The sequence below is a fragment of the Euzebya tangerina genome, assembly GCF_003074135.1.
GTDB lineage: Bacteria > Actinomycetota > Nitriliruptoria > Euzebyales > Euzebyaceae > Euzebya > Euzebya tangerina.
In genome coordinates this window covers 57,259-114,929 of record NZ_PPDK01000004.1, presented here as the reverse complement: position 1 = coordinate 114,929, position 57,671 = coordinate 57,259, and the positions used below count along the sequence as shown (strand labels likewise).

At 69.4% G+C, this 57,671-nt stretch carries 46 protein-coding genes (1 of these 46 running past the window's edge); 27 read left to right on the top strand and 19 right to left on the bottom strand.

The window, feature by feature from the left end:
- Positions 1 to 31, top strand: partial view of an Asp-tRNA(Asn)/Glu-tRNA(Gln) amidotransferase subunit GatB gene (gatB, locus tag C1746_RS21145; RefSeq protein ID WP_116716777.1) — the final stretch only. 1,475 nt of this gene lie to the left of the window's left edge; 31 of the gene's 1,506 nt are visible here — the last part of the coding sequence; its start codon lies beyond the left edge, outside the window; the stop codon is at positions 29 to 31.
- Positions 32 to 53: 22 nt separating this feature from the next.
- Positions 54 to 1,031 carry a TIGR03557 family F420-dependent LLM class oxidoreductase gene (locus C1746_RS21140; RefSeq protein ID WP_116716776.1) on the top strand — a complete coding sequence of 326 codons (978 nt, stop codon included), beginning with the start codon at positions 54 to 56 and terminating at the stop codon, positions 1,029 to 1,031.
- A 117-nt stretch (positions 1,032 to 1,148) separates the two neighbouring features.
- Here C1746_RS21140 and C1746_RS21135 read toward each other — a convergent pair whose 3' ends face one another.
- On the bottom strand, positions 1,149 to 3,821 hold the full coding sequence (locus tag C1746_RS21135; RefSeq protein ID WP_116716775.1) for a cell wall-binding repeat-containing protein: 2,673 nt from the start codon (positions 3,819 to 3,821) through the stop codon (positions 1,149 to 1,151).
- A gap of 221 nt (positions 3,822 to 4,042) precedes the next feature.
- Positions 4,043 to 5,242 carry an acyl-CoA dehydrogenase family protein gene (locus C1746_RS21130; protein WP_116716774.1) on the bottom strand — a complete coding sequence of 400 codons (1,200 nt, stop codon included), beginning with the start codon at positions 5,240 to 5,242 and terminating at the stop codon, positions 4,043 to 4,045.
- A gap of 127 nt (positions 5,243 to 5,369) precedes the next feature.
- Between C1746_RS21130 and C1746_RS21125 the strand changes: the two genes are divergently transcribed.
- From C1746_RS21125 to fni, 4 genes are read left to right on the top strand one after another with little or no spacing between them, the layout of a single operon-like run.
- The gene (locus C1746_RS21125; RefSeq protein ID WP_162868056.1) at positions 5,370 to 6,473 is read left to right on the top strand and encodes a polyprenyl synthetase family protein; all 1,104 of its coding nucleotides are present in this window, start codon (positions 5,370 to 5,372) and stop codon (positions 6,471 to 6,473) included.
- Between the two features lie 33 nt (positions 6,474 to 6,506).
- Complete coding sequence (locus tag C1746_RS21120; protein ID WP_116716773.1) at positions 6,507 to 7,982, top strand: phytoene desaturase family protein; 1,476 nt, start codon at positions 6,507 to 6,509, stop codon at positions 7,980 to 7,982.
- A 19-nt stretch (positions 7,983 to 8,001) separates the two neighbouring features.
- A complete protein-coding gene (locus C1746_RS21115) occupies positions 8,002 to 8,955 on the top strand; it encodes a phytoene/squalene synthase family protein (protein WP_205712035.1) in 954 nt (317 codons plus the stop codon).
- Positions 8,952 to 10,004, top strand: coding sequence for a type 2 isopentenyl-diphosphate Delta-isomerase (gene fni / locus C1746_RS21110; RefSeq protein WP_162868055.1), 1,053 nt, complete (start codon positions 8,952 to 8,954; stop codon positions 10,002 to 10,004). Before C1746_RS21115 ends, fni begins: the two co-directional genes overlap by 4 nt.
- Positions 10,005 to 10,144: 140 nt before the next feature.
- Here the strand turns inward: fni and C1746_RS21105 are convergent, their stop codons facing one another.
- The gene (locus C1746_RS21105) at positions 10,145 to 11,026 is read right to left on the bottom strand and encodes an alpha/beta hydrolase (protein ID WP_162868054.1); all 882 of its coding nucleotides are present in this window, start codon (positions 11,024 to 11,026) and stop codon (positions 10,145 to 10,147) included.
- Positions 11,027 to 11,759: 733 nt separating this feature from the next.
- Here C1746_RS21105 and C1746_RS21100 point away from each other — a divergent pair.
- The 5 genes from C1746_RS21100 to C1746_RS21080 all read left to right on the top strand — a co-directional run bounded on the left by C1746_RS21100 (position 11,760) and on the right by C1746_RS21080 (position 17,010).
- The gene (locus tag C1746_RS21100) at positions 11,760 to 13,535 is read left to right on the top strand and encodes an acetolactate synthase large subunit (protein WP_414627945.1); all 1,776 of its coding nucleotides are present in this window, start codon (positions 11,760 to 11,762) and stop codon (positions 13,533 to 13,535) included.
- A gap of 9 nt (positions 13,536 to 13,544) precedes the next feature.
- Positions 13,545 to 14,069: an acetolactate synthase small subunit gene (gene ilvN / locus C1746_RS21095; protein ID WP_116716769.1), complete on the top strand. Its 525-nt coding sequence runs from the start codon at positions 13,545 to 13,547 to the stop codon at positions 14,067 to 14,069.
- 185 nt (positions 14,070 to 14,254) lie between these two features.
- On the top strand, positions 14,255 to 15,250 hold the full coding sequence (gene ilvC / locus C1746_RS21090) for a ketol-acid reductoisomerase (RefSeq protein WP_240599084.1): 996 nt from the start codon (positions 14,255 to 14,257) through the stop codon (positions 15,248 to 15,250).
- 68 nt (positions 15,251 to 15,318) lie between these two features.
- The gene (locus tag C1746_RS21085) at positions 15,319 to 16,107 is read left to right on the top strand and encodes an ABC transporter ATP-binding protein (protein ID WP_116716767.1); all 789 of its coding nucleotides are present in this window, start codon (positions 15,319 to 15,321) and stop codon (positions 16,105 to 16,107) included.
- Positions 16,108 to 16,275: 168 nt separating this feature from the next.
- Positions 16,276 to 17,010 (top strand): DUF3592 domain-containing protein, encoded by a 735-nt coding sequence (locus tag C1746_RS21080; RefSeq protein ID WP_162868053.1) that lies wholly within the window; start codon positions 16,276 to 16,278, stop codon positions 17,008 to 17,010.
- Here the strand turns inward: C1746_RS21080 and C1746_RS21075 are convergent.
- On the bottom strand, positions 16,957 to 19,647 hold the full coding sequence (locus tag C1746_RS21075; RefSeq protein WP_162868052.1) for a putative bifunctional diguanylate cyclase/phosphodiesterase: 2,691 nt from the start codon (positions 19,645 to 19,647) through the stop codon (positions 16,957 to 16,959). The two genes, C1746_RS21080 and C1746_RS21075, sit on opposite strands and share 54 nt — an antisense overlap.
- 202 nt (positions 19,648 to 19,849) lie before the next feature.
- On the opposite strand from C1746_RS21075, the gene serA reads away from it, so the two are divergent.
- A complete protein-coding gene (gene serA, locus C1746_RS21070) occupies positions 19,850 to 21,418 on the top strand; it encodes a phosphoglycerate dehydrogenase (RefSeq protein WP_205712034.1) in 1,569 nt (522 codons plus the stop codon).
- 80 nt (positions 21,419 to 21,498) lie between these two features.
- Here serA and C1746_RS21065 read toward each other — a convergent pair whose 3' ends face one another.
- Both C1746_RS21065 and C1746_RS22295 read right to left on the bottom strand, forming a co-directional pair.
- A complete protein-coding gene (locus tag C1746_RS21065; RefSeq protein ID WP_116716763.1) occupies positions 21,499 to 22,260 on the bottom strand; it encodes an SDR family NAD(P)-dependent oxidoreductase in 762 nt (253 codons plus the stop codon).
- Entirely contained in the window at positions 22,247 to 23,134 is an 888-nt protein-coding gene (locus C1746_RS22295) for a sirohydrochlorin chelatase (protein WP_162868051.1), read from the bottom strand. The genes C1746_RS21065 and C1746_RS22295 overlap by 14 nt, the downstream gene beginning before the upstream one ends.
- Positions 23,135 to 23,233: 99 nt before the next feature.
- Here C1746_RS22295 and C1746_RS21060 point away from each other — a divergent pair, with 99 nt between their 5' ends.
- A complete protein-coding gene (locus C1746_RS21060) occupies positions 23,234 to 25,078 on the top strand; it encodes an AMP-dependent synthetase/ligase (RefSeq protein ID WP_162868050.1) in 1,845 nt (614 codons plus the stop codon).
- A gap of 32 nt (positions 25,079 to 25,110) precedes the next feature.
- Here the strand turns inward: C1746_RS21060 and C1746_RS21055 are convergent, their stop codons facing one another.
- Together C1746_RS21055 and C1746_RS21050 are read right to left on the bottom strand one after the other, a co-directional pair.
- Positions 25,111 to 26,631, bottom strand: a complete 1,521-nt coding sequence (locus C1746_RS21055) for a hypothetical protein (RefSeq protein WP_162868049.1) — start codon at positions 26,629 to 26,631, stop codon at positions 25,111 to 25,113.
- Positions 26,624 to 27,268, bottom strand: coding sequence for a sigma-70 family RNA polymerase sigma factor (locus C1746_RS21050; protein WP_116716760.1), 645 nt, complete (start codon positions 27,266 to 27,268; stop codon positions 26,624 to 26,626). Before C1746_RS21050 ends, C1746_RS21055 begins: the two co-directional genes overlap by 8 nt.
- Positions 27,269 to 27,404: 136 nt before the next feature.
- Between C1746_RS21050 and C1746_RS21045 the strand changes: the two genes are divergently transcribed.
- The 6 genes from C1746_RS21045 to C1746_RS21020 all read left to right on the top strand — a co-directional run bounded on the left by C1746_RS21045 (position 27,405) and on the right by C1746_RS21020 (position 34,770).
- Positions 27,405 to 28,037 (top strand): mycothiol-dependent nitroreductase Rv2466c family protein, encoded by a 633-nt coding sequence (locus tag C1746_RS21045; RefSeq protein ID WP_162868048.1) that lies wholly within the window; start codon positions 27,405 to 27,407, stop codon positions 28,035 to 28,037.
- A gap of 239 nt (positions 28,038 to 28,276) precedes the next feature.
- Positions 28,277 to 29,407, top strand: coding sequence for a pyruvate dehydrogenase (acetyl-transferring) E1 component subunit alpha (gene pdhA, locus C1746_RS21040; RefSeq protein WP_116716758.1), 1,131 nt, complete (start codon positions 28,277 to 28,279; stop codon positions 29,405 to 29,407).
- 4 nt (positions 29,408 to 29,411) lie between these two features.
- Complete coding sequence (locus C1746_RS21035) at positions 29,412 to 30,383, top strand: alpha-ketoacid dehydrogenase subunit beta (RefSeq protein WP_116716757.1); 972 nt, start codon at positions 29,412 to 29,414, stop codon at positions 30,381 to 30,383.
- Between the two features lie 75 nt (positions 30,384 to 30,458).
- A complete protein-coding gene (locus C1746_RS21030; RefSeq protein WP_205712033.1) occupies positions 30,459 to 32,093 on the top strand; it encodes a dihydrolipoamide acetyltransferase family protein in 1,635 nt (544 codons plus the stop codon).
- 70 nt (positions 32,094 to 32,163) lie between these two features.
- Positions 32,164 to 33,708 carry a dihydrolipoyl dehydrogenase gene (locus C1746_RS21025; protein ID WP_116716756.1) on the top strand — a complete coding sequence of 515 codons (1,545 nt, stop codon included), beginning with the start codon at positions 32,164 to 32,166 and terminating at the stop codon, positions 33,706 to 33,708.
- 45 nt (positions 33,709 to 33,753) lie between these two features.
- On the top strand, positions 33,754 to 34,770 hold the full coding sequence (locus C1746_RS21020; RefSeq protein ID WP_205712032.1) for an NAD-dependent epimerase/dehydratase family protein: 1,017 nt from the start codon (positions 33,754 to 33,756) through the stop codon (positions 34,768 to 34,770).
- 61 nt (positions 34,771 to 34,831) lie between these two features.
- On the opposite strand, the gene C1746_RS21015 is transcribed toward C1746_RS21020, so the two are convergent.
- The 3 genes from C1746_RS21015 to C1746_RS21005 all read right to left on the bottom strand — a co-directional run bounded on the left by C1746_RS21015 (position 34,832) and on the right by C1746_RS21005 (position 38,983).
- Positions 34,832 to 36,130: a nucleotide sugar dehydrogenase gene (locus C1746_RS21015; RefSeq protein WP_116716755.1), complete on the bottom strand. Its 1,299-nt coding sequence runs from the start codon at positions 36,128 to 36,130 to the stop codon at positions 34,832 to 34,834.
- Between the two features lie 56 nt (positions 36,131 to 36,186).
- Positions 36,187 to 38,124 (bottom strand): serine/threonine-protein kinase, encoded by a 1,938-nt coding sequence (locus C1746_RS21010; RefSeq protein ID WP_162868047.1) that lies wholly within the window; start codon positions 38,122 to 38,124, stop codon positions 36,187 to 36,189.
- Positions 38,125 to 38,200: 76 nt separating this feature from the next.
- Positions 38,201 to 38,983, bottom strand: a complete 783-nt coding sequence (locus C1746_RS21005) for an SDR family oxidoreductase (protein WP_116716753.1) — start codon at positions 38,981 to 38,983, stop codon at positions 38,201 to 38,203.
- A 104-nt stretch (positions 38,984 to 39,087) separates the two neighbouring features.
- Here C1746_RS21005 and C1746_RS21000 point away from each other — a divergent pair, with 104 nt between their 5' ends.
- The 3 genes from C1746_RS21000 (at position 39,088) to C1746_RS20990 (ending at position 41,529) form a co-directional block, all read left to right on the top strand.
- Positions 39,088 to 39,840 carry a hypothetical protein gene (locus tag C1746_RS21000; RefSeq protein WP_116716752.1) on the top strand — a complete coding sequence of 251 codons (753 nt, stop codon included), beginning with the start codon at positions 39,088 to 39,090 and terminating at the stop codon, positions 39,838 to 39,840.
- A gap of 78 nt (positions 39,841 to 39,918) precedes the next feature.
- Entirely contained in the window at positions 39,919 to 40,650 is a 732-nt protein-coding gene (locus C1746_RS20995; RefSeq protein WP_116716751.1) for a GAF domain-containing protein, read from the top strand.
- A gap of 117 nt (positions 40,651 to 40,767) precedes the next feature.
- Positions 40,768 to 41,529, top strand: a complete 762-nt coding sequence (locus C1746_RS20990; RefSeq protein ID WP_116716750.1) for a sigma-70 family RNA polymerase sigma factor — start codon at positions 40,768 to 40,770, stop codon at positions 41,527 to 41,529.
- On the opposite strand, the gene C1746_RS20985 is transcribed toward C1746_RS20990, so the two are convergent.
- Genes C1746_RS20985 through C1746_RS20975 form a run of 3 tightly spaced genes read right to left on the bottom strand, consistent with a single transcriptional unit; the run spans position 41,507 to position 44,087 of the window.
- Positions 41,507 to 42,568 (bottom strand): MBL fold metallo-hydrolase, encoded by a 1,062-nt coding sequence (locus C1746_RS20985; RefSeq protein ID WP_162868046.1) that lies wholly within the window; start codon positions 42,566 to 42,568, stop codon positions 41,507 to 41,509. The two genes, C1746_RS20990 and C1746_RS20985, sit on opposite strands and share 23 nt — an antisense overlap.
- On the bottom strand, positions 42,565 to 43,440 hold the full coding sequence (locus C1746_RS20980; protein WP_116716748.1) for an HAD-IIA family hydrolase: 876 nt from the start codon (positions 43,438 to 43,440) through the stop codon (positions 42,565 to 42,567). The genes C1746_RS20985 and C1746_RS20980 overlap by 4 nt, the downstream gene beginning before the upstream one ends.
- 41 nt (positions 43,441 to 43,481) lie before the next feature.
- A complete protein-coding gene (locus tag C1746_RS20975; protein WP_116716747.1) occupies positions 43,482 to 44,087 on the bottom strand; it encodes a DUF1269 domain-containing protein in 606 nt (201 codons plus the stop codon).
- A gap of 137 nt (positions 44,088 to 44,224) precedes the next feature.
- Between C1746_RS20975 and C1746_RS23050 the strand changes: the two genes are divergently transcribed.
- Positions 44,225 to 47,188: a cell wall-binding repeat-containing protein gene (locus C1746_RS23050; RefSeq protein WP_162868045.1), complete on the top strand. Its 2,964-nt coding sequence runs from the start codon at positions 44,225 to 44,227 to the stop codon at positions 47,186 to 47,188.
- On the opposite strand, the gene C1746_RS20965 is transcribed toward C1746_RS23050, so the two are convergent.
- Positions 47,185 to 48,084 (bottom strand): AraC family transcriptional regulator, encoded by a 900-nt coding sequence (locus C1746_RS20965; RefSeq protein ID WP_116716745.1) that lies wholly within the window; start codon positions 48,082 to 48,084, stop codon positions 47,185 to 47,187. The genes C1746_RS23050 and C1746_RS20965 overlap by 4 nt on opposite strands.
- A gap of 140 nt (positions 48,085 to 48,224) precedes the next feature.
- Between C1746_RS20965 and C1746_RS20960 the strand changes: the two genes are divergently transcribed.
- Positions 48,225 to 48,608 (top strand): VOC family protein, encoded by a 384-nt coding sequence (locus tag C1746_RS20960; protein WP_116716744.1) that lies wholly within the window; start codon positions 48,225 to 48,227, stop codon positions 48,606 to 48,608.
- Positions 48,609 to 48,629: 21 nt separating this feature from the next.
- Here C1746_RS20960 and C1746_RS20955 read toward each other — a convergent pair whose 3' ends face one another.
- Together C1746_RS20955 and C1746_RS20950 are read right to left on the bottom strand one after the other, a co-directional pair.
- Complete coding sequence (locus tag C1746_RS20955; RefSeq protein WP_205712031.1) at positions 48,630 to 50,369, bottom strand: amidase; 1,740 nt, start codon at positions 50,367 to 50,369, stop codon at positions 48,630 to 48,632.
- Positions 50,370 to 50,431: 62 nt separating this feature from the next.
- Complete coding sequence (locus C1746_RS20950; protein ID WP_116716743.1) at positions 50,432 to 51,919, bottom strand: sugar transferase; 1,488 nt, start codon at positions 51,917 to 51,919, stop codon at positions 50,432 to 50,434.
- Between the two features lie 1,029 nt (positions 51,920 to 52,948).
- On the opposite strand from C1746_RS20950, the gene C1746_RS20945 reads away from it, so the two are divergent.
- Complete coding sequence (locus tag C1746_RS20945; RefSeq protein ID WP_162868044.1) at positions 52,949 to 53,413, top strand: hypothetical protein; 465 nt, start codon at positions 52,949 to 52,951, stop codon at positions 53,411 to 53,413.
- A 242-nt stretch (positions 53,414 to 53,655) separates the two neighbouring features.
- A complete protein-coding gene (locus C1746_RS20940) occupies positions 53,656 to 54,234 on the top strand; it encodes a hypothetical protein (RefSeq protein WP_162868043.1) in 579 nt (192 codons plus the stop codon).
- A 134-nt stretch (positions 54,235 to 54,368) separates the two neighbouring features.
- Here C1746_RS20940 and C1746_RS20935 read toward each other — a convergent pair whose 3' ends face one another.
- Positions 54,369 to 55,988 (bottom strand): HNH endonuclease, encoded by a 1,620-nt coding sequence (locus C1746_RS20935; protein ID WP_162868042.1) that lies wholly within the window; start codon positions 55,986 to 55,988, stop codon positions 54,369 to 54,371.
- A gap of 374 nt (positions 55,989 to 56,362) precedes the next feature.
- On the opposite strand from C1746_RS20935, the gene C1746_RS20930 reads away from it, so the two are divergent.
- On the top strand, positions 56,363 to 57,394 hold the full coding sequence (locus C1746_RS20930) for a BtrH N-terminal domain-containing protein (protein ID WP_116716739.1): 1,032 nt from the start codon (positions 56,363 to 56,365) through the stop codon (positions 57,392 to 57,394).
- Between the two features lie 41 nt (positions 57,395 to 57,435).
- Here C1746_RS20930 and C1746_RS22290 read toward each other — a convergent pair whose 3' ends face one another.
- On the bottom strand, positions 57,436 to 57,573 hold the full coding sequence (locus tag C1746_RS22290) for a hypothetical protein (protein WP_162868041.1): 138 nt from the start codon (positions 57,571 to 57,573) through the stop codon (positions 57,436 to 57,438).
- Positions 57,574 to 57,671 lie beyond the last annotated feature (98 nt).

The window sequence follows — 57,671 nt, the reverse complement described above, 5'->3', positions numbered from 1 at the left end:
CCAACTGCTGGCGGAGAAGTTGACCAGCTAGCGCCGCCGGGAAGGGGTGGCCCATGACCAGCACCCCAGCGACAGGATCCCCCCGCTTCGGCCTCAAGCTCATGTCTGAGCTGTACGGCCCACGAGCGCTCGTCCGACAGGCGCAGATGGCCGAGGAGGCAGGCCTCGACTTCGTCTGCATCTCCGACCACATCCACCCCTGGCTCCCCGAGCACGACCACTCGCCCTTCGCCTGGTCCGTCCTCGGCGGGGTCGCGGCGGCGACGAGCATCGAGATGGCGACCGGGTTGACCTGCCCCATCGGCCGCTACCACCCGGTGATCATCGCCCAAGCCGCCGCCACCGTGGCCGCGATGAGCGACCACCCCTTCACCCTGGCGCTCGGCGCTGGCGAGCGGCTCAACGAACACGTCACCGGCAAGCCGTTCCCGTCGGTCGCGGTCCGGCACGAGATGCTCCGCGAGGCGTGCGAGATCATCTCGCTGCTCGGCGAGGGCGGGTTCCAGAGCTACCGGGGCGAGCACTTCACCGCCGACGACGTCCGGATCTACGACCTGCCGGAGACGCCGATGCGGATCGTGCTCGGCGTCTCGGGTGACCAGTCGCTGGACCTCGCAGCCGCCGTCGAGGCCGACGGGATCATGGCCACCGACGCTGATCCGGACCTGATCGCTGGCTGGGGCGAGCGCGGCGGCGATGCGGCCCAGACCTGGTCGGAGGTGCCCATGGCCTACGCCGACACCGCGGAGGAGGGGCTGCGCCTGGCACACGAGAAGATGCGCTTCGCCCTGTCGGGCTGGAAGGTGATGTCCGAGCTCCCGAACCCGGTCAACTTCGCGGCGGCGACCGAACTGGCCGAGCCCGCAGACATGGCCGACGTCGTCCCGCACGGCCCCGACCCGCAGTCCTACGCCGAGGCCATCACCGGGTTCGTCGACGCCGGCTTCCGCAACCTCTCGCTGATCCCGATCGGCAACGATGTCGAGGCGACCATCCGCTTCTTCACCGAGGAGGTCCGGCCGCACCTCTGATGCTGATGCGAGGTTTGCTGGTCGCCACCACCGGATGCCCTCACCGTGTCGGCGCCGTCGATCAGCGAGGTCAGGATCCCCGACGACGCGACCTGACCCAGCCAGCACACCGGACCACTACTCGATGGTCACCCGGGTCGTACCGAAGCTCTCCGCCGGCCGGCCGTCGGTGGCCAGGCGGAGCTGGCCGTCGCCGTCGGCATCCTCCCACACCACGAGGATCGCGCAGTCGGGGGTTCCCCCGCCTGTGAGCTCGAACGTCAGGACGTTGTCGTCACCGACGGGCGCGTCGTGCAGCGCCGCGACCGTGTCGATCGGCCTCCCCTCCAGAGAGCCGATGGCCACCGCACCGGCGTCCGACGAGCCAGGACCGTCGGCCCGACCGTCGTCGTCGGCGTCGGTCAGCAGGACGTCCACGCCGTCGATCGGCTCGGGCTGCCCGGTACAGGGGAAGAGGGCGACCTCGAACACCTCGGGCAGCAACTGGTCGGGGAAGATCCCCTCGACGGTCAGTTGAGCGGACCCATCGGCCGGCAACGTCGTCTGCTGGTCGTCCCCCACGCCGAAGAGGCTGAAGGCAAGTCCATCTTCCACGTCGACCGGACCGCGACGCGTCGTGGCGGCCACTGCCGCGCCCAAGACGTCCGGCTGCACGGCGGTGCTCCCGCCGATCGCCCGCACGTAGTCCGGCAGGGGGAGCGACGGGTCAGCCAGGAACGACGTCGCGCCGGTGCCGAGGACGTCCGGCGACTGGGTCAGAACGATCGGCGACCCGGTGGCGGCGCCGTGCGGACCGGCGGCGAGGACGTCGACGAACAGGTCGCCGCGGCCGAGCAGCACGCCCTGACCGGCGACCCAGCCGCGCTCGAGGGACGCGGCCGCGACGGCCTCGACCGTGCCGAGGCGGTCGGCACCCGCGATACGGGTCACCTCGATGCCGAGGTCGGCGACCACGGCCTCGACCTCGGTGCCCAACTCGTCGGGGCCCCCGAGCAGGTAGACGCGCTCGATCTCGGTGTCGACCAGGGCGGCCTCGGTCTCTTCGGGGAGGCGATCCTGCTCGGCGAGGAGGATCGGGAAGCCCTGCTGGGCGGCTGCTGGACCGGCAGCCAGAGCGGCGGCGAAGTCGCCGCCGTCGGCGAGGAACGCCGAGCGCGCGAACTCGACCTCACCGGTGGTGCGCTCCGCCAAGAGCGATGCCGCGTCGGCGGCGGTGGCGAAACGGTTGGGCCCCTCGACGCGGCGGATGTCGGCGATCGAGGCCGGTAGCGCGTCGACCACCGCCTCGGAGACGGCGTCCGTGCCGCCCATGACCAAGACGGTTGAGGGACCGAGGTCGGCCAGCGCCTGCTCGGTCTCGAGGTTCAGCCGCTCGGTGTCGGTGACGAGCACCGGCACCGTTCCACCGGGGGACAGCGCCGAGGCAGCCAGGGCGTCCGGGAAGTCGTCGGCACGGGCAAGGATGACGGTGTCGGCGCCGTCGGGACGGTCGAGGGCGGCCAGGCTCGCGGCCGTCGCGTAGCGGTTGGAACCCTCGACGCGGGCTGAGACCGGCTCGCCGGTGGGGATCGCACCCCCTCCAGACGTCAGCTGCACCTGCGCGTCGACGTCGTCCGGCTCGACGCCACGGTTCTCGAACTCCGCGTTCACGACCACGAGCGACACGGCGGTCGCCTCCTCGACGCCGAGGAACGAGACCTCGGCAGAGCCGTCCTCGAACGGGCTGAGGGTGGTCTGAACCGTCCCGTCGAGCTGCTCGACGACGAGGGCAGCCCCACCCAGCAGGTACGGGGCCGTGGTCACCGTGATGGTCATGTCCCGAGTCGGAGCGACGTCGTAGACGGCATACGACGCGTGATCGAGCGTCACGTCGATCGCGTCATCGGCCTCGAGTCGACCCTGTCGCTCGACGGTCGGGTAGACGAGTTCGCGGCCCTCCACGGTGTCACGGGGGAACGTGCCCGGCTGGTTCCAGGCCGCGGAGGCGGCGGCGAAGCCGAGGAACTCGACGGGAAAGGAGCTGTCGCGCTCGGCGAGCACCTGGTCGAGGGCAGGGAGGGCCAGGCCGTTGGTCGACGCCGAGACCTGCCACGCCTGCTGGATCGTCTGCAGCCCGTGGCGGGCGCCGATCCACTGCAGGAGCACGTGGGAGCCGTAGAACCGCTGCGGGTCGAACCCCTCACCGACCGACTCGGCCCGGTCGAGCGGGGTCGTCGTCGTCCTCGCGTACTCGCCGACGTCGAAGGTCCGGACGCGATCGCTGTTCTCGACCTCCTCGTAGGTCGACGTGGCCTCTTTGAACCACGGCTCCGTGCCCTGGCTGATGGCCGACTGGATGACGTGGTGCAGCTCGTGGATCACGAGCCCGTCGAGTTCGCCGCCGAGGAACTGGGGGTCGAGGCTGAAGTAGCCCGACACCGACGAGCAGCCGGGCAGGTCGCAGGAACGGTCGGCGTCCGCCTGACCGTCCGGCCCGAAGAGCTCGCGGATGTACACGTCGATCCGGCCATCACCGCCGAGGTCGCCGTCGTCAGCCGGCGCCGTCCAGCCCTCCTCGACGACGAGCAGCTCGTAGGCCCGCTCGGTGGACTCGGCCACCGACCGCGCGAACGCCTCGTCGGTGGCATCGGGTGAGGACGGATCGGTCGTGTAGTGCACCCGCACCCGCTCGGTGTCGACGGTTGCATCGAGTCCGGTCGGGCGTGACAGCTGGGCCGCCGCGGGACCCGGCAGTGCGAGCAGCGCGGCGGTGACGGCGAGGATGAGCAGGACTGCTCGTGAGCTGGTCATGGTTGTGGCTCCGTACGTGGAGGGCTGTGGATTCGGTCGACCGGGGTTCGGGCGGTGGGACGGGCGTGCCCCGCCGGTAAAGACGCGTGGTAGGCCGATCCGGTTGACACCGATCCCAGGAGCCATTCTCAGCTGCGACAGCCAGCCGCGACCCATCGGTCCAATGGGCCTGACGTCGGGCGCGGACATCGAGGCCTGGGGCGGTGGCGAGGGGTTGCCAGCTAGGTCCCGTCGGGGACCCCCGGCTGGCCCGGCATGAGGTCGGCCCACAGTGGCTCCCGGGCTTCCGCCTGGGCCCGCATGGCCCGTGCGATGACCAGCTTCTGGATCTCGTTGGTGCCTTCGTAGATCTGCAGCACCTTGGCATCACGCATCATCCGCTCCGCCGGGAACCCGTCCAGGTACCCGTTGCCACCCAGCACCTGGACGGCCTCCGTCGTCGCCCGCATCGCCACGTCGGAGGCGAACATCTTGGCCGAGGAGCTGATCTTGGTCAGGCCCTCCGCCCCCTCGTCGGCCATCGTCGCAGCCATGTAGGTCAGCGAGCGGGCGGCAGCGACCTGCGCCTCCAGCTCTGCCAGCTTGAACTGGATGCCCTGATGATCGATGACCGGGACCCCGAAGGTGTGGCGGCGCAGCGCGTAGTCCATGGCCAGGTCGATCGCACCCTGCGCCAACCCCACCGCCTGCGCAGCGACGATCAGCCGTGAGGCGTCGAAGGCCTGCATGGCGATGGCGAACCCGTTGCCCTCGCCGCCCATCAGGTGGTCCTCACCCACCTCGACATCGGTGAACCTCGGCTGGCCGAGGTGCCACCCGGGCAGCCCCATGGTCGGCAGCACCTCGGCCGTGATGCCCGGTGTGTCGGCGGGGAGCCAGAAGGCGCTGATGCCGCCGGCTCCCTCCCCACCCGTCCTCGCGAAGATGACGTACACGTCGTTGATCCCCGCGTTGCCGATGAACTTCTTCTGCCCGTTGATCAGCCAGCCGGCATCGGTTCGGGTGGCCGTGGTCCGCATGTCGGCCGGGTTGGAGCCCGCGTGCGGCTCGGTGATGGCATAGGAACCCAACCACTCGCCGGAGCACAGCCGCGGGAGGATGGTCTGCTTCACCTCCGCTGAGCCGGCGATCATCACCGGGAGGGCCGTGAGCGTCACGTAGGCAGCCATCAGGGACACCGTCCCCGAGACCTTCGCCAACTCCTCGACGCAGGCGGCATCGGTGACCGTCGTCTGGCCCTGGCCGCCGAACTCCGCTGGGATCGAGACACCCAGCATGCCGGCCCGCCCCATGACGTCGTACAACCGCCGGGGGTACTCGCCCGTCGCGTGGATGCCGTCCACCTCGGGTTGGATCAGTCGGCGAACGTCGGTCTGGAACTGCTCTCGTCGTGCTTCTTCGGTCTCGGTGAGGCGCCACATGGCCCGTTCCTATCCGGTCGGCCTTCGTCATACGCCTTGGGTGCAGTGTCGGCCTGGGTGCGGTCGGCCTGTGGCGAGAGGTGACGGCGGGAGTACGCGCCGGGCAGACGGGTACGTTTGTCGCCTCATGAGCCCCCGTCTCTTCCCGTCCTCGATCGACCTGGCGGCACCGCCGTCCGGCCAGGTCCTGGGCCTCCTCGCCCAGCGGGTGGACGAGGTGCTGGCGACCTTCCTGACCGAACGCGCCAAGGAGCTGGCGGCCATCGACGCCGCGCTCAATCCGGTCGCGGACTCGGTCACCGCGCTGGTCGAGGCGGGCGGAAAGCGGCTTCGGCCGGCGTTCGTCTGGTGGGGGGCGATGGCCGCGGCGGCGGAGCCCGACCCCGAGATCCTCAAGCCGGCCGGGGCGGCAGAGCTCCTCCACACCTTCGCCCTGATCCACGACGACATCATGGACAAGTCGGCCACGAGACGGGGTCTGCCGGCCGTCCACTCCGCGCTGGCCGAACACCACCGCGAGGCTGGTATGGCCGGGGACGCCGAGTGGTTCGGAACCGGCGGCGGGATTCTGGCCGGTGACATGGTCTTCGTGTGGGCCGACATGCTGTTCGAGGCGGCCGCCCTCGATCCCGTCGCGCTTGCACGGTCGAGGACCGTGTTCGCCCACCTGCGGACCGAGGTCATGGCCGGCCAGTACCTCGATCTGCGACTGTCGGGTCTGCCCGAGGCCAGCGAGGAGGACTCGCTGCGCGTGTCGCTGCTGAAGAGCGGCCGCTACACCGTCACCCGGCCACTGCAGATGGGTGCGGCACTGGGTGCGCCGGACGACGCACTCGATCGTGCGCTGGTGGAGTTCGGTGACGCCATCGGCGTCGCCTTCCAGCTGCGCGACGACATCCTGGGTCTGATGGGCGACCCGGACGAGACCGGCAAGGGTGCCCTGGAAGACGTCCGCGAGGGCAAGCGCACCATGCTGGTCCTGCGTGCCCGCGACCTCGCCACCCCCGCCCAACGCGACGTGCTGGCCGGTGTCCTCGGTGACCCAGCGGCCGCGGACGAGGGGGTCGATCAGGTCCGCCAGGTCGTGACCGAGACCGGCGCGCTGGACCAGGTCGAGGCCAGTCTGAGCACGCTCCGCGCCACGGCGGAGGCAGCGATCGACGAGGTCCGCGAACCGGCGCGGTCCGCGCTGCTCGAGCTGGCCGCCGAGGCCATCGATCGCACCTCCTGACCGCCAGCGGACTTGATAAGAGGAGAGAGCACCATGGGATCAGTTGTTGTCGTCGGGGCAGGCCTGGGCGGTCTGTCCACTGCGCTTCGCCTGTCCGCTGCCGGACACCGGGTGACGATCCTCGAGCGGGAGGCCATCCCGGGCGGCAGGGCCGGACGGTTCACCGATCAGGGCTTCACCTTCGACACCGGACCCACGGTGCTGACGATGCCGGCCCTCGTCGAGGAGCTGTTCGCACTACACGGCGAACACATGGCCGATCACCTGGAGATCGAGCGGCTGGACCCCGCCTACCGTGCTGTCTTCGACGACGGAGCCGTGGTCAACATCCGCGGCTCGGTGGAGCAGATGGTCACTGAGATCACCGGCTTCGCCGGCCAGGCCGAGGCGGACCGGTTCGTCGACTTCGCCGACCACCTGAAGCGCTTGTACGAGGCCGAGTACGACACCTTCATCGACGCGAACTTCGACTCGCTGCTCGACCTGGCCAAGCCGGCCAAGATGGCGGAGCTCATCCGCCTGGGCGGCTTCCGGCGGGTCCACAGCCTGGTCGCCTCCAAGCTGACCGACTGGCGTCTGCAGCGCCTGTTCACCTTCCAGTCGATGTATGCCGGAATGAGCCCGTACGAGGCCCTCGGCGTGTACGCGGTCATCGCCTACATGGACTCGATCGCCGGCGTGTACTTCCCCAAGGGCGGGATCCACGCGACCAGTCAGGCGCTGGCCGACCTGGCCACCCGACACGGGGTCGAGATCCGGTACGAGGCGGAGGTGGCGCGGGTGACCGGTCGCGGTCGTCGAGCAACGGGTGTGGCGCTGGTGGATGGCGAGCACATCCCCGCCGATGTCGTCGTGCTGAACCCCGACCTGCCGATCGCCTACGAGCGGCTGCTGCCTCCGAAGGCGACCCCGCGCCGGGTGAAGCACCTGACCTACTCGCCCAGCTGCATCGTGGTCCACCTCGGCCTGGACCGGAAGCTGCTGGACGCCGCCCACCACAACATCCACTTCGCCGCGGACTACCAGGGCTCCTTCGACGACATCCTGGCCGGCCGCCTGCAACGCGACCCGTCGTGGTTCCTGACCGTCCCGACGCTCGGTGAACCGGCGATGGCTCCCGACGGTGGCGAGGTCGGGTTCGTCCTCATCCCTTCGCCGAACCTACACGGGGACCCCATCAACTGGACCACCCAGGCGCCACGCGAGTTGGAGGCGACGATCCAGCGACTCGAGGACGCCAAGTACGGGCCGGTCTCGGACTCCGTCGTCACCAGTCGCGTGGTGACCCCGCAGGACTGGGCCGACCAGGGGATGGCGGCCGGCACCCCGTTCGCGGCCTCCCACCACTTCCGGCAGACCGGCCCATTCCGGCCGGCCAACGTGGCGCCCAAGGTCGACGGCGTGGTCTTCGTCGGCTCCTCCACCACCCCCGGTGTCGGCGTCCCCATGGTCATCGTGTCGGGTCGCCTTGCCGCCGAGCGGGTCCAGCAGCAGCTGGCGGCCCGGTGACGCGAGCGGGTGCGTCCCGGTGAGTCAGCTGGCCTCGGGGGCCGTGGCTGGCGGCTACACCCACCCCAACCCCACGACCGACATCGTCACGGCGATGGTCGGCAGTGCACGGGGCGAGGCGGTGAGCCTCGCAACCTCCTACGAGCTCTGCCGCCGGATCAACGCCGCGCACGGCCGGACCTACTACTTCGCGACGCGCCTCCTGCCGGCCCACAAGCGCCCCCACGTGCATGCCCTGTACGCCTTCGCGCGGTACGCCGACGACCTGGTCGACCACCTTGGCCTGGAGTGGACGCCACAGGATCGGCGCCGAGAGCTCGAGGCGTGGACGGCCGGGTTCCTGGCCGACCTGGCCGCCGGTGAGACCGAAGATCCGGTCCTCAAGGCGGTGATCCACACGGTCACGACGCTGGGGATCGACCACGACGACCTAGACGCCTTCCTCACGTCCATGGCCATGGACCTGACCGTCACCCGCTACGCCACCTACGACGACCTGCACACCTACGTGTACGGCTCGGCGGCGGTGATCGGCTCCATGATGCTGCCGGTCCTCGAGCCCACGACCGCCACGGCGCGTGGACCGGCGATGGAACTCGGCATCGCCTTCCAGCTGACCAACTTCATCCGCGATGTGGCCGAGGACTTCGAACGCGGGAGGATCTACCTGCCGCTGGAGGATCTGGATCGGTTCGGCGTGACCGACGAGCACTTCCGGTCCCGCTTCGTCGGCCCGGAGCTGCGGCGGCTGCTGGCCTTCGAGATCGAGCGGACGCGGGCGCTCTACCGGCGGGCTGAGGCGGGCTGGGCGATGCTGCCGCCGGCCAGCGCCCGGTGCATCCGGACCGCCCACCACCTCTACGCCGGCATCCTGGACCGGGTCGAGCGGTGCGGATATCAGGTCTTCCAGGTGCGCGCGTCCGTTCCAGGCTGGCAGAAGGCGACGGTGGCGGTCCGCGAGATGGCTCGTTGAGCGCGGGCTCGCAAGCGGGCGGCCGGGAGGACGGCGTCGCGGCGCGCAAGGCCGACCACCTGCGGCTGAGCTTGCAGGAGGACGTGGGCCACGTGGGCATCACCACCGGTCTTGAGGCACTGCGGTTGAACGCCAGGGCGCTACCGGGCTGCTCACTGGCGGACGTCGACCTCGGCGTCGAGCTCTTCGGGCGGCGGGTGGCCGCTCCCGTCGCGATCAGCTGCATGACGGGAGGCACCGGTGCGGCGGGGCCGGTCAATCGGGCACTGGCGGCGGCGGCGCAGGAGCACCGGGTGGTGCTTGGCCTGGGGTCGGGCCGATCGCTGCTCGAGGGAGGAGACCCCGCCTCGTTCCAGGTCCGCGACATCGCACCCGATGTGCTGCTGCTGGCCAACCTCGGGGCGGTCCAGCTGGCGGAGCACGGGGTCGAGGGGTGTCGACGGCTGCTGGAGGCCACAGGCGCAGATGTGCTGGTGCTGCACCTCAACGCGGTTCAGGAGGCGGTCCAGCCGGGCGGGGACACGGACTTCGAGGGGGTCCTGGAGGCCATCGAGACGGTGGCCGGCCGGCTCGAGGTTCCCGTCGTGGTCAAGGAGGTCGGCTTCGGGATGGCTCGCGAGGACATCGCCGCCCTGGTCGACGCAGGGGTGGCCGGAATCGATGTGGCGGGCGCGGGGGGGACGAACTGGGCGACGGTGGAGGGGCAACGCGACAGCCGGGCGGGGCGGGTGGCCGGAGCGTTCGCGGACTGGGGGTGGTCGACGGTCGACTCGTTGCGGTCGGCCGCGACCGTACGGGCGGAGCGGGGGTCGGCGGTCGTGCTGATGGCGTCCGGCGGTTTGGAGGACGGGGTGGACGCCGCGAAGTGCGTGGCCCTGGGCGCAGATCTGGCGGGCTTCGGACGTCGGCTGCTGGCTGCCGGGGCGGAGGGGCCGGCGGCCGCGTCGGAGGAGTTGGGCGTGCTGGTCGAGCAGTTGCGGATCGCCGTCTGGGCGACCGGCCATCGGTCGGTGACCGGCCTGGGTCCGGGGGACCTCCGCCCCGCCTGACCTCGTGGTGGGGAACCTGACCTCGTCGTGGGGAACCTGACCTCGTGGTGGGGAACCTGACCTCGTCGTGGGGAACCTGACCGTGTGGTGGGGAACCTGACCGTGTGGTGGGGAACCTGACCTCGTGGTGGGGAACCTGGCTACGTCGTGAGGGCTGACGCGATCGCGTCCGCCACCGCACGAGCCCCGTGCGGGGCCAGGCTGATCGTGTAGTGGTTGACGTCCTCCACCAGGTGCGTCTCCACGTGGGGGAGGGGATCCACGATCGCGGCGATCCGCTCCGGCGGGTAGAGCGCCACGGGACCGTCCTGCATCCCTCGCTCGGCGTGCAGCATCGTCGCGGGTAGCGGCGCCAGGGACTCCACTGCAGTCCTGACCTCAGGATCCACGAGCGTGTCTCGCGCGTCGGCCAGGATCGCCGCCCGCGAGACCTTGGACCGCCAGGTGTCACCGTCCGGGCGCAGATCGTAATCGGCGTAGCGATTGACCAGATGGGGGTCGACCCCAGCCAGCGCCGGGTGGTTCCGCCAGAACACCCGGTAGGCCTCGGGGGACTCGAACCTGGCATCCAACCGTTCGAGCGCAGGGCCGATGACGCTGAGCAGCACCGCCTCGACGTCGGTTCCCTCCGGCAGGGGGTCGGAGAGAGGTGGTCCTCCGTCCACCAGCACGACGTGCGACCAGGACCCGGGGTGCCGGACCCCGGCCATCGCGGCGACGAACCCTCCCATCGAGTGACCGGCAACGACACCAGGCGTGGGCAGGGCCAGCGAGTGGGCCATCGCGACCAGGTCGTCGGCGTGAGCGGCCAGTGAGCTGGCGGCGCCCGGATCGCTGGAGTCGCCTCGGCCACGCAAGTCAGGGGCGACCAGCCCCAGGCCCCGCTCCGCCAGGTCCTGGCCGACGAGCGACCAAGCCAGATGGTGGGAGGTGATGCCATGGGCGGCGACTGCCGTGGGCGCGTCTGTGGGCCCCCAACGGGCGACGGCCAACTCCCCACCCTCGACCTGGATTGTGGTCATCGTCTGCACGCAACGGACCCTAGCGTCCCCTCCACCCCAACTCTCGGTACACGCCTCGGACGCTGAGCGAGGGCCGTGTACCCAGAGTTGCCCGTGACCAGCGGGCTCTTGACTCTCAGTTCGCCACGAACGGCCACGTGGGCCGTCTGGTGTACCGAGAGTGGGTCGCTGGCGGTGCCTGTACCGAGAGTCGGGTCCCCGCCGATGACGGCCTCGACACATCGTGGTGCAGGGGATTGTGGGAGGCGTGGCGCGGGGTTCCCGCCTCCAGCAGGCGACCTCAACACACCGTAGTGCAGGGAGGGGGCGGGAACCCGCCCTACACATGGTGTGTCGAAGTAGGTCGCGAAGCCTGGTCGGCCAACCGTGTCCCGTAGGATCGGCCTAGTGGTCACGGTACCAGCCACGCCTGCCCCGTCCAGAGCGAGTGTGGGACCGTTCGGACACGTCGGTCACCCGTGCGACCGGAATACGCCGATTTGCACTCCGAACTTGAAGTCTGGGCCCCAGAGGCGCAAACTGGCCACGAATGCCCCAGCGACTTCTCATTCTCGTTCCCGTAGTACGGCAGGCGTCTGCCGTTGCTACTCGGTGACCTGAGCCCGAGAAGCCGCAACGTGACAGACGCGACCTCCCCACCGGGAGGTCGTCGGCGTTTACGGGATCCCTCGTGGCCCCCGACGACCACGACCGAGCAAGAGCCCAACACGAAAGGTGTGGACGAGACATGCAGATGACAGGTGCCCAAGCGGTCATCGCCTCGCTTGAACGGGCTGGTGTCGAGGTTGTGTTCGGCCACCCCGGGGGTGCCATCCTGCCGGCATACGACCCGCTGCTCGACTCGCCGATTCGCCATGTGCTCGCCCGGCACGAGCAGGGCGCTGGACACATGGCGGAGGGATACGCCCAAGCCACCGGCCGGGTCGGCGTCGCCATCGCCACCTCCGGGCCCGGAGGAACCAACCTCGTCACCCCACTGGCCAACGCCCTGATGGACTCCATCCCCATCGTGTGCATCACGGGGCAGGTCGCCACCAGTGCGGTCGGAGGTGACGCCTTCCAAGAGGCCGACATCACCGGCATCACCATGCCGGTGACGAAGCACAACGAGATGATCCACGAGGCCGATCGGATTCCCGGCGCGATCGCCGAGGCCTTCCACATCGCCTCCACCGGCCGCAAGGGGCCCGTCCTGATCGACATCCCGAAGGACGTGCTGGCGCAGGAGCTGACCGCCTTCGAGTGGCCCGAGAAGGTCTTGCTCCCCGGGTACAAGCCGAACGTGAAGGGCCACTCCAAGATGGTCCGCGAGGCCGTCGACGTGATCCTGTCCGCCGAGCGGCCGATCGTCTACGCCGGTGGGGGCATCGTCGCCGCGGGGGCCGAGGCTCAACTCCGGAGCCTTGCCGAGACCCTCGGCCTTCCTGTCGTCACCACCTTGATGGCCCGGGGTGCCTTCCCGGACTCCCACCCCAATCACATCGGCATGCCGGGGATGCACGGCCACTGGTCCGCGGTCACCGCGCTGCAGAAGGCTGACCTGCTGATCGCCCTCGGCACCCGCTTCGACGACCGGGTCACCGGAAAGCTGGAGGCATTCGCACCCCACGCGAAGGTCGTCCACGTCGACATCGATCCGGCGGAGATCGGGAAGAACAAGGCGGTCGACGTCCCCATCGTCGGCGACCTCTCCATCGTCATGGATCAGCTTGCGGAGGTGCTCACCAAGCGCCTGGAGGCCGGCCGGGTGCCGGCGGACCTCACCGCCTGGTGGGAGACCCTGAACGGCTGGCTGGAGAACCACCCGCTGACCCACGAGCAGGATCCCGATGGACCCCTCAAGCCCCAGACCGTGGTGCGGGCCCTGAACGAGGCGCGGGCGCAGGACTCCATCATCGTCACCGGGGTGGGGCAGCACCAGATGTGGGCCAGTCAGCTGATCTCCTACGAGACCTCCCGGCAGTGGATCAACTCGGGTGGCTTGGGGACGATGGGCTACGGCGTACCAGCCGCGATCGGCGCGAAGGCCGGCCGCCCTGACGCCCAGGTCATCCTGATCGACGGCGACGGCTCGTTCCAGATGACCCTTCAGGAGCTGGCCACCGCGCGGACCGAGGGCATCCCCGTCATCTTCACCGTCCTCAACAACGGCGTGCTGGGCATGGTCCGGCAGTGGCAGGAGCTGTTCTACGACCGCCGCTTCTCCCAGATCGACTTGGACGCCAGCGTCCCGGATCTGGTCAAGCTCGCCGAGGCGTTCGGCTGTCAGGGCTTCCGGGTCTCCACCGTCGACGAGCTCGGCCCGACGATCGAGAAGGCGCTCGCGGTCACCGATGTCCCCGTGGTCATCGACTTCCGCGTCGACCCCGAGGAGAAGGTGTTCCCGATGGTCCCGGCGGGCCAGTCGAACGACCTGATCATCGAGAACATGGACGAGTGGCGCGAGCGTGAAGCCGCGGCCCAGCGAGGCGAGGGCGCAGACCTCAAGAGCGCCGGACCACCCAGCTAAGGACCCCCAATGCCCAAGCACACCCTCAGCGTCCTGGTCGAGAACCGACCCGGTGTCCTGTCACGCGTGGCCGGGCTGTTCAGCCGGCGAGGATTCAACATCGACTCCCTGGCGGTCGGGCCGACGGAGGTGCTGGACGTCTCCCGGATGACCATCGTCCTCGACGCCGACGCCCAGCCGCTCGAGCAGGTGACCAAGCAGCTCAACAAGCTGATCCACGTGCTGAAGATCGTGGAGCTCGAGGATGCCGGCGCCGTCCAACGCGAGCTGTGGCTGATCAAGGTCTCTGCCGCACCGGAGGATCGTGCCCAGGTCATCGAGATCGCCGCCGTCTTCCGCGCCAACGTCGTCGACGTGGACCACTCGGCCGTGGTCCTGGAGGCAACCGGGTCGACCGACAAGTTGGAGGCGATGGTCCGCCTCCTCAACCCCTACGGCATCCGCGAGCTGGTCCGTTCTGGCCTGATCGCCGTCGGCCGTGGTACCAAGTCGATCACCGAAGGACGGGCGCTCCGGCTTGAGCGCAGCGCCTGACCGTCACAACACGCTCAACGTGAGGTTCCCCACGACGAGGTGAGGTTCCCCGCCACGAGGTGAGGTTCCCCACGACGAGGTGAGGTTCCCCACGACGAGGTGAGGTTCCCCGCCACGAGGTGAGGTTCCCCACCACGAGCCAAGACTCCCCGCAGACCCCCCGACCACGCCCCAAGGAACACCCAATGCCAGCAACCATGTACTACGACGACGCTGCCGATCTCGGTCTGCTCTCCGACAAGACGGTGGCGATCATCGGCTACGGCTCCCAGGGCCACGCCCACGCGCGCAACCTGGCCGAGAGCGGGGTGCAGGTCGTCGTCGGGCTGCACGAGACCTCCAAGAGCCGCGAGGCCGTGACCGAAGCTGGCCTCGAGGTCGCCGCCGTCGCCGACGCCGCGAAGCGGGCCGACATCATCATGATCCTGGTCCCCGACCAGACCCAGGCGGGGCTGTACCGCGACGCGATCCTCCCCGGCCTCGAGTCTGGCAACGCGCTGTTCTTCGCCCACGGGTTCAACATCCACTTCGCCCAGATCGAGCCCCCCGCCGACGTCGACGTCTGCATGGTGGCGCCCAAGGGCCCGGGCCATCTGGTGCGGCGCGTCTACACCGAAGGAGCCGGCGTCCCGGCGCTCTTCGCCGTCCACCAGGACGCCACCGGGCAGGCCCGCCAGTTGGCGCTCGCCTACGCCAAGGGCATCGGCGGAACCCGCGCCGGCGTGCTCGAGACCACCTTCGAGGAGGAGACCGAGACCGACCTCTTCGGCGAACAGGCCGTGCTATGTGGAGGCGCCTCCATGCTGGTCCAGACCGGGTTCGAGGTGCTGGTCGAGGCGGGGTATCAGCCCGAGATCGCCTACTTCGAGTGCCTCCACGAGCTCAAGCTGATCGTGGACCTGATGTATGAGGGTGGTCTGGCGGGGATGCGGTACTCCATCTCCGAGACGGCGGAGTACGGCGACTACGTCTCCGGCCCCGTCGTGGTCGACGCCGACACCAAGGAGCGGATGCGCGGGATCCTCGGTCGCATCCAGTCGGGCGAGTTCGCGCGGGAGTTCATTCTGGACAACCAGGCCAACCAAGCCTCGTTCAAGGCCATGCGCCGTCGGGCGGCCGACCAGCAGATCGAGCACGTCGGGGCTGAACTGCGGGAGAAGATGTCCTGGCTGAAGAAGTAGCCGCCACGCGTGGCGCCCACTGCTGAGCGAGCGGCGGCACGCGTCGTGCAGCGGTGAAATGAGTCCAGGTGGATGATCAGGTGGTGGTGCGGCTGGCCGGTGCCGGGCTGCGCCGCCAGGGAGAGGTGGTGCTCCACCCGACCGACCTGGAGGTCAAGGCCGGCGAGCGCTGGGTCATCCTCGGGCCCAACGGCGCGGGCAAGTCGACCGTGCTCCGGCTGGCCTCGACCTACGAGTTGCCCTCCGACGGCACCGTCGAGGTGCTCGGTGGCAGGCTCGGTCGCACCCCGGTCGAGCAGCTGCGCCGACGCATCGGGGTCACCTCCAGCGAGCTGGAACGGCTGACCCGACAGCACATGACGGTCCGGGACGCGGCAGCGACGGGCTTCGCCGGCCACCTCACGAACTGGCACACCACGCTTAGCGGAGAGCAGGCGGAGCAGGTCCAGCGCGCCCTGGACCGGATGGGACTGACCGCTCTGGCCGACCGCCGGCTGCAGGTCATCAGCGATGGCGAACGACGCCGCGTGCACCTGGCCCGGGCCCTGGTGGGTGAACCCGAACTGCTGATCCTGGACGAGCCGGCCGCCGCTTTGGACATCGCAGGCCGTGAGCTGCTGGTCGGTGACCTCGGCCGGCTGGCCGCAAGCCCGGACCTCCGGGCCATCGTCCTGGTCACCCACCACGTCGAGGAGATCCCGCCCGGCTTCACCCATGCTGCGCTGATGGCCGGTGGCCGGATCGTGAGGGGTGGACCGCTGGACGACGTGGTGGCCGACCACTGGATGTCCCAGGTGTTCGGCATCGACCTGCGCGTCCGGCGTGATGGGGCACGATTCTGGGCCTCCGCAGTCTGAGCCAGGCGCTGAGGCACCGGAGTCGAGCGTCGGGCCCCCGGGTTCGCCCCCGGCGTTCGAGCCGTGTGTATCAGAGTGGGGCGACCGCCCGTCTCACCGACGTTGCCGCCATCTCCGGAGGTGGCACCGGCCAGCAGGTGAACACGCGAGACAGAGGTGAGGGAGACCATGAGGAAATCACTGGGTGCTCTGCTGAGCATCGTCGGTGCTGTGATGATCGCCTACGGCATCGTGTCGGCGACGGCGGGTCTGAGCAGCCTGCCGGAGGGCACCTGCATCGGTGGTGGCTGTGCCCCGCCGGTCAGCACCTTCGGGGTGCTCGGCGGCGGGATCGTGGTGTTCGTGGTCGCGGCCTTCATGTGGCCGTGGTCGTGGATCACGGGACCGGTCTCGGGCCTCCTCGCCGCGGTGCTCTTCCTGGCCCGTGAGGGGGTGAGCGTCCTCGGCGACAACCTGCCGTTCTCGCTGTTCATCGCCGGCTGTGTGCTGCTCGGACCGGCCATCCTGCTCACCGTGGCGATCCTGGGCCGCAGACGGGCCAAGAAGGCGGCACACCTGCAGGCCACCGGCAGCCGAGCGGTGGCGCAGATCCGCGGCGCCCGGCAGACCGGTGTCTACATCAACAACCGACCGCAGCTCGCCGTGGAGTATCTCGTCCACCCGCTGGATGGGTCGGCCCCCTTCACCAACGCCAAGACCCAGGTGCTCGACTTCGCCGCCGTGGCGCCCCGGGTGGGCCTGTCCTTCCCCGCGTGGTACGACCCTGCGGATCCCTCGGAGGTGGCGGTGGCCGTCCCGAACGGGAGCGCACCGGATGCGGACACCCTGGCCCTGTTCCAGTCGTTCGGGTTACGGCCGGAGCAGGTCTACGGCTATGACCCCTTCACCGGCGTCGGCCGCTGAGGTCGCGTACTGGGGCGCCTGGCTCTCCCCGACCTTCGGCCACTCCGACGGGAACAGGGGACGGCCGAAGAAGTAGCCCTGCAGTCGGTCACAGCCCAACTCGATCAGCAGATCCCGCTGGGCGGCCGTCTCCACACCCTCCGCCACGGTGAGGAGCCCCAGACTGCGAGCCAGTTGGATGGAACCGGCGACGATGGCCAGGTCGTCCTCGTTGTCGGCCATACCGTCCACGAAGCTGCGGTCGATCTTCACGACGTCGACCGGGAACCTCCGCAAGTAGTTGAGTGAGGCATACCCGGTGCCGAAGTCGTCCAGTGCCAGGGTCACACCCATGTCGGCGAGTGTCTGCAGCGAGGCGTCCATCACCTCCGAGGCGCCGATGAGCGAGGTCTCGGTGAGCTCGAGGCACAGCTGTTCAGGGCTCAGGCCGACCAGATCGAGCGCCTCGCTGACACGCTGCACCAGATCGCCCAGCGCCAGCGTTCGAGCGCCCAGGTTCACGTTGACGCGCTCCGGCATCCCCTGCTGACCGACCGCCTGGCAGGCATGGCGCAGGACCCAGAGGTCCAGATCCACGATCAGGTCCGAGCGTTCGGCGATCGGGAGGAACATGCCGGGTGAGCGGAACTCGCCCAGGTGGTTCCAGCGAACCAGCGCCTCCATACCGATGACGGACAGGTCGTCGGCAGCGATGAGCGGCTGGAAGGCCACGGCCAACTCGTCCTGCTCGATGGCGGTGCGGAGTTCCACCTCGGTCTGTCGGTTCGCGGCTGCCCGCGCGTCCAGTTCGGGTTCGTAGACGCGGATCGAGTGCACCACGTCGCCCTTGGCCTCATACATCGCGAGGTCGGCGTGGCGGAGCACGTCCTGGACGCTGGAGGTGTCGTCGGGCCGAACCACACCGACGCTGATCCCGCAGCGGATGTTGTTCCCCCGCACGGTCAGGACGGGTGTGACGCTGGCAGCCACCTCACGGGCGAGGTTCAGCGCCGACCGGTGGTCGGGTTGGTGCGGGCACAACAGCACGAACTCGTCGCCACCGATGCGGGCGACCAGGTCACCGTCGTGGGTGGAGTCCTGGAGGCGTGCGGCGATGTCGGTCAACATCTGGTCACCGCGGTGGTGGCCGACACCGTCGTTGACCTCCTTGAACCGGTCGAGGTCCATGAACAGCAGGGTGACCTGCGGGCCGCCGGACTGTTGGTCCGCCAACGCCAACTCGAGCATCTCGTACAGCTGCCGACGGTTCGCCAGACCCGTCAGGTGGTCGTGCATGGCCAGCCGTGCCATCTCATCTGCCGATGCCTTGCGGTCGGTGATGTCGTAGACGCTTGCGACCGCGCCGATGATGGTGCCCTGCTCGGGGTCTCGGAGTGGTGTGGCGCTGACGACGTGGTGCTGCCAGCGCCCCTGGAGGGTCAGCGACACCTCTGCGTCGGTGACGGTCTCGCCCCGCAACGCCCGGCTCAGCGGCAGCTGGTCGGTCGACAGCGATATGCCGTCGTCTCCCCGAAGGTCGGGGAGCGCGGTCCACTCGGCCATCTCGGGCGTGGGGGTCAGGTCCGTGCCGTACAGCTGCCGGGCAGCCTCGTTGGTCATGGTGACGGTCCCGTGCTCGTCGACGGCGACGATGCCGACGTCGATGCTGGCCATGACCGTCTCGGCGAAGGACTCGTAGCGATCGCGATCCTTCACGGCCGTCTCGGCAGACTCGCGATAGCGGCCCAGGGCGCGGCTGAGCACCAGCGTCAGGACCGACATCAGACCGGACAGCAGCAACCCCGCTCCGAAGAGCACCGGGTCCACGGTGGGCGCCTGGATCTGTCCGGTCAGCTGCCACGGACGGTCGAGGACCTCCACCCCGAAGGTCCGGCTCAGGATTCCGGTGTCGGCAGACAGCTCCTGACCGGCTTCCCCCAGGACGAACTCGCCTTCGCGCATGGTCCACCGGGTCGGGGAGGCACGGTCGATGACGTCGGCCATCAGCTCACCGACATCGACCTGGGTGCCGATGAACCCGAGCGGGAGCCCGGTCCGATGAGCGACGGGGCCGACCACGGCGATGACGGTCTCGTCGTCCTCCACGATGGGGGTGCTGACCAGGACCCGACGGTCCGTGGTCACCACGGCCAGTTGGTCGCGCCGGGCCCCGTCGGCGTTCCACGCGCTGCCCAGTTCGAACTCCTCGCCCGACTGGGCCCAGACCAGGGCATGCTGCGACCCGCCCGCCAGCTCACCGATCTCGAAGTCTGACTTGGATTCCTGCCGGATGGCCAGGTCGTCGGAGAGCTCCGCGTTGCTGGTGCGCAGGATGTAGACGAGCCCGGTCGTCAAGCGCTCGACGTTCTCCCCGTCTCCTGCGATCGAGATGTAGTCCCGCAGTTCCTCGCCGGTGACGGCGGCGGGCTCGTGGTCGTTGAGCGACCAGTGGGCTGATGCACCCGCAACCAAGCCACCGATCTGCTCGAGTCTGGCCGTCAACAGGGCCTCCTGCTGACCGCCGACGCGGATCAACTCCGTCTGCGCCGCCTCCTCGGCCACGCGGCTTGCGATCTGCGTGGTGAACGCTGCCCCCAGCGCGAACACCAGCACAGGCAGCACCAGGTAGCGCCTGATGTCGCGCAGGCGCTGGGGCACCAGTCTCCGGAGTGGGGTTGAGGACACAGCCACACGGGAGTAATCGGCGTCCACTGGCTCGAACTGACGACAATCTTTCCTGCATCCGCTGGCAGAGTCCGGCTGGTGGGCAGCGGGTGACCCCGGCCGACCTACGCTGGGGCGCTCCATCGTCTGGCTCCCGGCAACCACGGGGGCCCACCCGACCGAAAGCCCGATCCTGATGAAGGTCCTTGTCGCCGATGCGCTCAGCGATGCTGGTGTTGACCAGCTTGCGGAGCGATTCGAGGTCGATGTTCGAACTGGTCTGCCCAAGCCGCAGCTGATCGAGGTGATCGGCAGCTACGACGCCGTCGTGATCCGCTCGGCAACGACCATCGATGCCGATGTGCTGGAGGCGGCCACCAAGCTCAAGGTGGTCGCCCGGGCGGGCATCGGCCTGGACAACGTCGACATCGACGCGGCGACGGCACGCGGGGTCCTGGTCTGCAACGCCCCGCAGTCCAACATCATCTCCGCTGCCGAGCACGCCGTCGCGCTGCTGCTCAGCCTGGCCCGGCGCATCCCCGAAGCCGACGCCTCCATGCGAGAGGGGGCGTGGCTGCGGTCCAAGCTGAAGGGCGTGGAGCTGGCCGGCAAGACCGTCGGCGTCCTGGGCCTGGGGCGGATCGGCACCCTGGTGGCGCAGCGGCTGATGGCCTTCGGGGTGCACCTCGTCGCCTACGACCCGTTCGTCACCACCGAGCGGGCGGCCCGACTCGGGGTCACGCTCGCGGAGACCGTCCTCGATGTGTGCGAGCAGGCCGACATCATCACCATCCACCTCCCGAAGACACCCGAGACGGCCGGGATCATCGGGAAGGAGGAGCTCGTGGCGCTCGGACCCGGTGCGCTGCTGGTCAACGCAGCCCGAGGTGGACTGGTCGACGAGGTGGCCCTGCACACGGCGCTCGCCGAAGGCGTCATCCGTGGCGCGGCTCTGGACGTGTTCGACAACGAGCCGCTGGGCGACTCCCCGCTGCTCGAGCTGCCGAACGCCGTGCTGACCCCGCACCTCGGCGCGTCCACGGACGAGGCGCAGGACAAGGCGGGCGTACAGGTTGCTGAGGCAGTGGCCCTGGCACTGGACGGCGAGTTCGTCCCCTCGGCCGTCAACGTCCAGATCGGTGGGGGCATCCCGGAGGGTGTCAAGCCGTACATGGAGCTGACCGAGACGTTGGGTCGGCTCTTCACGGCACTGGCCGACGGCCACCCCGACGGGGTCTGCGTGGAGTACCACGGCCGGATCGCCGAGGAGGGACTGGACGCGCTCAACCTGTCGGCCCTCAGAGGTCTGCTCACCGACGTGGTGCACGAGCCGGTGACGTTCGTCAACGCGCCGCTGATCGCCGCCGATCGCGATCTCTCCCTGTCCACGTTGACCAACGAGGCGTCCGAGGACTACGTGTCGCTGGTGCGGCTGCGGTCGGGTGACAACGCCGTGTCCGGCACGCTGGTCGGGCCGAACCACCGTCCGCGGCTGGTCGAGGTGTGGGGGTTCGAGACGGACATGGAGCCGGCGGCCCACATGGTCTTCTTCCGCTACACCGACAAGCCCGGGGTGGTCGGGACCGTCGGCAGCAAGCTGGGGGATGCCCAGGTCAACATCGCCTCGATGCAGGTCGGTCGGACGAACACGGGCGGGGAGGCACTGGTGGCGATGACCGTCGACTCGGCGATCCCGCCGGACGTGCTGGACGACATCTGCGATGCCATCGGCGCAACAGCGGTGCGGGCGGTCAACCTGGTCTGACCTCGTGGTGGGGAACCTGACCTTGGGTGGGGAACCTGACCTCGTGGTGGGGAACCTGACCTCGTGGCGGGGAACCTGACCTAGGTCGTCAGCATCCCGCCGTCCACCGGCAGGCAGATCCCGGTGCAGTAGCCCCCGGCGTCACTGGCCAGGAAGATCACGGCCGCGACGAACTCCTCGTGCTTGCCCTTCCGGCCGGCGGGGACCCGGTGCATCATCTTCTCGATGTAGCCCTCCGGGTACTGCGCCGTCATCTCCGACTCGAAGAACCCGGGTGCGATGGCGTTGACCCGGATGCCCTTCCGGCCCGTCCACTGCACGGCCAGATCCCGCGCCATCGCCACGACCGCAGCCTTGGAGGAGGCGTAGGCCGACTGCGGCAGGCCCGCCGTGGTAAACCCCAGGATCGAGCTGATGTTGATGATCGAGGAACCGGGCTGCATCACCCGCCCACAGGCCTGAGCCATGAAGTAGGACCCGTTGAGGTTGACGTCGATGACCTGCTCGAAGTCCTCCGGCGCCTCGCGGGTGGCCGGGTGTGCAGTACCGATGCCGGCGTTGTTGACCAGGATGTCGACCCGTCCGAAGGCCTCCATCCCCGCCTCCACCGCCCGAGTGCCGGTCTCCGGGTCGGACACGTCACCGGTGACGACCACACACTCCCGACCCAGCGCCTCGACGGCGGCTTTGGTCGCCTCCAGCTTCTCCGCCCGGCGGGCGACCAGGACCAGGTCCGCGCTGGCCTCGGCCAACCCCTCCGCAGCGCTCACCCCCAGCCCCGATGAGGCCCCGGTGACCAGGGCGACGCGACCATTCAGCTGGAAGAGATCAAGAATCGACATGGCGGGATCCTCGCACACCACCGGCCGAGGGTGCGCCCTGCCGCTCCTCGCGGCCCGGGAATGCGATCCGGTACACGCAAGCGTCGCAGTTGGCCCGGATGTCGCCGCCCAGTGCTTCGGTGAAGCGCTGCACGATCGCGTCGGCCACGCCGTCCGAGGGGCCGAACCGACCGGCCTTGGTGATCGTCATCCCCAGAGGGTCGGCGGCGTCCACCGCCTCCCAGATCCGCCGCTCGAGCAGCCCGGCGAGCAGCGACCAGCTGAACACCACCACGCGCTTGGCTCCGGCGGCCGCCACTCGGGCCAGCACCTCGTCGGTCTTCGGCCAGGTCACCCCGGCCACGCAGGTCTCAACCCAGCGGTGGCCGGATCCCTCCGCCAGCATCCGCGCGGCCTTGTACAGCTCGCCATTGGCGTCCGGGTCGCTCGATCCCGAGGCGGCGACCAGCAGCACCTCGTCGGCCCGCTGGTCACGCGGGCTGACCGCGTCCAGGCGCCGCCATGCCAGCTCGAGCAGATCCGGGTGCACCCCCAGGACACGGCCGTGCGTGACCTCGATGTCCGGGAAGGCCGTCTTGATCTCCGCCAACTGCTCGGGGACGTCGTTCTTGGCATGCCCGGCCGCGAAGTTGAGCAGCGGAAGCGTGACCAGCCGACTGACGCTGTGCCCCTCGATCAGGGGGCGGGCCCCCTCGACGCCCTGGGGGTCGGAGAAGTCCTCCAACCACGCGTGGGCCACGGGAACCGGTACTCGCTGCGACACGGCGGCCACCAGTTCCTCCATCTCCTCTGCTCCGGCGGGGTCTCGGGTGCCGTGGGCGATCAGCAGCAGGCCGGTGGCGGAGGACGGATGATCGTGTGGGGGATGGGTCATGGCCCCAGGGTCCCTCGTCGCGTTGTGCGCCAACCGTTAGGATCGCGGTCCGCCGACCCCGCCACGGTCGGCGACCCGACACGACCAAAGGCCCCTCCGATGACCACTCCCGTCGAGGCACAGCGCGCCAAGATCCTCTCCGCCATCGAGGGCCAGACGCTCTGCACGCTCTTCCACCAGGCCACCACCGACCACGCGGACGCCGACGCCCTGGGCCGGCGGGACGACGACGGCAACTGGCACTGGACGTCGTGGGGTGCGTACGGCCAGGCCGCCAAGCACGTGGCCATGGCGCTGCACAAGCGCGGCCTGGGCAAGGGCGACTTCGTTGCGATCATGGTGGAGAACCGGCCGGAGCACTGCATCGCCGACGCCGGCTCGTTCATGGCTGCCGCCACCGGTGTCAGCGTCTACAACACCCTGGCGGAGGACCAGATCGCCTACGTGGCCGGCAACTGCGAGGCCAAGGTCGCCGTCCTGGGCGGACCCGAGGCGTACGGACGGTGGGCGGCCGTCCGGGATCAGCTGCCCGAGCTGGCCACGATCGTGGTCATCGAGGACGCCGACGCCTGTGACGGTGAGGGTGTCATCAGCTGGGCGGACTTCCTGGCGGAGGGTGAGGCACACCTGGCCGAGGTCGGCGAGGAGGTCTACACCGAGCGGTGGAACTCCGTCGAGCCCGACGACACCGCCACGCTGATCTACACCTCCGGCACCACGGGGCCACCCAAGGGTGTGGTCGAGACCCACCAGGCGGTCCTGTACCTGATGGAGGCCGCCAAGCAGGTCTTCGAGCTGCCGATGAACCCGCGGGTGCTGTCCTATCTGCCGCTGGCCCACGTGGCCGAGCGGACCTTCAGCCACTGGCAGGGGATCCTGTACGCCAGCAAGGTCTTCTTCTGCGACGACTACACCAAGATCGCGGAGTACCTACCGGTCGCACGGCCCACGGCCTTCCTGGCCGTCCCCCGCGTATGGGAGAAGATGCGCTCGGCGCTGCTCAACCGGGTGGCGGAGGCGGAGGGACCGAAGGCGAAGCTGGGGCAGCAGGCCTTCGAGATCCTCCCGCAGCTGGGCGGCATGCAGCTGACCGGTCGCAAGCCCTCCATCCTGCTGCAGGCGCAGGCGACGTTGTTCGAGCGGCTGGTGTACTCCAAGGTCCGCGAAGGCCTGGGCATGGACGACCTCACGGTGGCGCTGACCGGTGCCGCCAAGATGCCGGACGACCTCCTGATGTTCTTCTCGGGCCTCGGAATCGAGATCCTCAACGTGTACGGGATGACCGAGACGTGTGCGGTCACGAATGCGAACCAGCCCGGTCGGACGAGGCTCTCGACGGTCGGCGAGGCGCTGCCGGGCATCGAGGTCGCGATCGCTGATGACGGCGAGATCATCGCCCGTGGACCGACCATGACACCGGCGTACTACAAGCGGCCCGAGGCCACCGAGGAGCTCTACGACGACGACGGCTGGCTCCACACCGGGGACCTCGGCCGGATCAGCGAGGGGTACCTGGAGATCATCGGCCGGAAGAAGGAGATCATCGTCACCTCCTCCGGCAAGAACGTCAGCCCGCACGAGATCGAGACTCACATGACCGCCCACCCGCTGATCGGGCAGGTCATGGCCGTCGGCGACGACCGGAACTACATCTCGGCGCTGCTGGTGCTGGACCCGGAGGCGGCGCCCGGATGGGCGGCCAAGAACGACATCCCCTACGAGTCGCTGGCGGAGTTCTCCCAGCGGGAGGACGTCCGGGCCGAGATCGAGCGGGCCGTGGAGACGGCCAACACCAAGCTGGCGCGGGTCGAGCAGGTCAAGCGCTGGGAGCTGCTGCCCACGGACTGGACGGTCGAGTCGGGCGAGCTGACCCCGTCGATGAAGCTGAAGCGGCACGTGGTCGAGACGAAGTACGCCGACGTGATCGAGGGCATCTACGCCTGACGGTGGACGGGGTCCAGCCACGGGCGGGCGAGTCAGTCGAGCGCTGGCTGCTCCGTCGCGGTGAGCCACGGGCTGGGTGCGTGTGATGGGATGATGACCTCGGGCTCCTCGGTGAGGGGCAGCCCGGGTGGAGCGCTGGCCAGCGCTTCGAGGTTGTTCGGTTCGTCGCCCTCCCACGGCATGACGGCGACCACCTCGCGCCGGCCATCAGCGTTGACCAACTCGGCGGTTCGCGGATGGGTGGTGATGTCCGGAATGGCGAGGACGTTGTCCCGCACTGGTGTGGAGGAGCCGTTGGACGTGACCAGTTCGGTCCACCCGTCGGGCACCAGGGCTGCCCAGCTGAGACCACCGTCGGCGCCCGTCCACGAGATCGTTGCGACCAGGGGAGTGCCGGTCGTCCGCGCATAGCCACAGCCGATGGGGGGAGGGTCAGGTGGCGTGAACAGTACTGTGAGGCACAGACCTTCGGTTACCGCCAGCTCCGGCGGTATCGCCTCGACCTGATCTGCGGAGGTGATGGCGAGTGAGCCAACAACCGATTCGACGGTCCCCACCACGCTGTTGAGCGGACGCAGTTGGTCTGTCGGCCAGAGGTTCTGGGGTCGCAATTGATCGACGCCGCCGACGAGCGGCCACGGTGGCTCTGATTCGTCAAGGACGTCGAAGGTGGCGGCGGCGTCCTCCGTCGGTGGCTGGGCGCGTCGCAGCGGCAGCGATCCGGCCGGTCCTGTGACGCTGCCCCTGATGTCGACCTCACCCGTTCCTGCCAGCTCCGAGGGGATGCCGTCTGGGCCCGCGAAGGACAGCAGATTGTTGTTGATGGGCAGTTCGCGGCCATCAGCGAGTACCCCGGTGTCGTAGCCGTCAGGAACGATCGACCAGACCAACCAGCTGTCCGGTCGCAGGCTGGTGTTCAGCGTCAGCAGGCCATTGCCTCCGGCGGCACCCATCGCCGCCACGGCAATAGAAGCGATGTCGCCGTCAGACCGTGGTGCCACGAGGACGCGATGGTTCTCGGCCTCCCCGGCCAACCACAACGGACCGCGGCCGGTGGGACCGAAAGCGACCATCCCTGCCTCGCCTGCCGACAGGACGGCGGGTGGCTGTTCCAAGATGGCAAGCATCTCGGTGCTGGGAGGCGATGCCGCCGCCGGCTCTCGATCAGCAGACGCACCGTCAGCAGGAATCTCGGTCACTTCGACGCCGCTCCTCGGGTCGATCTGGGAGGTGACGGCAACCTCAGGGGTCGGCGGCAAGGGGTTGGCGGTCGGGGTGACGTCGAGCGGAGACCCCGCTGGATCATGGTCCAGCACAACGGCCGGCGGACCCGGATCCGCAAGGCGGATGGCGGAAGCCGCCAGCAGGATGATCACCAGCGCAACGGCCGATCCAGTGAGCGCTCGCTGAGCCGATGTCCGGCGGCGGTGCCGTGCTGCCCGCTGCTCCAGAGCGTCCAGGTCCAACGATGCCGCCGTGCCGGCGGCGCGTTCGAGCAACTTTCCTAGACTGCGGCTCGACGGGTCGTCTTGTTGCGTCGACTGATCACTCATGGGTACTCCGTGGGGTCGGCTGAGTCGTGTTGCCGGGCTGCCTCTGTGGTCCGTTCTGAGGTGACGGCTTCTGGTGGCCTGGCCTTCCAGGGCGAGGCGCAGGACCCAGTACGTGGCTTGTGGCCGATGAGCCGGTCGCCGGGGCCGCCAGGGCGTCATCACCCAGCAGTGCCCGCAGCGCGGCCAACGCGCGGTGCGTGTCGGACTTCACGGTGCCCTGGGGAACGTCGAGGATGTGAGCCGTCTCAGCCACGGAGTGTCCCGCGTAGAAGCGAGCGATGAGGACGGCGCGCTGTCGGTGGGGCAGACACTGCAGTGCCTGACGTACTGCCACAGCGTCCCCAGCGTCGGGATCGTGGTGCACCGTGGGTGTCGTCGTGGCTGCCAACCGCAGCAGCCGGCGGCCAACGCGCCGCCGTCGCAGGCGGGTCCGGGCGAGGTTCAGCGCCACGGTGTGTGCCCACGCCAACGGCTCTCGTTTGTGTTGGACCTCAGCCCAGGTCGTGATCAGCGACGCCAAGGCGTCCTGGGCGATCTCCTCGGCAAGTGCAGGATCGGCCGTGTACAGCGTCAGACTGCCGACCAGACGGGGGTGGGCCTGGCGGCAGAAGGATGCTAGCGCTGGATCGAGGGCCATCTGCAACGTGACGATCGACAGGGCTGTCAGGTTGCACCGGGTGTGCGAGACGTCCCTGCTCGGGAATAACCGTGGCAGGTACCCCGCTGCACGCAGGGAAACCGTCACCTATATGCCGCCTGAAAGGCACTCACCCATGCAGGTCCGCTTCTACTTCGACCCCCTCTGCCCCTGGTGCTGGGTCACCAGCTTCTGGCTGGACGACGAGGTTCGTCCCCACCGCGACATCGAGATCGACTGGCGTCCCATCAGCCTGAAGGTCCGCAACGAGGGCAAGGAGATCGATCCCGAGTACCGGGAGAAGGTCCAGCCAGCAATGAACCGGTCGTTCGCGCTGCTCCGCATCGTGGAGGCCCTTCGCAAGGACGGCAAGACCGATCAGATCCGTGCGGTCTACAAGGAGTTCGGAACACACTTCCACCACGCGGACGACGGGCTCGACTTCGACGTGACCGAGGCGCTGACCGCGGCCGGCGTCGACGCCTCCTACGCCGAGTACATGGACGACAGCTCGCTGGATGAGGCCGTCCGAGCATCGACGGCGGAGGCCGAGGACGTGGCCGGCGACGACGTCGGAACGCCGATCATCGCCTACGAGGTGGACGGCGAGTGGAAGGGCTACTTCGGTCCGGTCATCCCGAGCGTGCCGACCGGTGATGCGGCGCTCACGCTCTGGGACGGGCTGTCGGCGCTCATCGAGGTCGACGGGTTCTACGAACTGAAGCGCACCCGGAACGAGGGTCCGGACATGAGCAGCATCCAGCTGTAGCGCGGCGGCCATTTCGACAAACCCAAGGCCTGACGATCCTTCCGTCAGGCCTTACTTGGGTGTTCGTATCGTCAGTGTCTCGTCAGTTCGTGCAATCGAATCGGACAACGTGTCTCACAATCCCTTGTGAGCCAGCGGAAGTGTTCAGTAGCGTACGGTCATGGTGCGGCCATCCCCACCGCACCATCGATTCGTGGCACCGGGAGACCCCCGCTGTTGCCCAGGAGGCAGACGTCTGCATGAACCGATCCGAGCCCGCTGCGCTTGATCAGCGCTACCTGCAGCTGTTGCCTCCGGCAGAGCCCGTCCAACTGCTCGACGACGACGGGGTGCTGCACGAGAACCCGGACTTCCCGATCGACGACCTGGGTCCCGACGACCTGCGCAACCTGTATCGCTACATGGTGGTCAGCCGGCGGATCGACAAGCAGGCCATCAGCCTGCAACGCCAGGGGCAGCTCGGGGTCTACGCCTCACTGCTGGGGCAGGAGGCCGCCCAGGTCGGCGGCGCGTACGCGCTGGAGGACCGTGACTGGATGTTCCCCTCGTTCCGGGAGATGGGTGCCGCCATCGTCCGGGGCCTCGAGCCGGGGCAGCTGCTGCACCAGTGGCGGGGGACGTGGCTGTCGGGCCACAACCCCTACGACTCCAACTTCGCGCTGATGAGCATCCCGATCGGCACCCAGGCCATCCACGGGGCCGGCTACGCCATCGCTGCCGCGTTCGACGGCGAGGACATCGTCGTCATGACCTACTTCGGCGACGGCGCCACCAGTGAGGGCGACCCGCACGAGGCGATGAACTTCGCCGCGGTGTACGACGCTCCCTGCATCTTCTTCGTCCAGAACAACCAGTACGCCATCTCGACGCCCCTCAGCGAGCAGACCCGCGCCCCCACGATCGCCCACAAGGGCATCGGCTACGGGATCCCCGGCTACCGCGTCGACGGCAACGATGTGCTGGCCACCTACGCGGTCACCAGACGTGCGGTCCAGCGAGCCCGCGCCGGCGAGGGTCCGTCCCTCATCGAGGCCGTCACCTACCGGATGGAGGCCCACACCACCTCCGATGACCCGACCCGCTACCGCACGCCCGAGGAGATGGACGAGTGGCAGCGGCGTGACCCCATCGCCCGCTTCGGGGCGTACCTGAGCGCAGAGGGCCTGATGGACGACGAGCTGAAGGACCGGATCGACGCCGATGTCGAGACCCTGGCCTCCGGCATCCGCGAGGAGATCTACGAAGCGCCACACGGCGACCCGATGGAGCTGTTCGAGCACGTCTACGTCGACCCCCCGGCCGAGTTCGCCGACCAGCGGGCGCTGCTGACGCGCGAGCTGGACGCGGGCACCAACGGAACGGAAGGCTGATCCGATGGCGATCACCATGGCTCAGGCCCTGAACCAGTCCCTGCACGATGCCTTCGAGAAGGACGACCGGGTGGTCCTCTTCGGTGAGGACGTGGGAACCCTTGGCGGGGTCTTCCGGATCACCGACAAGCTGCAGGAGCGGTTCGGTGACCAACGCTGCTTCGACACCCCGCTGGCCGAGGCAGGCATCGCGGGGACCGCGGTCGGGATGGCCATGTACGGCTTCCGCCCGATCATCGAGATGCAGTTCGACGGCTTCACCTACCCCGCCTTCGAGCAGATCGTGTCCCACATCGCCAAGATGCGGAACCGGTCGCGCGGGACGGTGACGATGCCGATCACGATCCGGATCCCCTTCGGCGGGGGGATCGGAGCGGTGGAGCACCACTCCGAGTCGCCCGAGGCCTACTTCGCCCACACGGCCGGCCTGAAGGTTGTCACGCCGGGGACGCCCGCAGACGCCTACTCCCTGCTGACCGAGTCGATCTTCTCCGACGATCCGGTCGTCTTCTTCGAGCCCAAGCGCCGGTACTGGATGAAGGAGGACGCGATCCTCCCCATCACCACCGAGCCCATCGGCCAGTCCGTCGTCCGTCGGCCGGGGACCACGGCGACGCTGGCAGCCTACGGGCCGATGGTCAAGACCTGCCTGGAGACGGCCGAGGCCGCGGAGGCGGAGGGGTGGGACCTCGAGGTCATCGACATCCGCTCGTTGGTGCCGTTCGACCACGGCACGATCGTGGAGTCGGTCGAGCGGACCGGACGGCTGGTCGTGGTGCACGAGGCGCAGACGACAGCCGGGTTCGGTGCCGAGGTGGCGGCCAGGGTGCAGCAGCACGCGTTCTACTCGCTGGAGGCGCCGGTCCAGCGCGTTGGCGGCTTCGACATCCCCTATCCGGCGGCGATGCTCGAGGAGTTCTTCCTGCCGGACGTGGACCGAATCCTGGATGCCGTCGCGACGACGCTGGAGTACTGACATCCCGCTACCGCTCGGGCCGTCCACGGTCACGGACACATGCCGGCTGACGCCGGATGACAACAGGAGTGCAAGGTGAGCCAGCGCGAGTTCATGATGCCCGACCTCGGTGAGGGGCTGACGGAGGGCGAGGTCGTGGCCTGGCTGGTTGCGGTCGGCGACACCGTCGAGGTGGACCAGTACATCGCCGAGGTGGAGACCGCGAAGGCCGTTGTGGAGGTGCCCTCTCCGTTCGCGGGGACGGTGACCACTCTGCACGCCCAGCCAGGCGAGGAGGTGGCCGTCGGCGAGCCGCTCATCACCATCGATGTCGGAGGTGAGGGGTCCTCGAGCGGCGCGACGGGGTCGGCGGGCGAGTCGGGGTCAGCAGGAGCAGACGGGGACCTCTCCTCGGGTGACGCACCGGGGACGGCGATCTCGGCAACCGGGTCGGCAGAGGCCGCGGCGGAGGCACCATCCGGCGACAGCGGTTCCGGGGAGGACCGCAGTGAGTCGGGCAGTGTGCTGGTGGGGTACGGGACCTCGGGTGGCGGGGGCTCTCGGCGGCGCCGGGTGACCTCGTCAGCTGGTGCTGACTCGGCCCACGATGGTGCACGATCGGGGGCTAACCGCCACATGGAGGGTTCAGGCCCCGATCGTGTCGAATCGCCCGCGCCGGTCGAGCGCGACGGGCGCCCCAAGGCCAAGCCGCCGGTCCGCAAGCTGGCCAAGGACCTGGGAGTCGACCTGGACGTCGTCGCCGGCAGCGGTGAGGACGGAGTCATCACGCGCGAGGACGTTCACGCCGCCGCCGACACCTCATCCCGAGCGGAGAGCCCGACCGTCCCGGCGGAGAGCCCGACCGTCCCGGCGGAGAGCCCGACCGTCCCGGCGGAGAGCCCGGCCGAGGCCGCCCAGGCCCGTGCCGCGACCGACCCCTCAGCCATCGCCGCCGAGCACGCGGCTGCCGCCTCAGCCGAGGCCGGCGCACGCGACACCGGGTCCTCGACCGCCGGAGTGGCCGCGTCCGCGGACGGGAGCAGCGAGACCCGGATCCCGATGGGGCAGATCCGCAAGGCCATCTCCGCCCAGATGGGCCGCTCGCGCCGCGAGATCCCCGAAGCCGTCACCTGGGTCGAGGCCGATGCCACCCCGCTGTGGAAGCTGCGGAGGAAGCTGAACGAGGCGTCGGAGACCAAGATCAGCCCGCTCGCGCTCATCATGCGGATGGCCGTCGCCGGGCTGCGTGCGTACCCCTCGCTGAACGCCTCGCTGGACGTCGAGACCGAGGAGATCGTCCAGTACGGCCACGTCAACCTGGGCATCGCCGCCCAGACACCCCGCGGACTGGTCGTCCCGGTCATCCCCGACGCCCACATCATGACCACCGTGCAGCTGGCAGCCGCCCTGAACGAGAAGGCCGAGACAGCTCGTGCCGGCAAGCTCACCCCGACGGAGATGAGCGGCGGGACCTTCACCATCTCCAACTACGGGGCGTTCGGGGTCGATGGTGGCGACATGGTCATCAACCACCCGGAGGTCGCCATCCTCGGCGTGGGGAGGATCACCGACAAGCCCTGGGTCACCGGCGGCAAGATCAAGGTCCGCAAGGTCATCACCTACTCCATCGCCTTCGACCACCGGGTGTGCGACGGCGGCGAGGGGGCAGGGTTCCTCCGCCTGCTGGCTGACATGACCGAGGATCCGACCCAGCTGGTCGCCAACCTGTGAGCTCGCGCAGCCGGCTGAGAACCCGACCGACGCGGAGGTCGGCGGCTCGGCGCGAGCGGCAGGAGAACCAATGAGCGCAGCGGAAGCGGCACCGGCGGAGACCACCACCGACGCCGATGTCATCGTCCTCGGCGGCGGTCCGGGTGGGTACGGCGTGGCCTTGCGCGCGGCTGTCCAGGGCCTGACGGTGGCCATGGTCGAAGCCGACCGGGTCGGCGGGACCTGCCTGCACTGGGGGTGCATCCCATCCAAGGCGATGCTGCACGTCGGCTCGGTCATGGACGAGGCGCGTGAGGCCGACCGCTTCGGGCTCGACCTCACCGTGGAGGGACTCGACCTCGCCCGCATGGCCGCCTTCCGCGAGGGTGTCCAGGAGCAGCTCACGCGGGGGCTCGAAGGGCTGATCCAGGCGCGTCGGATCCACGTCGCCAACGGGTTCGGGCGGATCGTGCAGCCGCTCGGGCGCTCGGAGCAGACAGGGGAGTTCATCCACCGCGTGGCCGTGTCGGGTGAGTCGTCGATCGGCGAGTCGTCGACCGGGGAGATCCTGCAGGCCCCCCACATCGTGGTGGCGACCGGCTCGACAGTCCGCACCCTCCCCGGCATCGAGATCGATGGTGAGGTGGTGATCACCTCCGACGAGGCGACCAAGCTCAAGCGGGTTCCCGACAAGGCCGTGGTGATCGGGTCCGGCGCCGTGGGCCTGGAGTTCGCGAGCCTCTTCCGCTCACTCGGCGCGACCGAGGTCACGATCGTCGAGGCCCTCGACCGGATTGCCCCGCTGGAGGACCCCGACCTCTCCAAGGGCCTGGCCCGCGCCTACCGCAAGCGGGGGATCACCACCGTTGCCGGCACGACCGCAGACTCCGTCACCGTTGTGGAGGGGCCGACGGGCCGCGCCGCAGCCGTCAGCCTCTCGGATGGGCAGTCGCTGGTCGTCGACACCGTCCTGGTTGCGGTCGGCCGGGCCCCCCGGACCGCCGGCATCGGGCTGGTCACGGCCGGACAGGGGTCCCGATCGGACGGGCCCACCGAGTACGAGGTCCTGGACGCGCGCGGCTACGTCAGCACCGATGAGTGGGGGCGCACCGCCATCGACGGCATCTGGGCCGTCGGCGATGTGCTCGCACCACCGGCGCTGGCGCTGGCACACGCCGGCTTCGCGGAGGGCTTCGTCGTGGCAGACCAGATCGCCGCCGCGAACGGCCTGCACGAGGACCACGTCACGCCGGTCGACTACGCCCAGGTCCCGCGGGTCACGTACAGCACGCCGGAGGTGGCCTCGGTCGGGTTGACCGAAGCACAGGCCGTCGAGCGCTTCGGCGCTGACGCTGTCGCGACGGCGACCTACTCGTTGAAGGGCAATGCCAAGGGGATCATCCACGGCTCGGACGGGTTCACCAAGGTGGTCACCGGCGGGCCGGACGGGGCTGTCCTCGGTGTCCACATCCTCGGCCCACACGCCACGGACCTGATCGCCGAGGCCCAGCTCATCACCTCGTGGGGAGCCCTACCGGCAGAGGTGGGCGCTCTGGTCCACCCGCACCCGACGCTGGCCGAAGCCATGGGTGAGGTGCACATGGCCGCCGCCGATCTACCGTTCCACTCGCACTGACGTCGCGCCCGACGTCGGGGACGTGTCGAGGAGGAAGGCCGAGCTGTGGGCAAGACCGTCCTGGTGACCGGCGGGGCCGGGTTCATCGGCACCAACCTGGTCGCGCGGCTGCTGGCGACCGAGGGGATCGACCAGGTGCGCGTTCTCGACGACCGCTCGGCGGGCGACCACGGGACGCTTGCTGATCTGACGGGGGAGCCCACCCACCCGGTGGGGAACCTGACCGACCCGGTGGGGAACCTGACCGACCCGGTGGGGAACCTGACCGACAGCCGGGGTTCGATCCTCGACCCCTCGGCGCTGGCGGAGGCGACCGACGGGGTCGACGCCATCGTCCACCTGGCCGCTCGTGCCTCGGTGCCCGAGTCGGTGGCCAACCCCGTCGACAGCCACGCGGTCAACGTGACGGGCACTGTGCGGGTGCTGGAGGCGGCCCGGCAGGCCGGGAACGCCCAGGTCATCGTGGCCTCCTCCGCCGCCCTGTACGGCGCCGACCCGACCCTCCCCACACCGGAGACAACCCCACCTGACCCCCGCAGCCCCTACGCTGCGACGAAGCTGGCGACGGAGGCGAGCACCATGGCCTGGTCGGCGACCTACGACCTGCCGGTCCTACCGCTCCGCTTCTTCAACGTCTACGGGCCGTACCAGCCCCCGGGGCACGTCTACGCCGCCGCCATCCCGGCCTTCGCCGCAGCGGTGGTGGAGGGGACGCCCGTCACGGTGTTCGGCGACGGCTCGCAAACGCGCGACTTCGTGTACGTCGACGACGTCGCCTGGCTGATCACGAGGGCCATCACACACGGGTTGACCTCGCCGGTACCGGTCAACGTGGCGGCCGGAACCCGCACGTCGCTGCTGGAGATCATCGACCGGCTTGGCCAGGCTGCCGGGACCACCGTGGCCACCGAGTTCGGTCCGCCTCGGGCGGGGGACGTTCAGCGCTCCCAGGCGGACATCTCCCGGCTGCAGGCCCTGGTGCCATCGTGGTCCCCGACGCCGCTGGCGGATGGCCTGGCGGCAACGCTCGACTGGATGCGGGTGCACCTGCGCGGGAGGTAGGTGTGTCACCTTGTGCTGGCCGGGGCTCGGAAGGCGACACGCACTGGTGGGATCGGGCCGCCTACAGGACGACCACGCCGGGCGCCGCTCCGATCGCGTTCCGGGCATCGAAGACCGTCCCCGCCACCTCGACGACGTGATCGAGGTCGAAGGCTGAGTGGGGTGTCAGCACCGCAACCAGGTCGGCGTCGGCGATCAGCTCGTCGGTCAGCTCCGAGCCGTGGAGGATGACGCCGTCCACCTCCACCTCGTCGATGAACGGGTCGTGGAAGGTCACCTGTGCGTCCTGTCGGACCAGCCGGCGGATGACCTGGACCGCGGCGGACTCGCGCAGGTCGCCGACGTCCGGCTTGTAGGTGACCCCGAGCGCCAGGATCTTGCTGCCCTTCACCGCGCGGGACTCCTCGTTGAGGATCTCCGCGACACGCGAGACGACGTACCCCGGCATCTCGGCGTTGATGTCGTTGGCCAGCTCGACCAGCCGGTACGGCCGACCGGTGTCCCGGCGTGACTGCCAGGTCAGGTAGGTCGGGTCGATCGGGATGCAGTGCCCGCCGACACCTGGCCCCGGGAGGAACCGCTCGAACCCGAACGGCTTGGTCGCCGCGGCGTCGATGACCTCCCACGGACTGATCCCCTGGTCGCTGCACACCATCGCAAGCTCGTTGACCAACGCGATGTTGACCATGCGGTAGGTGTTCTCGAGCAGCTTGGCCATCTCGGCCGCCCGGCACGAGGAGACCGGGTGCACCACGTCCACCAGCAGCGCGTAGAACGCCTGCGCGACGGCCGAGGACGCGGGGTCGATCCCGCCGACGACTCGCGGGATGTCGGCGAAGGTGAAGGCCGTGTTGCCGGGGTCGATCCGCTCGGCGGAGTAGGCCAGCAGGAAGTCGACCCCGGCCGCCAGTCCGCCTTTCTCGATCTGCGGGCACAGGACCTGCTCCGTCGTGCCCGGGTAGGTCGTGGACTCGAGGATCACCAGGGCGCCGGGCGAGAGGTACTCGCCGACGGTCAGACCGGCCTCCTCCACAGCAGACAGGTCGGGGTTGTGGTCCCGCACCGGCGTCGGCACGCACAGCAGGACGATGTCGGCCGCGCCGATCCCGTCCGGCTGGGTGGTGAAGGTCATCCGGCCGGTGGCGATGCCCTCGGCGAAGGCGTCCTCGCGAACCCCTGCGACCACCAGTCGGCCATCGGCCAGCCCCTCGATCAGCGAGCGGTTGGTGTCGATCCCGATCACGCGCAGCCCGGCTTTGGCGGCGGCCAACGCCACCGACAGCCCGACGTAGCCCTGCCCGATCACGGCAACGGTGGCGGACCGGTCGGCCAAGCGGCCCTTGATCTCCTCGACGTTCACGGCATCACTTCGGTGTTCACGATTCGCCCACGGTACTCGCCGGGCCGGACACGGCCCTACTGACCGGGCCCGTCAGCCAGCGTCGTCAGGTTGAGCTGGACGACCGCCACGAGCTCCGTGATCTCCGCGACGCCCAGACGTTGGTCGGCCTCGATGGCCACGACCGTCTCCTCGGTGATGACGTAGCTGCTGAAGTAGGTGATGCCCAGTTCGGGGAGGGTCTGCAGCGCGATGACACCGTCGAACGTGCCGAAGTCGAGTGGCTCGGCGCTGAAGATGTCGACGGTCACCTCGCTGCCGTCGGCCTGGCTGTCGGCGTAGGAGCCGCACGCCTCGTGGTGCGCCAGGATGTCCTCCGCGACCGTGGCGGGCTCGGTCAGGATCTCGACGACGGTGGATGCCACCGGTAGGGCCGGATCGCCCGCGCCATCGCCGGCTTGGACGAACGTGTTCGTGGCCGCGGCTCCGTACTGCGACGGGTCGAGTCGCTGGTCGCAGACGTCCCACAGCGCGACCGGATGCGCGGGGTCGTCCGGAGACGCGGCCTCCGCGGAGGATGCCAGCGACCAGTCTTCACCCGGCAGATCGTTCTCACCCACCAGGGTGGTGCTGAGCAGTCCGGCATCCGACAGCAGCGAGGAGCCGTCAGCCGGCGTCTCGGGGCTACTGGTCGGCGCGTCGTCAGGTGCGGTTGACGTCGGCTCAGGCGTCCCATCGGCAGGTCGTGCCGGGGGGCGCTCGGACTGCGTGGGGCGAGGGTCGGCAGGCGTCAACGGCTGGAGCTGCTCACCCGGCGCGTCGGTTGGCGTGGGAGCGGCCGTCGGGCTCGACGAGGGTCGGCTGACGGCCACATCGGCCTGGATGTCGACCGGCTGCTGGCGAAGTGCGTTGAGCGCGAAGCCACCGATGACGAGCAGAACCAACGCGCCCACCACACCGCCGATCAGCAGCCCGGTCCGCGCCGCCGATGCCGGGCGACCGCCGGACGCAGCTCCGACGGCACGTGCCCCCGGAGGCGGCCCGTATCCGCCCGCCGGCGGCTGACCCGCCGATGATGCGATCGCCCCTGGCGGCGGCAGAGCCCCCGCCGTCGTCCGTGGGTAGCCTCGCAGGTCAGGCGGGATCGGCGCGAAGTTGACCTGGGCGTCAGTGGCGTACGGCGCGTCGGTGCGCTCGGCCATGTGCCGGAGCCGTGCGGCGACGGCGGACAGGTCAGCCGGTCGGGCGCCCGGCTCCTTCTGCATCAGCTCGGCCACCAGCGTCGCCATCTCCTCGGACTGCCCGACGTCCTGCAGGTCCGGCGGGTCCTGGGTGACCATCCGGCCCAGGACACTGGCCAGGCTGTCGTTCCCCGAGGTCATGAACGGCGGGTGACCCAGTGCCAGCGCGGCCAGCGTGGACCCCAGGCTGTAGGCGTCACTGGCCGGCCCGGCGGCCCTCCCCTCAATCTGCTCCGGTGGGGCGTGGGCGATCGAGGCGGTGATCGACCCGCTCTTGGTCCGTGACGTGTCGCCCACCAGACGGGCGATGCCGAAGTCGGCCAACTTGGGGACCTCCCGGGACGACAGCAGCACGTTGGAGGGCTTGACGTCGCGGTGGAGCACATCGGCGGCGTGGGCCGTGGCGAGTGCATCTGCCAGTTCGCCGCCGATCTTGGCCAACTGCTGCGGTTCGGGTCGCAGGCCCCGGTCGAGGCGGTCCTGCAGCGACCCGTTCGGCTCGTACGCCATGATCAGGTACGGCTGTCCGCTGACCGTCGTCCCCGCCGAGTGGACCGTCACGATGTTCGGGTGGCCGTCCACCTGGCCTAGCGCGCGGCACTCCCGCTCGAAGCGGGACAACGCCTCCGCGTCCGCCATGCGCGAGTTCAGCACCTTGACGGCAACCGTTCGGTCAAACGTCTCCTCCCGCGCGCGGTACACACGGGCAAAGCCACCCTCGCCGATCAGACGGAGGTCACGCAGGCCTGGGATCTGCGGAGGAGGAGGGGGCACTACCGGCAACTATTGCCGACTGGACAGGCTGTTTCAGGAGCGGATGGCCAGGGGTCACCAGGCCGTAAGGACCGATCTAGGACTCCATGGCCAGGACCCGGCGCTGGAGCTTGCGCATGCCGCCCAGCCAGCGGTCCCGGTCCGTCGCACGGCCGACCTCCATCTCGGCCACTGCCGGGTGGGGGAGGATCAGGAACCGCTCGTCCGCCAGCCCGGCCACGACGGCGTCTGCCACCTCGGTCGGCGAGATCACACCCAGGGCCGTCAGGCCCTTCCCGCCTGGCCACTCGCGGAGCGCCTCCACCATCGGGGTCTCCACGAACATGGGGCACAGCGCCGAGACCGTGATGCCCTGGTCCCCATGGGTGATCGACAGCCACTCGGCCAGGGACAGCACCGCGTGCTTGCTGACCGTGTATGGCGCCGCTCCGATGTTGGACAGCATCCCTGCGGCACTCGCCGTGTGCAGCAGGTAGCCCTCCCCGCGCTCCAGCGCACCAGGTAGCCACGCTCTGGTGGCCCAGACGTGAGCCATCACGTTGACTCGCCACGCCTGGTCCCACGACTCATCGGGGGCCTCGACCCCGCCACCGTTGCCGATGCCGGCGTTCAGGCACAGCAGGTCGATGGGGCCCACCGCGTCCTCCGCCTCCACGATCATGCGGGTGTTCTCCTCGGCCGTGCCGACGTCGACGATCAGCGCCGTCCCGTCGATCTCCTCGGCGACGTCGAGGGCCGCGTCCTCATCGCGGTCGACCACGACGACGGTCGCGCCCTCGGCGGTGAACCGGCGACACAGCTCCGCCCCGATCCCACTGCCGCCACCCGTCACCAACGTCGTCTTGCCGGAGAGTTCCATGCGCGGCAATGTAACGCCCGACGAGGCGTGCCCCCAATCATCACAGCGCTGTTGCTCGTGTGGCGAATGTTGACGGTGAGGTGGATGTGGGGCATGTTGGAGGTATGGCCGACACCTTCCCCACGGCCGTCGTGTGCGACCCGGCGTTCCCCACGGCGCTGCAGCGGACCAGTGATGAGCGGTGGGTGACGCTCACCTACGTCGCCTGCGATGACACACGCGGTGTCGCACGGGTCGAGGAGGTTCCCGAGCACGTCGCCGTCGTCCACAGCCATCCGTCCGAGGAGTACGAACCTCGTGTTGCCGGCCTGCTGGCCTCGCCACCACCGGATCCCGGCCGTGGCGTGCACCTGTCGTGGCCGGTTGACCTGCTCCACGACCTGGAGGGTCAGGTCGTCGGGTACACCGCCCGCCGCCACCGCTCCGGCAGGACCTGGCCGCTGGCTGAGTTCGTCGACCCGGCCACACGCGCCACCATCGCCCCGCTAACCACTCGACGCCACCTGCTCCGCGTGGCCAAGAACGTGGCCGCGGCCGCCGCGGCGCTGCACCACGCCGGCCATGCCAACATCCACGGCCGGCAGTTCCGCACCGACGAGCGAGCCGGCATCGTGATGGTCGCCATCGACGAGCTGCTGCCGGCAGCCGGCACGCGGCGGGTCGCCCAGGACCGCCGACGACTGGCCAACCTGATGGTGCGGCTGCTGAGCGGCCATCCTTGGCCTGACGGGGCTCTGGCCACGCTGCTCGAGCAGTCCGAGACCGACCAGACCACGGCACCGGCCGCTGATGACTGGTATCACGCGATCCACGCAGCCGAGCAGTCCAGCCGCGCCGGTGAACTCAGCGCGGTCTGACTCGGGGATCGGGGGACCTGTGGTGGGACCGCAGAGCGGGTTGGCGAGCGCCAAGCCTGCTCGCGTAGAGTGACGCGGATGTCGACCGCGACCACGGACGAGCGCATGAAGCGAGTGCTGGTGCACTTCGCCCAGACGCTGGTGTCTGACTTCCACGCCGAGGAAGCACTGGACAAGCTGATGGCGGCCGCGCCCACCATGCTCGACGTGGACGGTGCCGGCGTCATGCTGGAGGACGACAAGGGTGAGCTGCGGTTCGTCGCCGCATCCAACGACCGGTTGCGCTTGATCGAGGAGTTCCAGGTCCAGACCGGCCAGGGACCCTGCGTGATGGCCTACGAAACCGGTCAGGTGGTCCTGACCGACGACCTCGAGGGAACGACTCCGTTCCCCGCGTTCGCCGAGGTGGCGCTCTCCTCCGGCATGCGGGCCGTCCACAGCTTCCCCATGAAGATCGAGGACCTCCGCGTCGGGGCGCTCAACCTCTATCGCGACAAGCCCGGTCCGCTGCCGGACGACGGCCACGAGGTGGGACAGATCCTCGCCGACATCGCCACGTCCTACCTGTTCAACGCCCGCAAGCACGACCGCTTGACCCGTCAGATCGAGGGGCTTCGCATCGCGCTCGACGAGAGCGGCGTCATCGACCAGGCCAAGGGCGTGCTGATGCACACCTACGGCCTCAGCGAACGGGAGGCGTTCGGGGCCTTGCGCCGGTATGCCCGGCGAGGTCGGAACCGCGTCCTCGACGTCGCTCGGACCGTGATGGAGGGCAAACTCGACCTGAGCGACGTGATCGACGCCGCCTGACGCTGGTCGGGTGGACACGGGGGTACGTCCGCACGGGCACCCCCGTGCTGATAGTGTGATGCCAGCGCCCGACCCCTGCGCGATGGCCTGCCAGTCGTCGTCGCCAGGGGTTATCTGATGTCACCGCCAGTACGAGAGGCCACCGGCCGGCTGCGCACCGACGAGCTGCACGAGGTCGTTCTTCGCCACCAGCGGGAACACGACGAGCGGGACAGCGCACTGGTCATGACCCAGATCGACCCCCTGATCCGCTCACGCGTCCGCAAGGTCCTCCGCCCGTCCGTGGAGTTCGACGACCTCTATCAGGTCGCCCGGCTGGCCGCCGTCGGTGCGATGAAGCGCTGGCGACCTGACGGCGGGGCGTCGTTCACGACGTTTGCCACCCGGTCGATGGACGGTGCGATGAAGCGGTACTTCCGCGATCGCACCTGGGATGTCCACGTCACCCGGTCGGCGAAGAACCTCTCGCTGCGCGTCACGCGCTTCACCCGCTTCTTCGAGACCGACCACGGTCGTGAGCCCTCCATCCTCGAACTGGCCGACTACAGCGGCATGACCGAGGAGGAGATCGGGATCGGGATGGAGGCCGCCTCGGCCTACAGCAGCGACTCGTTGAACGTCCGGCTGGGCGGGGACGGCGCCGAGATCGGCAGCCTGATCCCCGACGGCTCCACCGACGGGCGCGACCGGGAGGACCTGATCGACATACTCGCTGAGATCCGGGCCCTGCCGGACCGCGAGCGTCGCATCGTCTTCCTCAGCTACTTCCAGGATCTGACCCAGCGCGAGATCGCCGAGCGGGTTGGCTGCTCGCAGATGCACGTCTCGCGGCTGCTGCGGCGGAGCCTCTCCACGGTCAGGGAGAACCTGGTGGCCTGAGGAAGCGGATCACCTCGTCCTCCAACCGCAGCAGGTCGCCGCGCTGCACCAGGAGTTCCAGATGGGCCGCCGTCTCCCAGGTGGCGAGGACCTGGTTGAACAGGTCGAGATCGGCGAAGGCGGTCTGCCGACGGGTCCAGGGGAGTGCCTTGGCGACGTCGTACGCCGTCGTGCCCATCCCGACCGTGGGGACACCGTCGGTGTGAGCCGCCCCGACGGCCGCGCGGCTGGCCGCCAGCCGATCATCGTGGTGGGCGACGAGCTCATCGACCCGTCCCGCCAGGTCAGGCCACGGTGCCCCGTGGGCGGGCAGGACCAGGTCGACATCGAGATTGCGGATCTTGGCGAGGGACTCCAGGAAGTGCACCAGCGCCAGCCGATTCGTGTTTGACTCCAGGCCGATCGAGGGGGTGATCCGGGGCAGGACGTGGTCGCCGGCGAAGAGCAGCCGCCGCTCGGGCAGGTGGAAGACGTGGTGGCCGGCCGTGTGCCCTGGCGTGGCGATCGCCACGAACGCGCCGACGGCTGTCGTGTGGGTGTCGCCGTCGTCGATCCACCGCTCGGGTTCGTCCCAATCGACGGGCTCGGTCAGCATCGGCTTGCGGGCCCGTGAGCGATCGGCCAGCTCGGTCGCGCCGTACGTCTCGAGCAGGGCCATGCGCTCGGCTCGGGAGGCCAGCGGATCCGAGGTGAGCTTGTCGAAGCTCGGCTTGTCCCGCTCGCCCAGCCAGTAGCCGCCAGCTCCTGCCCGAACCAGCTCGGTCGCCTGGCCGACGTGGTCGTAGTGGACGTGGGTGACCAGGATTCGGTTGACGTCACCCATCTCGGCCCCGGCGGCGGCGAGGCCTGCGTCGACCGCCTCGCGAGCGACCGGATGCTCGTACTCGGTGTCGTTCCAGCCGGCGTCGATGAGGGTGACCCCGTCGCCGTCCTCGATGACGTAGACGTTGATGGCGCGCAGTCCGTCCATCGGGAGGGGGACGGGGGCGCGATGCACCCCCGGTACCACGGTCTCGGTCCCCGGCTCGTCCCAGCTCACGACTCGGAGCCTGCCGGCTTGGCAAGCCGTGTCTGGTCTGGCGCCTGCCGCGAGTCGCCGTCCTCCGAGCCGGTCGGATTCTCAGCCGGCTCGGCGAGTGCTGCCAGATCGACGTCCCCGATCCCGTCCAGGACGACCGAGGCCGTGTAGGGGAAGGTCGAGATCTCGTCCGGCGCCGTCGAGCCGCTCAGGACCAGCACCGTGCGCAGGCCCGCCTCCAGTCCTGCCTTGATGTCGGTGTCCATCCGATCGCCGATCATCACCGTGGTCTCGGAGTGGGCATCGATGGCGTTGAGTGCGTAGCGCATCATCAGCGAGTTCGGCTTGCCGACGAAGTACGGCTCCTGGCCGGTGGCCTTGGTGATCAGAGCAGCCACAGACCCCGTTGCCGGCAGCGGCCCGGTCGGAGACGGCCCGGTGGCATCGGGATTGGTGGCGATGAAGCGGGCGCCATCGTGGATGAGTTGGATGGCCGTGGTGATGCCGTTGAAGCTGTAGTTGCGAGTTTCGCCCAGCACGACGTAGTCCGGATCCTCCTCGACCATGACGTAGCCGATCTCGTGCAGCGCGGTGGTCAGTCCAGCCTCGCCCAGCACGAAGGCCGTTCCGCCGGGTCGTTGGACGTCGAGGAAGCGTGCGGTGGCCAGTGCCGAGGTCCAGATCCGCTCCTCCGGTATGGCGATGCCCGAGCGGCCAAGTCGGGCGGAGAGGTCCCGCGGCGTGTAGATCGAGTTGTTGGTCAGGACCATGTAGTTCATGTCCCGCTCTTGCAGTCGGGCGATGAAGTCCGCTGCACCGGGCAGCGCCTCGCTCTCGTGGACCAGGACCCCGTCCATGTCGGTGAGGACGGCGTCGATCGGTGCGGAACCCATGGCCGGCAGGCTACCGGGCCGGCATCACCGAGTGGGGACGGTCAGGTTCCCCAGGGGTCGGGTGCCACCAGCTGCTCGCGGACCCGTTGCGCCACGCCGTCGGGCGCGGTGGTCCGCAGTAGCCGACCGGGGAAGCGGGCCACCTCGCGGAGCGCCCGCAGCTCATGACAGTCCTCGATCAGCAGGAACAGCGCCGCCTCGTCGTCGGCCAACGCCTCACCCATCTGCTTCATCTCGTCGTCGTCGATGCCGATGTCCCGCAGCTTCGCGAAGAGGCCACCCACTGCGGCCCCGATGGCAGCACCGATCAACGGCTGCCCCACGAACAGGCCGGCCAACGTACCGAGCCAGGTGCCCGACATCGCCCCCTGCCCTGGGTTGATGTCCTTGGTCTGGGTGATCCGAACCCTGCCGCCGACCTTGGTCACGATGGCCGCGTCCTCGAGCTTGAGGTGCTTGCGCGCCACCAGTCGCATCGCCGCCAGCAGGGCCTCCTGGGCGCGGAGGGGACCGTCCAGCACGAACACCCACAGCGTGGCCGAGTCCGACGCGGTGGTCGCGGCCATGCTGGCCGCCACGGCCTGCTCCTCGACGGTCTGCATGCTGGCGGCCTGGTCGGGTGTGGGGGGAGGGAACGGCGAGCTCATGGCTCCAGTCCTACCCGTTTCCCAGCCACTATCGGCACTCACGGAGAGTAGTTGGTTTCCACACAAGGTACTTCAGGCCGGTAGGAGGACCACCGACATAGATCGCAATGCGTCATGCCGTAGTCACCCTTGGTCTGTTGATTGTTGTCGTGCTCGCGGTCGTGCCGGCCGCGGCGGAGGGCTCTGGCCTTCAGGACCCCGAGGTACTTCCGGGCGCCCTTCGAGGTGAGGAGGCCGTCGCCCTCCTCGGACCGGAGCTCTCCAGCGTGGCTGCCGAGTACGACCTCTCCACGCTCGAGCTGATCGAGCAGCTGCGCTCGGACTCGGCACTGCAGGTCGATGCGGACGGACGCCTGCTCTTCGTCGAGCCGTCGGTCGCCGACGCCCACAGCTTCGACGGACCGGACGAGGCCAGCTCAGCCCAGGTCGGTCCGTTCGATGGCCCGGAAGCGGGCGGCCGGTTCCCGCTGGCCGAGACGTTCCGGCTGCACTCCCGGCCGGGCTCGGACCGGGTGATCTACCTGGACTTCGACGGCCACCGCATCGAGAACTCCGCCTGGACCCGCACCAGCGACGGTGGGGACGAGCCGTACGACGCCGAGCCCTACGACAGCGACGGCGACGCGAGCGCCTTCAGTGACCCCGAGTTGACCCGGATCCAGGACATCTGGCGCATGGTGGCCGAGGACTTCGCCCCGTTCGATGTCGACGTCACCACGGAGGACCCCGGCTACGACGCCATCAACCGCTCGGGCATCGCAGACGAACAGTACGGCACGCGGGCGTTGATCAGCTCCGGACCGACGCGGGAGTGTCCCAGTGGCTGCGGCGGCGTCGCCTACGTGGACGTGTTCGACGAACGCTGGTCTCACGACTACTACCAGCCCGCATTCGTCTACACGGCAGGGACGGGGGCCGGGGCCAAGGGCGTCGCCGAGGCAACCAGCCACGAAGTCGGCCACAACCTCGGTCTGTTCCACGACGGCCGGAACAACGAGTACTACCGCGGCGCCGACGGATGGGCACCGATCATGGGAGCCGGCTACTCCCATCCGGTGACCCAGTGGAGCCAGGGGGAGTACTCCGACGCCACCAACACCCAGGACGACCTGGCCGTGATGGCTGCTGGCGGCATCCCCCCGCTGGCTGATGATCACGGCGACACCGCGGCGGCCGCGACCTCGCTGGGGGCCGGTCCCGTCATCGAGGCGGAGGGACGGATCGGCACCGACGACGTCGACGTCTTCACGGTGACGGCCGACGCGGGCGAGATGACCATCGTCGCGCAGCCGAGTGGTGTGGGCCCGAACCTGGACATCCGGCTCGAACTGCACGACGAGGACGGGGACGAGATCGCGGCCAGCGACCCGGACATGGTTCGACGCAATCGGCAGGAGGCCGAGGGTCTGGACGCCACGATCACGGCCGTCGTCGAGGCCGGGACGTACACCCTGTCGGTGCGGGGAGCGGGTGATGGTGAGGCCACCGGAAACGGGTACTCGAGCTACGGCTCGCTCGGCCCGTACACCCTCTCGGCGACGATGCCCACGGACACGGGTAACCAGGCGCCAACAGCTCAGGTGTCCGCCACCTCGACCTCCGGTCAGGCACCGCTGACGGTCCTGTTCTCGGCGGAGGGCTCAGATGACCCGGAGGATGGGCCGCTGAGCTACGAGTGGGACTTCGGCGACGGCACCTCGGCCGGCGGTGCCGGTCCGGCTGCCACCCAGACCCACACCTACACGGGTCCCGGCAGCTACACGGCCACGGTCACGGTGACCGACGACGGTGGCCGGACCGACGCCGCGTCGGTGGTCATCGAGGTGGCTCCGGTCTCGGACCCCGATCCCACCCCGACCCCGACCCCGACCCCGACGCCGACTCCGACTCCGACTGCGACTCCGACTCCGGACCCGAGTCCCGACCCGGATCCGACTCCGACCCCGACACCAGACCCGAGCCCCGACCCGGACCCGACGCCGGACCCGAGCCCGGAGCCCGACCCGACTCCCGATGACCAGCCCACCGGCCAGCCGGGCCAGGACCCACCGCAGCCGTCCGGCGACGGCCGGGGCAACCAGGAGCAGGCCGCCCCGCTGACGGTCGCGCTACCCCAGCAGGCACGCGACAACTCCGACCTCGCGATCCAGGTCAGTCGGGCCACCGTCCCCTCCGACGGCGCCGGCCCCGCCGAGGTGCTCCTGGCCAGCGAGGAGGTCTTCGCCGACGCTCTGGCCTCCGGTGCCCTGCAGGGCACTCGGGTGCTGCTGCTGAACGATCCTGCGCAGCTCGAGGACGAGGTCCTGGCTGAAATCACCCGTCTTGGCGCTCGGACGGTCCGGATCCTGGGTGGCGAGGCCGCCATCTCGGCCACGGTGGAGGCGTCGCTGACCGCGGCCGGCCTGCGCGTCGAGCGGACCTTCGGACCCTCCCGGCTCGAGACCGCGGCGGCCATCGCCGAACTCGTCCAGGATGAGGCGGCTGTGTCGACCAACCAGGCAGACGCCCAATTGCCCGCCGACCCTCCTCCCCCCGCGTTCCTCTCCCGGGCGTTCCCAACGGCGGAGGCGACGGACCCGACGCAGGCCTTTGCGGACTCGTTGGCGCTCGGTGGGTGGGCTGCCAGCGTGCAGGGATCGGTCCTGCTGACCCAGACCGACGTGCTGTCGGGCACCACACGGACACACTTGGAGACTACTGAGGTCGGTGACCTGACAATCGTGGGCGGGCCCTTCGCGGTGCAGAACGAGGTTGCCGCGCAAGCGGGCTCGCTGGTCCGCGATGTCGGCCGCGTCAGCGGCGTCAACCGGTTCGCCACGGCAACTGCCATCGCGACGGCCCGAGGCTTCACACCCGCCACTCCGGCCACGTCGGTCATCGTGATCGAAGGGCAGGCTCCGGGGAGTTGGGCGGCCGGCTTCACCCTGGCGGCCCTCGCGGCCCGGACGGACGCACCGATCGTGATGCTGAGCGGGGATCTGGTGCCCGAGGACACCCGCGCGTTCCTGTCGAGCTCGGTGGCCCCAGACGCCCGCGTCACCTGTGTCGGCAGGCCGGTGGCCTGCGGGGAAGCGGCGACCATGGTGGCCGGCTCTGGCTAGGGCGGCGTCAGCGCGATCACGCAGTCGAGGTCCCAGACCTGCCACTCCGATTCCTCCGGCCGAGAGTGGAACCACTTCATCGCCGGCACCGCCGCCGGGTCGTGCCCGGTGTGCGGGAACCAGTGGCCGTACAGGAACTCCCAGGCCTGAGCCACCTCCTGCAGGCTCCCCCGACATCGGAGGGCAACGGCTGCCGTCGCTGGGATCGTCCTGCGGCTGAAGGGCGGCTGCACGACCACCTCGTCGGGGACCGAGAGACCGAAGCTGTAGTGGATCCGGTCGGTGGGCGTCGCGACGTAGTGATCGGAGGACATGCCGACCAGCTGCTGCTGATCCGGGTCTACCCCGGCTGATCGAGCCCAGTCGAGCAGGGCCGCATAGGGGGTTCGCATGTCGTCCAGCCCGATGATCCCCGGCGCCTGGACCACGGCCAGGGTGGTCCGGGGCAGCTGGATGACACGTGTGGCTGCCTCGAGCGCCGCCAGCTGCTGCGGGTCGGGAACCGGTGGTCGTGGCGCCCGTATGTCTGCCGCCAGGTCTGTGCGTCGGTCCCACGCCGAGGGCGGGATCCCGTAGTGGAGGCGGAAGGACCGTGAGAAGTCCGACGAGCCGGCGAACCCGACGTCGGCCGCGATCCGCGTCAGGGAGCGGGAGGGAGCGGCCATCATCAAGTACGCGGCGCGCTCGACCCGTGCCCGCCGGGCGAACGAGGCCGGGGACTCGCCAACCAGCGCGGTGAAGATGCGCTGGAAGTGGTGGGGCGCGGAGCGTGCAACCGCCGCCAGGGTGGCCAACGAGAGGTCGCCGTCCAGGTTCGCCCGGACGTGGGCCATCACCTCTGCGGTCCTGGCTGCCCAGTCGGCCCGAGCCGCGGGTGTGACCGGTCCCTCCGACATCCGCGCAGCCTACCCAGCCCTGTCGGGCGACTGCGCAAGATCTGGCAAGCGGCTGGCAGCGGACCGTTCCTAGGGTCGTCAGCGACCCCGCTGCCCCTCAGCGGGCGGGGCGCCACCCCGAGAGCCGAAGGACCCTGATCATGCAGCCAGCCATCCCCTACATCGCCTTTCCCGGGACCTGCCGTGACGCCATGACCGCCTACGCGTCGATCCTGGGCGGGGAGATCACCACCCTCACCACCATGGCCGAGGCGCCGATCGAGTCGCCTCTCGACGCGGCCGACTTCATCTTCAACAGCGAGGTCGTGGCCGGGGAGCTGCGGATTCGCGCCTCGGACAATCCAGCCCGCACACCCGTGGGCTCGTCCATCTCGATCTTCCTGCGGCTCGACGATGTCGAGCGTCACCGGGAGCTGCACGAGCAGCTGTCGGAGGGCGGGCAGGTCATCTTCCCCTCCGACGGTGGGTTCAGCATGGTCAGCGACCGGTTCGGCGTCCAGTGGATGTTGGCACTGGACGTCTGACATGCGGCGCCGGGCGTGGCCTCATGCCAGGTGGCCCGGCCGGCGGTCCCACACCGTCAGCTCGGCCTCCAGGGACTGACCGACGCGCAGCAGCCGGGCCTCGTCGAACAGGCCTGCCCACAACGAGATGCCACTTGGCACCGTGAACAGCTGTCCGGCGGCTGGGTCCTCCCAGGTCTCGTCGACGTGGTAGGGCGCCCGGGTGGCCTGGTCGCGGAAGCCGGCGCGCAGGTGGAGGCAGGGATGGCCGGTCATGTTGGTCGCCGTCAGCATGGGTCCCACCGCCAGCGGACCGATGACGATGTCGACCTGGGAGAACAGCTCGTCCAGCGCCTGCATCACGGCGTGGCGCAGCCGGTCCAGCTGGACGTGGTCGACGGCGGAGAGGTGGCGCGCTGCCCGGAACTGGTTGGGCCAGCCCGTGTCGGTCTGCCAGGCCAGCTGGTCATCGGCACCCGAGAGGGTCAGCTCCTCGAACGCGGCCGCGGCTTCGGCCAGCAGCAGCGCGTACAGCGAGTCGTAGGGCAGGTCGGGCAGCGTCACCTCACGGACCTGGTACCCCAGCCGCCGGATCGCCGCGAGCGCCTGGACGTCCACCTCGCTGGCGTGTTCCTCCGCTGCGTCATCGGCCTCAGCGGGCTGGTCGTCGGTGGGCTGGTCGTCGGTCGGCTGGTTGTCGGTGGGCTGGTCGAACGTGCCGGCGATGATGCCGATCGTGATGTCGGCCGGTCCGCTGCCGCTCGACTCCGCTGCCCGAGGTGCCGAGAACGGCGCATCGATCGAGCTGCGGTCCCGCGGGTCGTGTCCGTTGATCGCCTCGAGCACCAGTCCGGTGTCCCCGACCGTCCGGCAGATCGGACCGACCTTGTCCATCGTCCAGCACAGCGCCATCGCGCCGTGACGGGACACCCGCCCGAAGGTCGGTCGCAGGCCCGTGGTGCCACAGCGGTCGCTCGGGGAGACGATCGAGCCCAGGGTCTCGGTCCCGATCCCGAAGGCGCAAAGCCCCGCGGCGACGGCCGAGGCTGACCCGGCACTGGACCCGCTGGACCCCTCGTTCAGGTTCCACGGGTTGCGCGTCATGCCGCCGTACCACAGGTCGCCGTAGGCCAGCGCACCGAGCGAGGCCTTGCCCAGCAAGACCGCTCCGGCCTCCCGCAGACGCTCCACCACGTGGGCGTCGGAGTCCGGCACACGGCCGCGGTAGGGCTCTGCACCCCAGCCGGTGGTGATGCCCGCGGTGTCGAACAGGTCCTTCACGACGTAGGGGATCCCGTGGAGGGGGCCACGGGTGATGCCCTCGGCGGTCAGCTGGTCGGCCTCGTCGGCTTGACGACGAGCGAGGTCGTCCGTGACGGTGACCAGGCAGTGCAGGTCGGGGCTCAGGCGAGCGATCCGGTCGAGGTAGATCTCGGTCAGCCGACGACTGGTGAGCTGGCCGCCGGCGATCAGCCGCGCGAGCACCGTGATGGGGGAGTACGCGAGGTCCTCTTCGGACAGCGCCTCGATGTCGACGGCCGGCGTCGCCGGTCCTGGTTGCCCGGTCGCGTCGTGGGCCTGCTCGACTGCCCCTGGCATGATGAACCCCGGGAGCCGAGGGTCAAACGTCGTGGCCGGTGACAGGTCGTTGGGCGGTCGAAAGGCTCTCCGTCGCGCCCAGGCGGCCTGGCGCAGAGCCGTGACCGCACCAACCATCTGCTCGCGCTCGGCCGCGGTTGTCGTGACACCGACGACTCGGCCGGCCGCCTCGATGTCGGCCACCGTGACGTCGTCCGGCGTGCGGCCGCTCGGGAGGGGCTCGCCGTCGCCGGGGCTGCGCTGGGTCAGGTGCCGGTACCCCGCACCACGGCCGGGATGGTCCGGGCCATGATCCTGAGGTCGGACTGCATCGACCAGGTGTCGATGTAGTCCAGATCCAGCTCGACCCAGCGCTCGAAGGAGGCGTCCTGCCGGGCGGAGACCTGCCACAGCCCTGTCAGGCCGGGCTTGACCGACAGCCGACGGCGGTGACGACCGTCGTAGGTGTCGACCTCGTTCGGCAGCGCCGGACGGGGACCCACCAGCGACATGTCACCGCGGATGATGTTCCAGAACTGCGGCACCTCGTCCAGGCTGGTCTTCCGCAAGAACCGCCCGATCGGGGTGATCCGTGGGTCGTCGGAGAGCTTGAACGCCGAGCCCTGCCGTTCGTTCAGGTGTTGTAGCTCGTCCAGTCGGGTCTCAGCTCCGACGTGCATGCTGCGCAGCTTCAGGATGTTGAACTGCCGGCCGTGGCGGCCGACGCGCACCTGGCTGAAGAACACCGGACCGCCGTCGGTCAGCTTGATGCCGATCGCCGCGGTGAGCAGGAGCGGCGCGGTGACGAGCAGTCCGAAGCCGGCGCCGACCAGGTCCAGGGCCCGCTTGAGGCCCTTCATCACCAGGCTGTCCGGGGTGTTGATCAGCGAGAACATCGGCAGGGCACCGAGTTGGTCGATGCGGCTGCGCGACTCCATCTCCTCGGTGAGCAGCATGGGGATTCGGACGGTCTTGCCCTGGAGCTCGGCGGTGCGGGCGCACTCGCGGATCAGCGGCCACTCCTCGAAGGGGAGGCAGATGACGACCTCGTCGACCACCTTGTCCCGCAGGATCCGCTCGAGCGCGTGGATGTCGCCGAGGTGCGGCTGGCCGGTGATCGGACGGAGACCGACCGACCCGATGGCCTTCACACCCAGCTCGGGGTGGATCTCCAAGGTCGAGAGGTACTGCTCGGCTCCCAGGTTGTCGCCGACCAGCAGCACGTGGGTCTGCTTCGCGTCGCGGTCGAAGCGGTGCCGCAGGTAGCTGCGTACGACCAGGCGGTTGACCGTCAGCAGCACCGCGGTGCCGCTCCCCAGCAGCGCCAGGAAGAGCCGAGAGACGCCTGCGGTGTCCATGACGACCATCAGGGTGAAGAGGCAGAGCATCATCCCGGCCCCGCCGACGAAGCCCTTCCGGATCAGCCGGAACGCCGTGGCCCGCTGACGGATGCGGTAGAGCCCCAGGCGAGACCACAGGAAGGGCATGGCGAGCACCCCGGCCAGGACGGCGACGGGGTTCATGTCGACGACGCTCCCGGCGGCCAGAGGCCGGCCGAAGAGGGTCTGGCCCAGCACTGCCACAAGGGCGAAGAGGAGGACCAGGTCGGCGATCATCAGGACGATCTTGGCGCCCATGACGCTCTCACGAACCAGCCAGGGCTGGATTCGCGGCGCGACATCCTGCTGCGCCGGCTTCGCCCCGGCGTCATCGCGTACGTCGATCACGACGTCGTTCACGTTTTGCTGCATCATTTCCCGAATCCCTCAAGCTGCGTGCGGGCCCCTCAGAACCACGCCTGGCAAAACTACGTTGCGTAGACCCTCGCGTCAACTATCGGCTGATTGCTGCGCACAGCTTCGGCCTCACGTGTAGTACTTGAAACACCACGGAATGTGTGGGCTGTGTGGGCTTCAAGGTGTCCAATCGTGCAGTGTTTTCCTGGTTCTTGGGCTAGGTTCGGCCTGTTTGCCCGCCCGTGCACGGGCCGGTCGTTCTTACGCAGTGTTGTGTAACACTCAACTGAACTCGATTCATCTAACCGTGTTCGCTGGACCGGCATCGCAGGCCCGAGCCAGGGACGCTCGGAACGGCTGAGGTGATACGCCCAGCGCGGGTTTCGGGGCGGTCAGGTCCCGGGGCGGTGGGCAGCGAGGCGTCTGAGCCGTGCTGGCTGCAGTCGCCCCGCCCACTCCGTACCTGACTGCTGCGGGCCGGGTGCTAGGTCCGGCCTGTGGTGGGCCCTGGCCCTCCGGATCCTGCGGGCCTGCTGTGTCATGGATCTCCCGTCCTGCGGCTGTGGATATCTTCGACGGAGGCAGTCCGGGTGCGACTACTCTCTGGGCTTCAGCGGCCGGTAGTCGGGGACTGGGGATCGGGGACAGCAGCAGATGAGATCAGGAGGAGGCGGCCGCCGGCTACGCGAACGCCCCACCGAGTTGGTGGTCTGGGGCGTCTGCGGTCTGCTTTTCCTGGCCGGTGTCGGCGTGTTGGGCGCGCGGTGGCTGGATGGGGGAGGTGGGGAGCCTGACCGGGACGAGGCAAACCCGGTCTTGGCCATCACAGAGGCTCCAAGGCCCGCCCCGGTGGACCCCATGTTGGACGAACCGGCAGCGACGCCATCGTCAAGTCCGACCGCGTCTGCGACACCGACGGAGGATCCCTCTCCGACGCCGACTCCGACCGGCAGCCCGACGCCCACACCGACCGCTACGGAGGCACGGTCCACGACGGTCCTGTTCGAGGGAGGCCCCGCCACCGGACCGTGGCAGCAGCTGGGCACGGTGGCCGAGATCACCCACCCGGACGCCCCGCCCACGGCTCGCTTCAGCTATGAGAACGGTTGGGCCGACCCTGAGCAGGAGAACCAGCCACCCGAACTCTGGGACCGCCTGGTCATCCCTATAGCCGAGCAGGTCCAGGATCTCGGGGAACCCGTCGACCGGCCCGTCTTCGGTGGCGCCGATGGGTCGGAGCCTTTCAACAGCTTCGGCGGAATGCAGGACGTCTACTTCCAGGACGAGCTGTTCACCGCCGTGTGGACGGCTGTCTTCGAAGACGAGGAAGGAGTCAAGAAGGCGTACTTCTTCAGGGCCGTGACTTTCACCGAAGAGGTGGTCGCCGAATGGGAGCCCATTGTCTACGCAGAGGCCGACGGCCTCGACTTCAATCAAGTGTCTGAGGACGCCGCAGATCGTGTTCGTGAACTTGCTGCAGAAGAGGGGTGGACGGAGTGCGAGCGTTGTTGAGGCGTGCGCCTTTCGCTCTGCTCTTGGCATCGGCGATCTTCTTGACCTTCACCTCCGCGGCAAAGGCGCAGCCATCGAACGTTCCGGGTGGCGGCTCAGGCGGGACCGCAGGAGGTAGCGAGGGCTCTTGCATTGGTGGTCCAGCAGCCTGCGCCGGCGCGAACACTCCGTTGCCCGGCCAGACGACCCTCGGCAACGCCGGGTCGACCTCCGCGGCACCCGGCTGCCTCACCAACCGTGTCGTGACCACCGGGACGGGACAGACGCAGTCCGACTCCCTGCCGTTCTGCCCCGACGCCGATGGCGACGGGATCTCCGACCTGCCCGCGGGATTCATCGTGGCAGGCACTGGCGTGGCCATACCTCGGCCGCCGGATCACGACGAGATCGTCCAGCGGATCTGCCCCGATGTTCCTGATCCCGAGATCGGACACAACCCGCACCAGTGGGGCGTGACCGGCGTCGAGACGTGGCTGTGGGATGCCACGGACCCGCAACCTCGATCATCGGGACCGGGGCTCGACATCCGCGGCTACCCCGTCTCCTGTGTCCTCACCCCGCAGACCTGGACGTTCGATGTCGGTGAACCAACCGCCGAGCAGTACGGCCACCAGCGCCAGTACACCGTCCGCGAGGCCGGCAGTGAGTCCGAGACCACGCCCGTCCGCCACATGTGGTCCACCAAGGGCACCTACGACGTCACCCTCGACGTGACCTGGTATCGGGACACCAACTACGGCGACGACTGGCCGGTCACCGAGACCACTCGGGCCTACGAGGTCCGCGAGATCGTCATCGGCAACGTCCCCAATCCGTCCTGACCCCTCTCCGGCGGCTGTCCTGTCGACGTTTGAGCCGCAATGCTGACCGACCCGATCTCGACCAGTGCCTGGCCGAACTGATCCAGCCCATCGCTGCAGCAGCCCACGCCCCACCGGCAATGGTGGGGTGCGGCTCAGACGAGTTGTGGTTCTCGCAGCAGCTCGGGTTGATGGTGCATCGCGACCGGGTCGCTGACGGCCGGTGGGTCAACTCCCGACACCCCACGCCGCGCCGGGGGATCGCTCGTACAGTCGCCCTCGAGTAGCCCGGGGGTGAACTTCACCTGCCGTCGGGTCCGGACTCCGCGGCGATCGCGGATGACGGTGACGGTGGTGGTCTCGGGGGAGTAGCCAAGCTGCCAGCCCTCGTGGTGGACGGCGGTGTGATGATGACGGCAGAGCGGCACGCCGTTGGCGATGTCGGTCTTGCCGCCGTCCCTCCAGTAGGTCACGTGGTGCAGGTCGCACCAGCTCATCGGGCGGCCACACGCGGCCCCGTCGGCCACGGGGAAGGCGCAGCCACTGAAGGTGACTTCGGCGTGGCGGTACTGCGCGGTGGTCCAGGTCCGGGTCTCGCGACCGATGTCGAGGACCTGCGAGCTGGCACCCAGCACGGCTCGGGTGAGGCCGGCATCGCAGCCGAGCCGTCGGGCGGTATCGGCAGACAGCCAGGTACCCCGGTTGGTGCGGCCCGGCAGGTCAGCCAGGCCGGTCAGCGTGGCCAGTGGCACCACGGCGGTGATGTGTGGCTTGACCCCGCGGACGGTCGGCAGGTCGCCGGCCTTGAGGGCGCCCCCGACCAGGTCGATGACGGCGTCGGCGCGGCGCTGTTCGTAGGTCCGCCGCTCGGCAGCGGGGACGTCGGGGTGGTCGAAGGTCTGGAGTGCGTCGAGGGCGGTGTGGAGCGCATCGTGCTCGGCAGGCGGCAGCGTGATGGACGTGTGGCCCATCCCGGTTTCGCTGTCGATCCTGGAGAAGACCGCGCGCCGGCTGTGCTGGGCCACGTCACGGCGGCGCATGGCCTCGGCATCTTGCGCCCGACGGGCCTTCGCGTCGGCCCGCAGTTGGTCAGGCGTGGAGCCCTGGCTTGCCTTGCGGAGCAGCTCGGCCCGGTGGGCAGCCTCCGCCTGTTCGGCGGCGATGCGATGACGCTCGGTCTCGGCCTGCTGCTCGGCCGTGATGCGGCGTTCCCGCTCGGCGACGGCAGCGGCGTGGGCGGCGCGCTCGGCCATGGTGCGGGCCTGAGCGGCGGCTTCGCGGTCGGCGCGCTCGCGCGCGCGGCGGTCGTCCTCGGCGGCGGCTCGGCGTGCCGCCGCAGCGGCGTCGGCGTCCTTTCTGGCCTGGCGAGCAGCCTGCGCCATCGTCTGGGCATGTCCCCGGCTGATCTGGCCGCTCGTCAGGGCGTCCAGCACCGTCGGCGCACCGTCGAGATCGGCCGCGAGTCGGCAGAGCCGTCCGGCCTCGCCCGCCGTCAGACCCAACTGCTGGGCGACCCAGGCGCTGGGGGAGCTCTGTCCGTCCGACCCGGGCACGCCCTCTACCTCGGCGGAGACGATGGCCCGGCTCGTGGCAGCGGCCACGGCGGCGTCGACGTGCGCCAGACCCGAGAGCAGTGCGCCCAGATCTCCAGAATCGGAGGTGGCCTGGTCCAGCCAGGCGTTGATGCCCCGCAGGCCATCGAGAACCCGACCGAGTGCGCCCCACGGATCCGCCGGGGTCTCCCCCAGATCGACCTCCCGCGCCCCTCTTGCCATGGCTCGAATATACGTTCTTAAAAGCGGGTTGTCAAGGGGTTTCTTTAGCAACCGAAGGTCCCGGGACGTGGTTGCCCGACCGTCGCCGGGAGCCCGCACGTCTCGCGGTGGGAGTGCACGGCCGAGCATCATCTGACCGCGTCGGCCGCGGACTCGACGACGCCGCGCGACCCCGCCGCCATGGGCAGCCCCGACCAGCGCCAGCCGTTCGGGTCGGTTGGCTGCCGTCGCCGGGGGCCGGCCTCGGGCCTGGCTGCGATGGACGACCACGTCTGACAGACCACGTGACTGCGGGGCGGCCTTGACCCTCCCCCCGGAGGAGATCTGACACTGGGGCTGACGTCACCTGTCGACGAACAGAGAGGACCACGCCCATGCCGCTGGACCGCATTCCGGGATTCCAGGCCTATCCGACCGATCACTGCGTGACCGGGTCCCTCCGGCACATCTACGACATCGGCGGCCACCCGATCTCGGAGGCGATGCTGCTCGGGCTGGGCGAGGGCATCTCCTTCGCCTACTTCCACATCACGGGCACCTGCCCCTTCTACGGCGGCCGAGGCAACGTCACCCGACCCGGTCGGAAGGGGCTGGAGCACACGGCCGGACGCCGCACCGGCGTCGTTGTCGATGCCCACAAGACCACCAGCGCGCGCAAGGCCCAGGCGACGCTGCGGGAGCTGCTCCTCGACCAGCAGCCCGTGCTGCTCTACGTCGACATGGGGTTGCTGCCGTACTTCGACTTCCCCGAGGAGTACCACTTCGGCGGGCACACCATCACGATCGCAGGGCATGACCCGGACACCGACGACGTCCTCGTGGCCGACCGGGACGCCGACTTGCATCGGGTCAGCTGGGCGGTGCTCGAGGAGGCTCGCGGGTCAACCTTCAAGCCCTTCCCGCCGCAGCACGCGTGGCTGACGTTCGACTTCTCCGGGGCGCATCCGCCGACGGCGGAGGGGATCCACGAGGCCATCGAGGGGGTGTGCGACGCGATGCTCCAGCCACCGATCGCCAACCTCGGCGTCAAGGGGATCCGCAAGGCGGTCCGGGAGACCCGGAAGTGGCCGTCGGTGCTGGACGAGGCGGAGGTGCGCCGCGCTGCCTTCACCGTGTCGCTGTTCATCGACCGGCGCGGCGGAACCGGCGGAGGGATCTTCCGCTACCTCTACGGCCGGTTCCTGGAGGAGGCGGCAGCGATCACGGAGGAGCCTCGACTGGCCGAGCTGGGCCAGCAGCTCACGCGGATCGGTGACCAATGGGAGGAGGTCGCCGCCACCTTCGCTCGGGCCGCGGAGGCGAAGGACCCCGCCGTCCTGCTCGAGGAGGCGACTGGGCCGATGCTCGACATCGCGGAGGGGGAGGAGGCTTTCTGGCGTGAACTCCGGGCCGTCGGAGCGAGGTGACGTGATGGGCCTGGCGTTCTCGCAGCAGAGGAGTGCCGGGATCAGGTGGGAGGCCAGTCGAGCGGCCCGGCCAGCTCACCGGCGGTCAGCTCGAGCACTGCGCTTCGCTCGGTCGTGACGAACTTCTGATCTCCCCGCTGAAACCAGTGAACGCGCCGGCTGGACGGATCGACGATCACGAGCTCCTCGACGTGCCGAAGACACGCGCCGCCACGTCCGAGTTGTCCACGAGGGGCCGCATGCTCACGCCGCGACAAATGCTGTCGCCCATGGGTTC

Coding starts and splice junctions, on each gene's coding strand:
- C1746_RS21140 (WP_116716776.1), top strand. CDS start 54: ATGACCAGCACCCCAGCGACAGGATCCCCCCGCTTCGGCCTCAAGCTC.
- C1746_RS21135 (WP_116716775.1), bottom strand. CDS start 3,821: ATGACCAGCTCACGAGCAGTCCTGCTCATCCTCGCCGTCACCGCCGCG.
- C1746_RS21130 (WP_116716774.1), bottom strand. CDS start 5,242: ATGTGGCGCCTCACCGAGACCGAAGAAGCACGACGAGAGCAGTTCCAG.
- C1746_RS21125 (WP_162868056.1), top strand. CDS start 5,370: ATGAGCCCCCGTCTCTTCCCGTCCTCGATCGACCTGGCGGCACCGCCG.
- C1746_RS21120 (WP_116716773.1), top strand. CDS start 6,507: ATGGGATCAGTTGTTGTCGTCGGGGCAGGCCTGGGCGGTCTGTCCACT.
- C1746_RS21105 (WP_162868054.1), bottom strand. CDS start 11,026: ATGACCACAATCCAGGTCGAGGGTGGGGAGTTGGCCGTCGCCCGTTGG.
- C1746_RS21100 (WP_414627945.1), top strand. CDS start 11,760: ATGACAGGTGCCCAAGCGGTCATCGCCTCGCTTGAACGGGCTGGTGTC.
- ilvN (WP_116716769.1), top strand. CDS start 13,545: ATGCCCAAGCACACCCTCAGCGTCCTGGTCGAGAACCGACCCGGTGTC.
- ilvC (WP_240599084.1), top strand. CDS start 14,255: ATGCCAGCAACCATGTACTACGACGACGCTGCCGATCTCGGTCTGCTC.
- C1746_RS21080 (WP_162868053.1), top strand. CDS start 16,276: ATGAGGAAATCACTGGGTGCTCTGCTGAGCATCGTCGGTGCTGTGATG.
- serA (WP_205712034.1), top strand. CDS start 19,850: ATGAAGGTCCTTGTCGCCGATGCGCTCAGCGATGCTGGTGTTGACCAG.
- C1746_RS21065 (WP_116716763.1), bottom strand. CDS start 22,260: ATGTCGATTCTTGATCTCTTCCAGCTGAATGGTCGCGTCGCCCTGGTC.
- C1746_RS22295 (WP_162868051.1), bottom strand. CDS start 23,134: ATGACCCATCCCCCACACGATCATCCGTCCTCCGCCACCGGCCTGCTG.
- C1746_RS21060 (WP_162868050.1), top strand. CDS start 23,234: ATGACCACTCCCGTCGAGGCACAGCGCGCCAAGATCCTCTCCGCCATC.
- C1746_RS21055 (WP_162868049.1), bottom strand. CDS start 26,631: ATGAGTGATCAGTCGACGCAACAAGACGACCCGTCGAGCCGCAGTCTA.
- C1746_RS21050 (WP_116716760.1), bottom strand. CDS start 27,268: ATGGCCCTCGATCCAGCGCTAGCATCCTTCTGCCGCCAGGCCCACCCC.
- C1746_RS21045 (WP_162868048.1), top strand. CDS start 27,405: ATGCAGGTCCGCTTCTACTTCGACCCCCTCTGCCCCTGGTGCTGGGTC.
- pdhA (WP_116716758.1), top strand. CDS start 28,277: ATGAACCGATCCGAGCCCGCTGCGCTTGATCAGCGCTACCTGCAGCTG.
- C1746_RS21035 (WP_116716757.1), top strand. CDS start 29,412: ATGGCGATCACCATGGCTCAGGCCCTGAACCAGTCCCTGCACGATGCC.
- C1746_RS21025 (WP_116716756.1), top strand. CDS start 32,164: ATGAGCGCAGCGGAAGCGGCACCGGCGGAGACCACCACCGACGCCGAT.
- C1746_RS21005 (WP_116716753.1), bottom strand. CDS start 38,983: ATGGAACTCTCCGGCAAGACGACGTTGGTGACGGGTGGCGGCAGTGGG.
- C1746_RS21000 (WP_116716752.1), top strand. CDS start 39,088: ATGGCCGACACCTTCCCCACGGCCGTCGTGTGCGACCCGGCGTTCCCC.
- C1746_RS20995 (WP_116716751.1), top strand. CDS start 39,919: ATGTCGACCGCGACCACGGACGAGCGCATGAAGCGAGTGCTGGTGCAC.
- C1746_RS20990 (WP_116716750.1), top strand. CDS start 40,768: ATGTCACCGCCAGTACGAGAGGCCACCGGCCGGCTGCGCACCGACGAG.
- C1746_RS20980 (WP_116716748.1), bottom strand. CDS start 43,440: ATGGGTTCCGCACCGATCGACGCCGTCCTCACCGACATGGACGGGGTC.
- C1746_RS20975 (WP_116716747.1), bottom strand. CDS start 44,087: ATGAGCTCGCCGTTCCCTCCCCCCACACCCGACCAGGCCGCCAGCATG.
- C1746_RS20965 (WP_116716745.1), bottom strand. CDS start 48,084: ATGTCGGAGGGACCGGTCACACCCGCGGCTCGGGCCGACTGGGCAGCC.
- C1746_RS20960 (WP_116716744.1), top strand. CDS start 48,225: ATGCAGCCAGCCATCCCCTACATCGCCTTTCCCGGGACCTGCCGTGAC.
- C1746_RS20950 (WP_116716743.1), bottom strand. CDS start 51,919: ATGATGCAGCAAAACGTGAACGACGTCGTGATCGACGTACGCGATGAC.
- C1746_RS20935 (WP_162868042.1), bottom strand. CDS start 55,988: ATGGCAAGAGGGGCGCGGGAGGTCGATCTGGGGGAGACCCCGGCGGAT.
- C1746_RS20930 (WP_116716739.1), top strand. CDS start 56,363: ATGCCGCTGGACCGCATTCCGGGATTCCAGGCCTATCCGACCGATCAC.